Consider the following 49,155-nt stretch of genomic DNA (forward strand, 5'->3'; position numbering starts at 1 on the left):
GCGCTGCGCACCGCACTGCCGCTGCTGGCACTGCTGGCCACCCTCGTCGCCACCGGCCACGCCCTGCGCGGGGCCCGCACCGCGCAGGCCGCGGCGGGGGGCAGGCGTCCGCGGCTGCTGTGGTCCGTGCCGTACGGCCTGTTCGGGCTGGCCGCGGGGCTGCTGGTGCTGCAGGCGGGGCGGCAGGCGCCGTACGCCGTCATCGTGCTCACGGTGAGCATGGGGCCGGCCGAATGGCTGCTGTACCGCTACCGGGGCCTGTCCGTGGCCGCCCTGCGCGCGACCGCCACCCCCGCCGGGTTCCTCGCCCGCTCCGCCGCCGTCCTCGCCGGCTGCCTGCTCGTCTATCTCCTGCCGCTGCTGCCCGCCGCCTGGCTCACCGGCGCCGCACCGCAGACGCTGCTGCTGCTCGCGGCCACGCTGTGGACCGCGCTGCTCCTCCAGGCGTTCGGATCCGCCTGGCCGCCGGCCGTGATCTGTCTGGCCGCCGCGGCGGTCGCTGCGGCCGTCCCCTGGCTCCGCCTGGCCCCGGGCTCCGGCGCCCTGCCGCTCTGCTGCGGCGCCGCCGTGCTTTGCCTCGTGGCGTACACGCTGTGGCTGCTCGGCCGGCCCGCCCGGCACGTCTGAACGCCCGCTCCGCTCGATCAACCCATCGGAAGGAAAACCGAGTTGACCTCCGCACCGCTCGCCGCCGTCACCGGAGCCGAAGGCTTCATCGGCTCCCATCTCACCGAGGCGCTGGTCGCCTCGGGACACCGGGTCAGAGCCATGGCCCAGTACAACTCGTTCTCCTCCTACGGCTGGCTGGAGACCCTCGCCCCGGACGTCCTGGAGCACGTGGAGATCGTCCTCGGCGACGTCCGCGACCCCGGTTCGGTCCGCGGCCTGCTCGAAGGCGCCGACGTCGCCTACCACCTGGCCGCGCTGATCGCGATCCCGTACTCCTACCAGGCGCCGCACAGCTACGTGGAGACCAACGTCACCGGCACCCTCAACGTCCTGGAGGCCGTCCGCGCCCTGGGCACCCCCCGGCTGGTGCACACCTCCACCAGCGAGACCTACGGCACCGCGCGGACCGTGCCGATCACCGAGGACCATCCCATCAACACCCAGTCCCCGTACGCCGCTTCGAAGGCCGGCGGGGACCGGCTCGCCGACAGCTACCACGCCAGCTTCGGCACCCCGGTCGTCACCCTCCGCCCCTTCAACACCTTCGGGCCGCGCCAGTCGATGCGCGCGGTCATCCCGACGGTCATCGGCCAGGTCGCGGCGGGGGAGCGGACCATCACCCTCGGCGATCTGCGCCCCACCCGGGACTTCACCTTCGTCAAGGACACCGCGCAGGCGTTCCTCGCCGTCGGCACCGCGCCCGCCGGCCAGGTTGTCGGCCGCACCTTCAACGCCGGTACGGGCGGCGAGATCTCGGTCGGCGACCTCGTCGCGCTGATCGGCAAGGTGATGGACACCGCCCTCGACGTCCGGGCCGACCCCGCGCGGATCCGGCCGGCGGCCTCCGAGGTCATGCGGCTGGTCGCCGACGCCACCCGGCTCGCCGAGGCCACCGGCTGGCAGCCGGCGCACACCCTGGAGCAGGGACTCGCCCACACCGTGGAGTTCTTCCGCGACCCGGCCAACCTGGCCCGCTACAAGACCGGCATCTACAACATCTGACCCGTTCGGCACGGCCCCGACCCACTGAAGGAGGAGCTCCATGCACGCAGTGATCCTGGCGGGAGGCAAGGGCGTCCGGCTGCGGCCCTACACCACCGCGCTGCCCAAGCCGCTCGTCCCGATCGGCGACCAGCACGCCATCCTGGAGATCGTGCTGCGCCAGCTGTCGGCCGCGGGCTTCACCCGCTGCACCATCGCGATCGGGCACCTCGGCGAGATAATCCGCGCCTACGTCGGCGACGGCACCCAATGGGGCATGAACGTCGACTACGCCACCGAGGAGAGTCCCCTCGGCACCATGGGCCCGCTGCTGAACCTCAGAGACCGGCTGCCCGAGAGATTCCTGGTGATGAACGGCGACATCCTCACCGATCTCGACTACGCCGACGTGCTGCGCCGGCACGAGACGTCGGGCGCCCCGCTCACCATCGCGACCTACGCCCGCAAGGTGCACATCGACTTCGGCGTGCTCACCACCGACGCGAGCAGGGTCGTCGCGTTCACCGAGAAGCCCAGCATGGACTACCGGGTCTCGATGGGCGTCTACGGCCTCAGCCGGGAGACCCTGGACGGCTACACGGCGGGCCTGCCGCTGGGCTTCGACGAACTCGTCCTGGACCTGCTGCGGATCCAGAACCCGCCGCACGCCTACGAGTTCGACGGCTACTGGCTGGACATCGGCCGCCCCGACGACTACGACCGGGCCAACGCCGAGTTCACCAGCCGCAAGTCCCTGCTGCTCAAGGGAGCCTGAGTACCGCATGCGCATTCTCGTCCTCGGCGGCACCGGATATCTCGGCCGCCATGTGGCCGAGCGGCTGCGCGCCCTGCCGGGCGCCCACGTCCTGGCCGCCGGCCGCTCCGCCACCGCCGGCTTCGGCGTCGACCTCGCCGCCGACCGGCCGGAGCGGCTCGCGCGCACCCTGGCGGCGGCGGCGCCCGACGCCGTGGTCAACTGCGCGGGCGCCACCGGCGGTGACAGCGTGACCCTGGCCGAGGTCAACGCCCGCGGGCCCGCCGTGCTCTGCGCGGCACTGCGCGAGGCGGCCCCCACGGCCCGCCTCGTGCATCTCGGCTCGGCCGCCGAGTACGGGCCTGGCACCCCGGACCTGCCGGTGACCGAGTCGGCGCCCGCCTGCCCGGTCACCCCCTACGGGGCGACCAAGCTGGCGGGCACCCTCGCGGTGACCTCCGCCGCCCTGGACGCCGTGGTGCTGCGCGTCGGGAACCCGGTCGGCCCCGGGGCACCGGTCGCAGGACTGCCCGGCCGGCTGGCCGCGCTGCTCCGCGCGGCCGGCCCGGACCCCGAGGCGGTGCTGCGCCTCGGGGACCTCTCCGCCCACCGCGACTTCGTCGACGTACGCGATGTGGCCCGGGCGGCCGAGTTCGCCGTCACCACGCCCGCTCCGCTGCCCCCGGTGCTCAACATCGGCGGCGGATCGGCCGTGCCGGTGCGGGAGCTGGCGTACGGCCTGGCCCGGCACGCCGGGTTCCGGGGCAGGCTGGAGGAGGACACCGGCGGTTCGGCCCGCTCGGCGCAGGTGTCGTGGCAGTGCTCGGACATCTCCGCCGCGGCCGGGGCGCTCGGCTGGCGGCCGGCCCACCGTCTCGACGACGCCCTCGCCGCGCTGTGGGCGGCGACCGTGGAGCCGGTGCGGTGAGCGTGCTCGTACCGCTGTACGTCCACCCGGCCGAGGACCCCGGCGCCTGGCACCGGCTGATCGAGGCGGCGTCCCGCACCTACGCGGTCGTCCTCAACCCGGCGAGCGGGCCGGGCGCCGCTCCCGACCCGGCGTTCACGGCGGCGGCCCGGGCCCTGCGCGCGGCCGGGGCCCGGCTGCTCGGGTACGTCGACACCGACTACGGCGTCCGGGACCGGGACCGGATCACCGAGGACATGCGCCGGCACCAGAGCTGGTACGAGGCCGACGGCTGCTTCCTCGACCGGGTCACCGCGGGAACCGAGGGGCTGCCCGCCTGCCGCCGGCTCGTGCGGGAGCTGCGGCGGCTCGGCGCCGGGACCGTCGTCCTCAACCCGGGCGTCCACCCGGCGCCGGGCTACGCCCGCCTCGCCGATCTGACCGTCACCTTCGAGGGCCACTGGACCACGTACGTCTCGGCGTTCACCCGGCCGTCCTGGACCGGGCGGCATCCGCCCGACCGGTTCTGCCATCTCGTCTACGGCGTTCCCGAGGTCCTCGTCCCGCTCGCCGTACGCACCGCGCACGAGCGGGGCGCCGCGGTGTGCGGGCCGGTGACGGGCGAACCGCCCAATCCCTGGGCGACGTTGTCCCCGGCACTGACCGGCGCGGGCGGTGTGGAAGGCTGAGCGGATCCGCATCCGCGCAGAGGAGGAGACAACGGGCATGGCCGTCATCCACCACACCACCCTCAGGCCGAGCAAGACCGAACTGCTCGCGGACTGGCTCCCCACCCGCCCCTGGTACCGCGGCGGCCCCGCCCCGGAGCTGGAGAAGTCCGGCGGCTTCCGGCTGGACGACCCCGAGGGCGAGGTCGGCATCGAGTTCATGGTGGTCACCGACACCACGAGCCCCGAGCGGACGGCCTATCTGACGCCGCTGACCTACCGCGGCGCACCGCTGGAGGGAGCCGGGCACGCCCTCGTCGGCACGCTGGAGCACGGGGTGCTGGGCAAGCGCTGGGTCTACGACGGCTGTCACGACCCGGTGCTGGTCGCCGAGTCGCTGGCGCTGATCGCGGGCCGCGCCCAGGCGGTGGCCCAGAGCGTCAGCGACACGCCCGACCACGAGGTGACCCGCTCCTGCACCGGTGCCCCGCTCGCCCTTGCGGGGTTCGCGCCCGAGCCGGCCGACGACCGGGACGGCACCCGCCTGCCCGCACCGCACGGCACGGTCCTCCACGTCCACCGGGTTCTCGACCCCGTGGCCGAGAACCCGCCACTGCCGTCCCCGGGTGCCGTCGGCCATGTCGCCACCGGCTGGGCCGGCCCCGACGGCGACCGGCTCCGGGCCGTCCTCATGACGCTGCGCGCCGCCTGAACCCCCCGCCGCCCACCGCCTGAACCCGCCGCCGGCAGCCGGCGGCAGGTTCAGGCGGCGGTCCGGGAGACAGCGGCGGCGCGGCCGGGGATGCAGACCGTCGGTACTGCCGGGGAACGGACCGGCGGTGCGCCCGCAGGCACCGGCCCCCGGGGACCGCGGGAGAGGGAAGCAGGCGGCCTCGCGGCCGACCCGGGCCGCACCGTCGTACGCCCGGCGGAGCGGCCGTCGGGGGGCCGGCCGGTGGCCGAGGGGACGGGGTCGTCCACCCGCCCCCGCCCCCGTCTGGCATGGACCGGTCAAATCTGTCACTCTTTCGGCAGTCGTCGTCCCTGCCTCACGGGGGCGCGACGTGCCTCTCGGCACAGTGATCGCGCGAGCCCCATCCGCGGCCGTCCTCCGGCGCACCCCAGCCGGCCGGGCGGTCATCGAGCAGGCCGGACCCCGGCCGCCGCAAAAGGAGTAGCGTGTGAGATCGACCCCCCACAAGGCCCTCGGCGCCGGTGCGGTCACCGTCGCCGCGCTGGCCGCCCTCTCCCTCCCCGGCACACCCGCCGCCGCCCAGCCCGCCGCGGCCCCGGTGGCCGCCGCCTGCACCCCGGGCCAGGTCGTCGCCAACGGCGGCTTCGAGAGCGGCACTTCACCGTGGACGGCCTCCGCGGCCACGGTGATCACCAACCGCGCCGGGCAGACCGCCCACGGCGGCAGCACCTACGCCTGGCTCGACGGCACCGGCCGCACCCACACCGACACTCTCACCCAGAGCGTCACGATCCCGTCCGGGTGCGCCACCGCCACCCTCACCTACTGGCTGCACATCGACACCGCGGAGACGACGTCGTCCACCGCGTACGACAAGCTGACGGCCAAGATCGGCAGCACGACGCTGGCCACCTACTCGAACCTCGACGAGAACACCGGCTACGTACAGAAGTCGGTCGACGTCTCCTCGTTCGCGGGCCAGACCGTCAGCCTCTCCTTCACCGGCACCGAGGACTCCAGCCTCCAGACCAGCTTCGTCCTCGACGACATCGCCCTGGACACCTCCGGCGGCACCACACCGCCGCCCGCCGACTCCACCCGCACCCCGGCGGCCCCCTCGTACACCGTCAGCCTCAGCAGCGACACGAGCGGCACCGTCTGGAACGGGCACGAGAGCGCCACCTTCACCAACGCCTCCGCCACCGCGCTCAACGAGGTCTACCTGCGGCTGTGGGACAACTACCACGGCACCTGCGACGCGATGCCGATCAAGGTCACCAACGTCACCGGCGGCACCGCCGCCGCCCCCTCCGTGGCCTGCACCGCCCTGAAGATCACCCTGCCGGCACCGCTCGCCCAGGGCCAGAGCGCCACCGTCGGCTTCGACCTCGGCATCACCGTGCCCAGCGGCGCCGACCGCTTCGGCCACGACGGCGCCTTCAGCTTCATCGGCAACGCCCTGCCCGTCCTCGCGATCCGCGACGCCGCCGGCTGGCACCTGGACCCGTACACCAACAACGGCGAGTCCTTCTACTCCCTGGCCGCCGACTTCAAGGTGACCCTCGACCACCCGAGCACCCTGCTGGTCCCGGCCACCGGCACCTCCACCGACACCCCCGGTTCCAGCGGCCGTACGATCACCACGGCCACCGCCGCCAAGGTCCGCGACTTCGCCTGGGCGGCCGGACCCTTCAGCAAGATCTCCGGCACCTCGGCCTCCGGTGTCCCGGTGAACGTCTACTCCGTCTCGGGCATCAGCTCCTCCAGCGCCCAGTCCATGCTCAGCACCGCCAAGACCGCCGTGGACGCCCACGGGGCCCGCTTCGGCGCCTACCCCTACGGCGAGCTGGACGCCGTCATCGACAACAACTACTGGTTCGGCGGCATGGAGTACCCCGGGTTCGTCCTGGACCTGGTCAGCACCACCGCCCTCACCCATGAGATCGGCCACCAGTGGTGGTACGGCATCATCGGCGACGACGAGTACAACAACCCCTGGCTGGACGAGGCCTTCGCCGACTACTCCACCGACCTCGCCCTCGGCAGCACCGGCAGCAACTGCTGGAGCGGCGTCTCCTGGGCCTCCAGCGCCGAGAAGATCACCAACTCGATGGCGTACTGGGACGCACACTCCTCGCGCTACTCCACCGTCGTCTACGGCTACGGCAAGTGCGCCCTGCACGACCTGCGGCGGCTCATCGGTGACACCGCCATGACCAAGCTGCTGAAGGACTACGCGACCGCGCACTGGTACGGCGTCTCCACCACGGCCGAGTTCAAGGCCGCGGCCCAGGCGGCCACGAGCACGGACCTGACCTCCTTCTGGACCCAGCACCGCATCGACGGCTGAGAACACACCCGCATGGGCTAGACACCGGCCGCGGATGGCTTCGCCCGGCGCAACCCGGCGTGCGGGGTGACCCGGCGCCGGGTCAGATGGACTCTGTGCGAAGCTCCATGTCCCGTATCCGCGGCCGGTCCCGCCTGTGCCTCACCGGCACACTGACCGGTCTGCTCCTGTTCCTGTCGAGCCCCCCGGCCCTGCCGGCCGGGGGCGCTCCCGAGCGCGGCAGCGCCTATATGGGCATCGGTGTCATCGCCCACGACGGCATGCCCGCCACCCCGCCCCCGCCTCCCCGCGCCTCCCAGACCGAGGGCGTGGACGTCGCGAGCCACCAGGGCAACGTCGACTGGAAGAAGCTGTGGGGAAGCGGCACCAGATGGGCGTACACCAAGGCCACGGAGGGGACGTCCTACACCAACCCCTACTTCACCCAGCAGTACAACGGCTCGTACGACACCGGCATCATCCGCGGCGCCTACCACTTCGCCACCCCGGACTCGTCCGGCGGATCCGCCCAGGCCGACTACTTCGTGAAGCACGGCGGCGGCTGGTCCAAGGACGCCAAGACCCTGCCCGGCGTCCTCGACATCGAGTGGAACCCGTACGGCTCCGCCTGCTTCGGCAAGTCGAAGAGCGGCATGGTCAGCTGGATCCGCGACTTCCTGAACACCTACAAGTCCCGCACCGGCCGGGACGCGGTCATCTACACGGCCACCAGCTGGTGGTCCGACTGCACCGGCAACTACGCGGGCTTCGGCGCCAGCAACCCGCTGTGGGTGGCGCGCTACGCCTCGACCGTGGGCACGCTGCCGGCGGGCTGGAAGACGTACACGATGTGGCAGTACACCTCCACCGGGAAGACGGTCGGTGACCACGACCGCTTCAACGGGAACACCGACCGGCTGCGGGCCCTCGCGACCGGCTGAGCGCCGGTCCGGTCCGTGGTCCTGCCGGCAAGGCGGCCCGCGGCGGGCGTGGTCGGCCGCCGCGGGCTCCGATCCGGGGCGAACCGCCGTCCCGGGAGCGGGAGACGGGCGCGGGAGACGGGCGGCCGGCGACAGGTCAGCGCACGCCCCGGATCGGCAGGATGGCGAGCGCGCCGAGCAGTGACAGGGCGCCGCCGAAGAGGAACAGCGGTGTGTAGCCGCCGAGCACGGTGACCACGGCCGACGCGACGAACGGCGCGACGATCTGCGGGCCCGCGTTGGCGATGTTGAGCACCCCGAGGTCGCGTGCCGCGTCCTCTGCCCGGGGCAGCACCAGCGTCACGACGGCGGTGTCCACGGCCATGAAGCAGCCGAACGCCAGCCCGTTGAGCGCGCTGAAGACGAGCATCCCGGGCCAGGTCGGGACGAGCACGGGGACCACCATGACGGCACCGGCGAGCGCCGCCGAGACGCCGACGAACACCTTGCGCCGGTTCCAGCGGTCCGACAGCAGACCGCCGGCCAGCGTGGACACGGCCATCGCCGCCATCGACACCGGCGTGAGCACGGCCATGGCCTGCGCCGGGCTCAGCCCCTCCGGCAGCGTGATCCGGTCGTCCAGGATGTACAGCTGGTAGCCGACGACGGAGAAGTAGCCCAGCACCATCAGGGCGCGGCCGGCGAACGCCCAGCGGAAGTCCCGGTTTCGCAGCGCGGAGAGGAAGACGGCCAGACGCCGGCGCCAGGGCGGCGCGGGTGCGGGCACGGCGTCCCGGGCGCGCGGCACGTCCCGGCAGCACGTCGTGAGCAGCAGCGCCGCCGCGGCGGCGAGGAGCCCCAGCGCCAGGTAGCCCACCGGGAGACGGCGGGTGCTCGCCGAGGCGACGAGGACGCCCAGCGTGCCGCCCACGGGCAGCGCGAGACCCACGAGCGCCGAGGCCGTGCCACGCCGGTCCGGCGGTATCCGGTCGGGCACGAGTGCGGTGACCGCGGCCTGGTAGACGTTCATGGTCGCCTGGACCAGGCACCAGCCGATTCCGGCCAGCAGCGTCGTGTGCGCACGGCCCAGCAGGGCGAGACCGGCGAGCGAGACCAGCGCCCCGCCGAGCACCCAGGGATTGCGCTGCCCGGAACGGTCGGACAGCGCGCCGGCGACCGGATTGCAGGCGGTCGCGAACACCGAGCTGACCCCGCCGATCAGACCCAGCACGGCCACCTTGTGGTCCGGGGCGATCGCTTCGACCTGCGTGGGCAGCAGTACGGAGCCGGCCCCCATGTACACCGCGTACATGGAGGCGTTGGCGACCAGTAGCAGGGGCATCAGCCCGCGCTGCCGGGTGCCGGGGACGGCTCGCGCCGGGGCCGCTGGGGAGGACAGGGGCATGGCGACTCCTGGAGAGGGAGGGAGGAGAGGGGAAGGGGGGACGCGCGGGAGCGATGAGGGCGGAGCGGGCCTGTCGCGCCGTGGCCCGGCCGATGGTGCGGTCACCTCTGCCGGAGCGGGAATCCGAGGGTGGCCGGATCCCGCTGATTACACGAGTAACCTGTGCGGTGGTCCTTGTGTAGCAGCCGGGTGGCCGGATGAACAGGGGTCTGTACGCCGGGTACCGCTTCGATGCTTACTCGTGTTGCCAGAACCAGTGATCTCCCGTGGGGCACGCCTCTTGACGCGTGTAACGTGAGAGGCGCAGCGCGCGACGGACGAGCGGAAGGGAAGCATGGCGAGGACACCGGCCGCGGCCGTCACCAGCGCCGACGTGGCACGCCTCGCGGGCGTCTCCCGGGCCACCGTTTCCTTCGTGCTGAACAACACCCAGACCCACCGGGTCAGCGAGGCGACCCGCGCGAAGGTCCTCGCTGCCGCGGACACGCTCGGGTACGTCCCGCACGCGGCGGCCCGCTCCCTGCGCGCGGGCCGCACCAACCTGGTGCTGATCCCGGCCGCCGTGTCCGCCATGGGGCGGCTGGTGAGCGGCTGGATCGACGACCTGCACACGGAACTCGAACGGTACGGCTACACGACCGTCCTGCACGCCGGGCGCTACGCCGACCCCGTCACCGCGGCCCGCGCCTGGGCCGAACTGCGCCCCGGCGCCGTCCTGGCGCTGGACGGCGCGAGTCTCACCGAGGCGGCGGCGGACGTCCTGCGGCGTGCCGGGGTGCGGGCCCTGATGGCGTTCGCGCCGGAGCCGGTCGGCGGGGTCGTCACCGTCCCCTTCGACGACCGGCGCGCGGGCGTGCTCGCCGCCGAACACCTCGTCGCGCAGGGCCGGCGGCGCCTCGCGGTCGTCATGCCCCGCGAACGCGGCCTGTCCGCGTTCGCCGCGCCCCGCCTCGCCGGTGCCCGCAGCGTGGCCGCCCGGACGGCGGCGGCCGTCACCCCGGTGGAGATGGAGTACACGTACGCGTCCGCCGCCCGGCTCGCCGACAGCTGGGCGCAGAACCCTCCGGACGGCGTCTTCGCCTACAACGACGAGTACGCGGCGCTGCTGCTGCGCGCTCTGCAGGACGCCGGCATCGACGTTCCCGGCACGCTCGCCGTCGTCGGCTGCGACGACCTGGTCACCGCGATTCTGCAGCGCCCCGCCCTCACCACGGTCCGGCTGGACACACCCTCCGCCGCACAGGTGGCCGCGACACTGCACGACCTGCTCGAACACGGCACCGCGGAGCCGCTGCCCGCGGTGGACCCGGTGCTCGTCCGGCGGGACTCCGCCTGACCGTCCCGGCCGGCCGCGCGCGACGCGGCCCGGGGTGGGCGGGCGCCTGCCGGAGCGCCGCCGGCCAGGCGGTCAGGCGGTCAGATGGCGGCGCAGGAAGTCGACGCTCTCCGCGACGATCGCGGGCACCTCGGGGGAGCCCTGGAAGATGTGGTCGGCCCCGTCCACCGGCCGCAGGGTGACCTCCCCGCCCGCGGCGGTCAGCGTCCGGGCCAGCACCTCGCTCTGGCTGTACGGGACGACCTGGTCGGCACGTCCGTGGACCAGCAGGAACGGGGGCGGGGTGGTGCCCGGCGCGTACGTCACCGGGCTGGCCGCGCGGGCCCGGTCCCGCCGCTCGGCGGCGGGACCGCCGAGGAGCGACTCGATCGGGTCCGGGTACGGCGGCGTGCCGGGCGGGGTGGCGAGGGCGGACACGGGCCGCGCGAGCAGCGGCTCGATGTCGGACACGCCGTACCAGTCGACGACGGCCCGCACCGTGCTGTCCCCCTCCGGTACCCCCTCGCGGCCCTCGAGCGCGGATCCGTGGGCGTCGGCGCGGACCAGGCCGGCCAGCGCGGCGAGATGCCCGCCCGCGGACTCGCCCCAGGCGCCGATCCGCCGCGCGTCGACGCCGAGGGTGCCGGCGTGCAGCCGTACGTACCGGACGGCTGCCTTCACGTCGTGGAGCTGGGCGGGGAAGGGCGCTTCGAGGCTGTGCCGGTAGTCGACGCAGACCAGGGCGAGGCCGGCGCCGAGCACGGCACCGTGCAGCAGCTCCACCGGCACGGTCGGCGGCGGATACCGCCGGTCGCCGTCCAGCCAGCCGCCGCCGTGGATCCACACGACGGCCGGTACGGGCTCCCGGCCCGGCGGCACATGGACGTCGAGCAGGCGCGGCCGGTAGCCGGGCGAGGTGGCGTAGCTCAGCCCGTGGAAGCGGCGCACGCCGTCGGCGCCGGTCACGGCGGGGAGCGGGGCCAGGTAGGGCGGAGGCGGCCAGCCGGTGTCGGTCCGGGCGGGGGCTGCAGCGGTCATGTCGGGGGCCTTCCGTCGTCGGCCGGGGCGGTTCCGACGGTATGCGGACCGTCGGCGCAGCGAGGATGTTACACGTGTAACCATCGACTGGCGAGGGTCTGCGGCGACGACGCGCGGCCCGGGTCGCGCGCGTCTGGGGGGTCCGCGTCCGAGGGGGTGTTCGGGGGCGGCGCGAGGAGCGGAGGCGATACGGTCGGCGCCATGGCTGACGTGCGGTTGACCACCTCCTCCTTCCTGGTCCTCGGCATCATCGACAAACTCGGGGAGGCCAGCGCGTACGACGTCAAGGTGGAGGCCGGCCGTACGGTCGCCCCGTTCTGGTCGGTGCCCCACGCGCAGGTCTACGCGCAGTGCGAGCGGCTGCTCGGGGCCGGGCTGCTGGTCCAGGTGCGCCAGGAGAGCGGACGCAACCGCCGGGTGCTGACGCTGACCGACGCGGGCCGGCGAGCCCTCCAGGACTGGCTCGCCGACCCCGGGTTCGTCCCGGTCGAGGCCCGGGAACGCGGCATCCTGAAACTGTGGTTCGGCGCCGGCCCCGAGGCGCTCGCCCCCGTGCAGCTCGCCGAACACCGGCGCACCCTGGGGGAGTACGAGGAACTGGCCGACGAGGTCGGTGAGTTGCTGACGCCCGGGCAGCGGGAGGCGCTCGAGTTCGGCATCCGGTACGAGCGGATGATGACCGACTTCTGGGAGTGGGTGCGCCGCCGGGACGAACGCGACCCCGACCGTTGACCTCTCCGGCCGCCGCCTCTACCGTCGGTAACCCCTCGATAGTCCAGAAGAGACTATCGAGAGGGCTCGCAGACGGAGGGCGGCCCGAGCCGCCGAGGAACAGGGGGGCGCCGTGCGTCCGTGGACGACGAGCACCTGGCGGCGTGCCGCCGCGGTGACGGTGACGGTCGTGTGCCTGTGGTACGCGCCGTTCGCGATGACCGAACTGTGGTCGTACGCCCGTCCCGGCGCCCCGGCGCCGGGGGAGTGGCTGCTGGCGCACGCCGTCTCGCCCCGGTACGTCGCCGACGCGCTGGCGACCCGTGTCGCCCCGTACCGGCACAGCCTCGTCCCGATGATCGTGCACTCGGTCCTCGGCGGACTGCTCATGCTGCTCGGGCCCGCGCAGCTCCTGACGGCCGCCCGCCGCCGCGTCCGGCTGCACCGCGCGCTCGGCGTCGTGTTCGCCGTCACGGTCTACGCCTCCATGGCGGGAGCCGCCGTCTACCTGGCCCGCACCGCGCCCCGGGACGCCTTCAGCGGGGCCGCGTTCTGGATCGTCCTGGCCACGATCCTCGTCGGCACCGTCCTCAGCGTCACCTTCGGCATCCTCGCGGCCGTCGGCGGCCACCCCGACCTGCACCAGCGCTGGCTGCTCCTGTGCTACGGCTACCTGCTCACCGCGCCCCTGCTGCGCCTGGAGTGGGGCGCCCTGCCCGCGGTGCTGCCCGGCCTGCCGATGACGGAGATCAACCGCGTGGCGATCATGCACCTCGGGTCGCTCGTCGTCTTCGGCGCCCTGCTCGCCTCCCGCGCCCGCGACCGGCGGGACACCGTCGAGGGCCTCGGCCGCTCCTGGGCCCCGCTGCCCGTGACCGTGGCGGCCCAGCTGGCCGCGGCCGCCGCCCTGGTGTGGATCGTGCGCGCCCTCGCCGCCCACGGCGCTGCCGGGCGCCGGCTGCTGATCGCCTACCTGCTGCCCTACGCCGTGGCCTACGCGGTCATGGCCCTCGGCGCACGGCGGGCCGGCCGCGCGGGCCGCACCTGGGCGCGCGAGGAGTGGCGCATCCACCTCATCGGCCTCTGCCTGGCACCCCCGCTCTCCGTGGGCACGGTCGCCGTCCTCGAACACAGCCTGGCGCTCGGCCGGTTCACCGCGCTGACCGCGGGCGTCGCCGTCGGCTGCGGCGTGACGGCCTTCGGCGCCACCCTCGTGGTCAGCCTGCGGCTGATGTACGCCCGCGAGGTCCTCAAACGCACCGCGCCGGCCGCGCTGCCCGCCGCCCCCGTGACCACCCCGGTGCCCTGACCGGCGCTCCGGCACCCGCGTACCGCGAACGCGCCCCGCCCCGCCCCGCCCGCTCGCCGAACCCCCGGAAACGGAACCCGCCATGACCCACCCGACCGACCCCGCCGCACCGCGGCCGACACCCGTGGCCGCCTCCGACCCGCCGGCCCCCGCGCCGGGCCGGCCGCTGTCGGCCGGGGTGGCCCTGCTGGCCGTATCGGTCGCCGTGGTCAACCTCCTCGTCGGCGCGGTCCTCACGGTCGTCGCCCTGACCGGGCATGTCCTCGGCGCCTGGCCGTCGCCGGAGCCGCTCAGCCCCGGACTCCTCGGCGCCGCCATGCTGGGCACCGCACCGGCGCTGTTCGCGCTCGCCCGGGCCGCCACCTGGCAGGAGGCCCGCACGCTCGTCCTGCCGCTGGCCGTGGTGCTGGGAGGTCTGTTCGCGGTCAGCCTGCTCAACGCGCGCCGGCTCTACCTCGCCGAGGGCGGCCCGATCGTCTCGGTGCTGTTCAGCCTCGGCTGGCTGTGCACGCTCGGCCTGCTGTGCGTGGCGGCGGCCGTCTGCCTGGCCGGGCAGGCGTTCACCCGGTCCGGGCCGCCGATGCCGCGCAACGCCCCGCTGCCGGGCTGGGCGAAGCCGCCGCTCGCGGTGCTCGGTTCCTCCTGGCTCGGCATCGGCGCCGGGCTGCTGGTCCGGCCCGGGTTCTGGGCCGACTTCGTACCCTGGCACACCAACCGCGTGGACGCGCAGGCGCTGGGGGTCTGGGCGCTCGCCCTCGGCGTGGGCGTCCTCGGTTCCCTCGCCGAGGACGACCTCGACCGCACCCGTGCGGCGCTGCTCTCCCTGCCCGGCACGGCCCTCGCCATGACCGTCGTCCTGGCCGTCCGCGCCCCCCATGCCGACTGGTCCTCAGGGCCCGGGCTCGGCCTGATCGCCATGGTGGCCGGTCTGCTGGCGGCCGGGGCGAGCGGTCACCTGCTGGTGCGGGGGACCGGGGACGGCCGGCCGACGGCGAGCGCTGGCTAGGCTCGAAGGGTGCCGTACGTCGAAATCCTCCAGCTGCTGGTCTCCCCCGCGCACCGGCTCGCCGGCCGGCCGGGCGACGGTCTGCCCGAACTGCCGCCCGGCGACCTGGTCACGCGGGCCGAGGTCCGCGCGGGCCTCGGCATCGTCGGGGACCGCTACTTCAACAAGCCCGCCCACCGCGACGCGTCGATCACGCTCATGGCGGCCGAACGGCTGCCGTCCACCGGCCCGTACCCGGCCGATCTGCTCCGCACCCGGCGCAACGTCCTGCTGCGCGGGATCGACATCGACGCCTGCATCGGCAGCACCGTCTTCCTCGACTGCGGGGCCGGCCCGGTGGAACTGGAGGTCCGCCGCGCCGCCCGGCCCTGCGCCTGGATGGACACCACCCTCGGTCCCGGCGCCCAGCGCGCCCTGCGCGGCGGCGGGGGAGTCCGCTGCCGGCCGCTCACCGACGGCGTCCTCACCGTGGGGCCCGCCCTGTTCGGCGTGCGCGCACCCGCGGAGCGGGCGCACGCCGAATGAGTACGACTACTCAGGCGCCGCACCCCGAGGATCATGGAGGCTGAGGACATGACGACGCCGACACCCTCCCCGACGACCTTCCCGCCCCACCCCGGTCGGCTGCCCGAGCCCGGGCCGGCCAGGTCCCGCCGGCGGCTGGCCGCCGGGGTCGTCGCGGTGCTGCTGGTCGTCGTGGGTGCGGCGGCGGCCGTCCGGTGGACCCGCGGCGGGGACACGGATCCGCTCGCGGGCCGGCCGCGGGTCACGGACGACCGCGCCGGCCTCTCCTACGCGGTGCCCGAAGGCTGGAAGCACGACGCGGCCAAGGACAAGGGGCTGATCGGCGCGTTCTCCTCGCAGATCAGCAAGGTCGCCCCGGCCGGGGCGGAGGAGGCCGGCGCGACGGTGCTCGCGGGGCCCGCCGGGCGGACCGTGCCCCGCGCCGACCTGGGCCGGATGACGGAGTCGGCGGCGCGCTCCAACGCCGAGTTCTTCTTTCCCGGCCGGGCCGCCACCCTGGAGGAGTCGCACGACACCGTCCTGGACGGCCGGCCCGCGCACACGGCCGTGCTGAACGTCGAGGGCGACGAGGGCTCCGCGCGGCTTGCGATGACCGTGGTGACGGTCCCGGGCGAGCGCACCTCCTTCCTGCTCGGGCTCAGCACCGGCACGGTGGATCCGGCGGTCGCGGCGGACATCGAAGCGGTCCTCGCCGACGCCACGGTCGGCTGACCGGACCGCGCCCGGTCCCCGGGGCGGCCAGTGACCGGGCGCGGGTGGCGGGGCGAGCGGGCGCGGGCGGCGCGGCGAGCGGACCGGGCGATCGACGGGCCGCGGACCCCCGCGATGACATGGTTCTGTCAATCGGCTTGAAGTGGTGCCGGGCGGGCGGGCAGGCTTGCGCGGTGATTATGGAGCTGTCCCCGGGCCATCTGGAATGGGACGACGTGGACCCGGCCCGTCATCCCTTCGACCACGCGGCGGTGGCGCGGGTGGTGCGTTCCCTCGGCCCGGCCCGGCGGGTGCCGACCCGCCCGGACGTTCCCAGGGGCGGCGATGTGATGGCCGCCTGGACCCGGAGCACGGCTCAGCCCTGGGCCGACGCCATGTCGCACGCCCTCGCCGAGCACTACGGCCGCTGGGTCGCGGGCTGGCGCTGGTCCCACGACGAAGGGGACTTCGACGGCGGGCCGGTCGGCAACTGGTGCTGCCCCCGGGACTCGGTCACCACCCCGGAGGAGACGCTCGACCAGGTGGTCGCGGCGGTGTGCGAGTGGCGCGAGTGGCTGGAGAGCCTGGCCGGGCGGTTCGACGCGTACCCGTTGCGGCCGGCCGACGTCGACGAGCAGCGGATCCTGTGGGAGCGCGTCGCCCACAACCTGATCATCCAGGTCACCGACCGCACCGGCTGCGGCAGCGGCTGGTACGGACACTGCCACCAGGTGCTCGGCTGGTTCCTCCGCCGCTGGGGTTTCCCGCAGGACCGCGCCGACGAACTGGTCACCGAGGCGATCGGGGGGCGTTTCGAGAGCTGGACCGGGCCCGACCCGGTGCTGGTCGAGGACGTCGCCGAGCGGCTCGCACGGTCGCTGCGGCCGGACGACGTCGAGCGACCGGCCGGGGACGGCCCGCCGGACCACCTGCGCGCGTGGCTCGCGGTGCGGGAGACCGTACCGTGGCACGAGGCCCGGCAGGACGACACGGACCCACCCCTCACCCCGTCCCGCGACGGTGCGGCCGAGGACATCCGCACCTTCGACGCCGCTGTCGACCCCGCCCGCGCCGAGGGCCTGCTCGCCGCCCTGGCACGGCTGCGGGCGGACGCGGCGCGCGGCGCCGCGCTCGACTTCGGCCTGATCCAGGGCTGGCAGCAGCACGTCCTGGACACGCCGGAGCCGCCGCCGCTGCGCACCCGGCCCGCCTTCGCCAAGGGCGGCCGGGAACGCTACGGCATCGGCCCGGACACCCGCGCCCGCCTCGACGCCTGCCTGGCCGAGAGCGCGCGGGACGCCGCCCGGCCGCTCCCGCTGACCGCCCGGGCCGCACGCGCCTGTCTCGACGTCTGCTTCTTCCACCCCTTCGACGACGGCAACGCCCGGTCCGCCTTTCTCACCCTGGTCTTCGTCCTGGCCCGCGAGAACGTCGCGCTGGACGAGGTCGGCCTGCTGCGGCGCGTCTCCTTCCGCGCCGACGACCCCCGTGCGGGACTCACCCTCGCCCGCTTCATCGACAGCCACCTGGCGTCGGCCCGCGACGGCGCCGCCGCGCCCGGCCGATAGGCCGCTCCGGCCGGCCGCGCGGTCGGCGTGTCACAGGAGCGCCCGCGCGGACGCCCGGGACCGGTCGAGGAGCGGTGCGGTGGCGCGCGGCACGACGGCGGCGCCGCCTCCTTGGGACGAGGAGACGGCGCCGCGCTTCTTCACACGCCTCGCGGCGTCAGACCAGCCACCCGACGAAGTGGATGAGGCCGGCGAGGATGTCGGTGAGAAGGTTCATGGTCGTGCCGCTCCTTGCGGTGTGTCTGTGAGTGGGACCAGTGCGTCGGTCACGGTCTGCAGCCCGTTGCCTGCACACCACAAGTGTCGTCCCGTCACACCGGCCCCGGTGGTCATACGAGCGACGATCACCTGTTCCAGGGAACAGCTGATCCCGTGTTCGGATCACGTTCGCCATCTCCCGTGTACGGAAAGGGAGTTGGGGGGAGCGGAGCGTCACGGTGGCACCGTGCGCAGGGCGCGCAGCACCGCCCATACGACCGAGACCAGCGGCACCGCCACGACGGCCCCGATCACCCCCGCGACGATGCTGCCCGCGATGACGGACACGGCCACCACGAGCGGATGCAGCCGCACCGCCCAGCTCATCACCAGCGGATGCAGCACATGCCCCTCCAGCTGGCCGATCACCACGATCAGGACCAGCACGCCCGCCGCCGTCAGCGGACCCCGCCCGGCGAGCGCGACGACGGTGGCGACCCCCAGCGCGATCGGCGAGCCGACCAGCGGAACGAACGCCGCGAAGAACTCCAGCAGCGTCAGCGGCAGCGCCAGCGGCACCCGCAGCACGAGCAGGGCGACACCCACGAGGACGGCATTGGTGGCGGCCACGATGATGATGCCGCGCGTGTACCCGGCGAAGGTCCGCCAGGCCGCCCGCCCCGCCCGGTCCCACACCGGGCGGGCGCCGCTCGGCAGCAGCTGGTCACGCGTCCAGCCCCACAGGCGCTCGCCCGAGTGCAGGAAGAAGACCGAGGCGAACAGCGCCAGCGCGCCGCCCGTGACCAGCTCGACCACCCGGCCCAGTTCGCTGACCGCGCTGCTGAGCAGGGCCGCCCGGTGCGTGGAGACGTACCGCGTCACCTGGCGCTGGAACTCGGAGAGCGCGCCGGGACCGAGCCGGAACGGCGGCCCTTGCAGCCACTGCTCGATGCGGCCCACCCCGCCGCGGAACTCCCGCGCCAGCCCGGCCGACTCGCTCGCCACCGAACTGCCCACCAGCGCGAGCAGCCCCAGCACCAGCAGCAGACTGCCCACCAGTGCGACCGCCACGCTCAGCGGCCTCGGCAGGAGCCGGTTCAGCAGATCGGTCAGCGGGCGCAGCACCGACGTCACGACCAGCGCCAGGAACAGCGCGACGGCGATCAGGTGGAAGCTGCCGAGGACGATGAACACGCCGTAGACGACGGCGCCGACGAGGATGAGCCGCCAGGAGTAGGCCGCGGCCACCCGCAGCCACGGCACCGTCCGCTCGGCCCGCGGCGCCCGCCGCTGGGGGCGGGAAAGGGCCGGCAGCCGGACGGAGTACGCCGGCCGGCTGCCCAGCACCGAGCTTTCGGACCGGCGCCCGCCGCCCCGCCCGGCCGCCCGTCGGCCCGCTTCGCCCTCCAACGGCTCCCGCCTCCTCTCCACCGGCCCGGCTGACGGCCGGTCACCTCCACAGCACCGTAAGCACTCGGCGCGCGAGCAGCGCGTCCGGCGCATCCGCGTGCGCCACCCCGGACCCGCTCCCCGCCTCCCGCGCGCACCCCGGTGCCGCCCGGCCGAGCGGCACCCCGCACGCCCGCTCGACCTGCTGGTACTGCTCCGGGAACACCGGCCGCCCTCCGCCATCCGGTGCGGGAAGAGCCCATGGGTCCGGCCGCACCACGATGGTGTCGGCGGCGAATGGCGAACGGCGAACCACCGGGGCAAGCGAACGGGGCAGGCCCGGTACGGCAGCGCCCGCCCCGGCCAGCGGGCTGGGGCGTCCCCCGGCCGGATCCCACGCCGCCACACTCAGGGCGCGGGCGGCCGGCCCCGCACCGTCACACCGGACGTGTCACTGCAGCCGACATGCCGGTCCACCGCCGCCTGCGCCCGCAGCACCCGGGCGCAGGCGGCGGTGCGCCGGGGTGAGCGCCCGCCGGGGGGCGACGGTCCAGGCACCGGAAACGGGGGTCGCATGCGTGCGGCGGGGGAGAAGTCGCCGCCGGCCGGGACCGAACGGGTGACGACCGTGCCGCGCCGGCCGTCGGTCCCGGGAGAGAGGGCGGTGGGGCCCGCCGTACCGTGGCCGGGGTGCGGCCGCCGACGCTCGCCTTCAGTCCGCCGTCGTACGGGGGCCGGGGCCGGGGCGCGGGGTGGGGTGCGGCCCGGCCTGCGTCGGTTCCGTGTTCCCGGGGCCGCCGCCCGCCGCCGGCAGGCCGTCGCCGAGTGCCTCGGGGGGCCGCCCGCACCGGCGGTAGCGGACGATCGCCTGCCCGAGTTCGAGGCGTTCGGGTTCGGGAAGCGTGCCGCCCTGGGCGTAGGCCAGGATGTGCTCGGCGACCGTCCGCAGCTTGACGTTCGTGCGCTGGGAGACGTCCCGCAGCGCCCGCCAGGCTTCCTCGGGGGCCAGCCGGCCGAGGACGACGACAGCGCCGATGGCCTGGTCGATCACGGCGTGGGAGGTCACGGCGCGTTGCAGTTGCCGGTTCTCCTCCCGCAGCCGGTCGTACTCCGACGCCAGGTCGGTGACCGACAGCAGGGCCAGCGGCTCGTGCCGGGAGAGGGCGAAGAAGGCCATGGAGCACCTTTTTCGGAGAGGGGGGCGTCGACGTGGCGCCCGCCCCGGTGGGCGCTTGCACACGAATTGAACCAGGATCGCCGACCCCGGTCACGCCGTGCGGCCCGCGCGGCCCGTGCGGAGCGGCGCCCCGCGCCCCGGTACGCCCGTCTCCCCAGGTCAGCCGGGAACCGTCGGGCCCGGCGCGGCGCGGCCCACCGGCAGCAGCTCCCGGATGTCCGAGGGCAGTGCCCCGGCCATCCGTTCGATCAGTTCCGGGGCCAGCGCGGCGTCCAGCACCTCGAGCACCGCCGCGGCGTCCCGCAGCGCCGTGTCCTCGTCGGTGCCGGCCCGCGCCGCCACGCGCCCGGCGAAGGTGGTCAGCCCGAACCGCTCGCCCGCCGTGCCGGAGTCCCGTCCGGCGGACAGCTCGGCCGCCTCCCGCATCTCCGCCGCCATGTCGGGCGGCAGCTGGGCGGCGACATGCCGGGCAAGCCCGGACGGCAGCCGCTCCGCAAGCGTGCTCACGACCGCGTGCGCGGCCCGCTCGGCCGTCCCCCGGTCGGGCAGCTGGGCCAGCGCCTGCACCTTTCCGATCATCTCGTCGTGCCGCATGAGACCGGTCCCTTCCGCACGAAGTCAGGAAGCCACAAAGCCACGAAGCCACGAAGCCACGAAGTCACGAAGCCGCAAAGCCACGAAGTACCGACGACACGCCCGGCGCGCGGGCGCGGCCTCGACCGCCGGGTACCCCTGTCCGCCCTTCCGCCATCGGTGTCCGGATTCCGGTGTGCGCGCTACCGGAAGGCGGCCGGGAGGCGTATGGTATTCATCGACCGATGAATTACGAGGGATGAACCGCATCTCTACCGGAAGGGCGGGACAGCGATGGAAAAGACCACGTGCTGTGTCGTGGGAGGCGGCCCCGCGGGCATGGTGCTCGCCCTGCTGCTGGCCCGGGCCGGGATCGCCGTGACCGTCCTGGAGAAGCACCCCGACTTCCTGCGCGACTTCCGCGGCGACACCGTCCACCCCTCGACCCTGGCGCTGCTGGACGACCTGGGCCTGTCCGAGCGTTTCGCCCGGCTGCCGCAGCGCCGGGTCCGCACCGTCCAGCTGCCGCTGGGACCGGACCGCTCGCCCGTCACGGTGGGGGACCTCTCGGTGCTGCCGGGCCCCCACAACTACGTGGCGATGGTGCCCCAGTGGGACCTGCTGGACCTGCTCGCCGACGAGGCCGGGCGCGAACCCTCCTTCGAGCTGCGGATGAACACGGAGGCGACCTCCTTCCTGGTCGAGGACGGCCGGGTGAACGGGGTGCGCTACCGCACCTCCGACGGCCGCACCGGCGAGCTGCGCGCCCTCCTCACCGTCGCCTGCGACGGCCGGGGATCGCTGGCCCGCGCCCGGCCCGAGCTGGAGCTGCGCCGCTTCGCCTGCCCGATGGACGCCTGGTGGTTCCGGCTGCCGCGGATCGAGAGCGACCCCAGCGGGCTCGTCGGCGGCACCGGCGACCGCTTCCTGACCGCGATGATCGACCGGGGCGACTACTGGCAGTGCGCCGCGCTGATCCCCAAGGGCGCCGACGCCGAACGCCGCGCCGCCGGCCTGGACCGTTTCCAGGCCGCCTATGCCGCCGCCGTCCCCTGGATCGACGGCCGCACCAGCGCCCTGCGCTCCTGGGGCGACGTCAAGCTCCTGGACGTCCACATGGACCGCATGAGCCGCTGGCACCGCCCCGGGCTGCTGTGCATCGGGGACGCCGCGCACGCCATGTCCCCGGTGTTCGGCATCGGGATCAACCTGGCCGTGCAGGACGCCGTGGCCGCCGCCCGCCATCTGACCGGGCCGCTGCGCCGCGGGACCGTACGGCTGCGCGACGTACGCGCCGTGCAGCGCCGCCGCCTTCCCACCACGGTCGCCACCCAGGCACTGCAGCGGGCGGCCCACGCCGGGTTCATCGCCCCGGTGCTGGGGGGCCGGCCGCCCCTGGGCACGGCGGAGCGGGCCCGGCGGGCCGCGGCGCTCGTCGTCGGCGCACCCTGGCTGCGCCGCGTGCCCGCGTATTTCATCGGGTACGGCGCCCTCCGGGAACGCCCCCCGCGCGAGGCGCTCCGACGACAGGAACCGGACACCTCGCGTGCTCGCGCGCACCCCTCGGGCGATGGGCCGTCCGGCCGGTCGTAGCTGTACGCATCGCTCTCTCACCACCGGTCAGAAATTGACGTGGCCATGGGAAGCCGGCCGGAAGTCTCCCGTTATCGTGAGGGACGTGGTGGAACGGTTTCAGCCTTTTCGACCCTCGACCGTGCCAGCCGTCGGCGGCGTGATATCCGCTCCGGAAGCCCCTGCGCCCTGGGGTGTGGACGCGTGGCGTGTGGCGGCTTCCGGGATCGGCACGACGCTGGACGAGGGCACGACGTGCCTGGAGCTGACCCGGGCGGCCGTCGCCCGGGCCGGCGGCGCCGCGGCGGTCCTGCGCGACGGCGGCCCGGCGGGTCCGGGGTACACGGCCGTGAGCGGGAACGAGGACCTGCTTCCCGGACCCCGGCGGACGGCGGCGACGGCACGCGCGGCCGGAGGCCCCGGCGAGAGCGGAGCCATCGCCTGGGAGGCCGGCGGCACCCGGTCCGCGCTCCTGGTGCCCCTGGGCGCCGGCGGGCACTCCTACGGCACGCTGGTGTGCGCCCGTGCGGAGGCGCCGTTCACCCGCGCCGAGACCGACCTCATGACGTTCCTCGCCGAACGCGCCGCCTCCCACATCCGGCACGCCCGCGAGCACACCGCGGTGAGCAGCATCATCGGCAAGCTCCAGCGGGCCCTGCTCGCCGAACCGGGTCGCCCGCACCCGAACCTGGACGTCGCCGTCCGCTATCAGCCCGTAGGGGAGAGCGCGCTGGTCGGCGGCGACTGGTGCGAGACCGTCCGGCTGCACTTCGGCCGCACGCTGCTGGTCGTAGGCGACGTCATGGGCCATGGCCTGGAGGCCGCCATCGACATGACCGCCTACCGCGCCTCCCTGCGGTACATCGCCTCCTCCGACCTGCCGCCGCACCGGGTGCTGCGCCAGCTGGACGAGATGGCGTCGAGCGAGCCGGACCGCAGGCCCGCCACCTGCCTCGTCGCGCAGATCGACCCCAACAGGGGCCAGGTGACGATGGCGAGCGCCGGTCATCTGCCGCCGGCCGTGATCGACGCGGAGGGCCGTACCTCCCTGCTGTCGGTGCCGGTCGGACCGCCCCTCGGCACCGGTCTCGGCGGCTACGAGCCGGCCACCTACCAGCTGGACCCCGGCAAGACGCTGATGCTGTTCACCGACGGGCTCGTCGAACGCCGCGGCGAGGACATCGACCGGTCCCTCGACCGGCTGGCCCGGGTCGGCTTCGGGACGGACCTGGGGGTCGAGGAGGTCCTGGACACGGTGATCGCGCGGCTCGCCGGCCGCCAGCCCGAGGACGACGTCGCCGTACTGGCCGCCCGGCTCCACGACCGCTGCGGTCCCCCGCAGGACAGACGGGGCTGAAACCCCGTACGAGGACCGGGGGTTGCCCCGGCGGATGGAAAAGCCGTGCGGAGATCCGGCGGGCGATGGCCGACTGCTGCGCGGTCTTCGCCGATCCTGATGTGTTCAGCGCCGAGATCGACGCGGTCTTCGCCGAGCGTCGGGCCGCGCGGGCATGAAGGATGGGGAGACAGACCCTTCGCTGGAGCATCCCGTGCCCGCTGCCTATGTGACCGACCTCGTCGGCTCGTTCCGCCGGTACGCCGAGCGGCCCGCGATCGGCGACGGCTCCCGTGTGCTCACCTTCGGGCAGGCGCTGACCGAGGTGTGGCGACTGGCCGGAGCGCTGCGCGAGCTGGGTGTCGAGCGCGGTACGGGCCTGGCCTGCGTCACCGGCAACAGGCCCGAGACCCTGCTGGTCCGGCTGGCGGCACATGTGCTGGGGGCCCGGCTCACCCAGGTGGTGATCGAGCCGGCCACCGACAACCTGGCGTACGTCCTGGCCGACTGCCGGCCGGCTCTGGTGGTGGCCGACACCCCCGTCCCCGACACCGGGGTACGCCGCGTCGCCCTCGACGCCCTGCTGGCGTCGGCCGCCGGCCTGCCGGGCGATCCGGTGCCGGTGGCGGCGCGCGAGGAGGACATCGCCCGGGTCACCTACACGAGCGGTACGACCGGCCTGCCGAAGGGCGTGGCGTCCACCTTCGCGGCGATGCGGGTGCGCGCCGGCTGGGCCCGCCGGCACGCGGGCGCCGAGCCGGTCTTCGTCTCGGTGACCTCCCTGGCCCAGCGCGCCGGCGGGCGGTGCCTGGAGCACCTGCTCGGCGGGGGCCGGGTGGAGATCCTCGCCCCGTTCGCTCCGGCCGGGTTCGCCGCCGTCTGCGCCCGCCTGTCTCCGGTGGCCACCTATCTGCTGCCGTCGATGCTGTACCGGCTGCTGGACGACCCCGCCACCGCCGGGGGCGTCCCCGGCCTCGTCTCGGTGTCCTACGGCAGCGCGCCGGTCCTCCCCGACCGCCTCCGCGAGGCCCTGCGCGTGTACGGCACCGGCTTCCGGCAGGGCTACGGGATGAACGAGACCGCGGTGCTCACGCGTCTGTCGCCCGCCGACCACGCCGCCGCCCTGCACGGCGAGCCGCACCTGCTGGCTTCCGCCGGACGGCCGGTGCCCGGAGTGGAGCTGTCCGTCCGTGACGAGGACGGCCGGGAACTGCCCACCGGGCGGGCCGGTGAGGTGTGGACGCGCTCCCCGGCGATGATGGCCGGCTACTGGCACCGCCCCGACCTCGACGCGCGGGTGCTGCGGGACGGCTGGCTGCGCACCGGCGACATCGCCCGCCGCGACGAGGACGGGTACCTGTATCTGGTCGACCGGGCCAAGGACATGATCATCGTCGCGGGCGACAACATCTACTGCGGGCCCGTCGAGGCCGCGCTGGCCCGGCATCCCGCTGTCGCCCAGGCCGTGGTGGTCGGGTGCGAGAGCGCCGTCACCGGCGAGGAGGTCCACGCCTTCCTGCTGCCCGCGGCAGGTCATGAGACGGGCGGCCGGGTCGCCGGCGAGGCATGCGGGCTCGTGGCCGACGCGCTGGCCGAGGCCCACCGGCCCACCGCCGTGCACTGGGTGGACCACATCCCGCTGACGGCCTCGGGCAAGCCCGACAAGCGACGTCTGCGGGCCCTGGCGGCGGACCTGGCCGCACGTCCCGAAAGCCGCGGGGACGCCCGGGGCTGAGGGCGAGCCGGCGCCGGCCTCGGCTCCGTGCCCGCCGACGATGCCGAAGAGCGGGGCGCGGCCCCGGACAGCGGTCCCCGCGCCGCGGGCGGTCCGGATGGAGCAAGGGGCCCGGACAGGGCGGACGAAACGCCGCGGCGGTCCTTCGCGGCACCCCGGCGAGGGACGACGATGCCGCGTCATGGACATTCTGCTGGTCGCCGGCGCGCTCAACCGCGCCGCCCTGTGCCTGTACGGCTCCGAGCACCCCGCGTACAACCTGCCGTGTCCCGCCGTCCCGGGCCGGGCCGGCCGGCCGAGAACCGAGGCCCGCCCGCTCGGCGCCGAGGCCCGGCGGCCGGCGGCCGACCCCGCCCCCGGCCTGGACCCGCGGATCGCCGCCAAGGCCACCGCCCACGCGACCGACGGCCGGGAGGATCCCCTCGTCTCCCTGGCGGACGAGGGCTCGTACCGCCCCCGGTGCCCGGTGTCCGTGCGCAGGTCCCGGGGCGGGTCCGTCCGGCTCCTCGTCGCGTCGGGCGGGGTGCCCCGGTGACCCCGCGGCTGCTGGTGGCCGGTGTCGGCAACATCTTCCTCGCGGACGACTCCTTCGGCCCCGAGGTGATCCGCGCCCTCGGACACCGCCCGCTGCCAGGAGAGGTGCGGGTGCACGACTACGGCATCCGCGGCCTCGACCTCGCCTACGACCTGCTGGCCGGCTACGCCACCGCGATCCTGGTCGACGCCGCCCCGCGCGGCCACCGCCCCGGCACCCTCACCCTCCTCGAAGCCGAGCCCCCCGACGGCACCGTCACCCCCGAGGCCCACGGCATGGACCCGGCGAAGGTGCTCGCGCTCGCCGCGCACCTCGGCGACGAGCCGCTGCCCCGGATCCTCGTCCTGGCCTGCGAGCCGGCGGTCCTGCCGGAGCGCGACGACGAGGTGCTGCCGGGGCTCAGCGCACCCGTCCGGGAGGCCGTCGGCCGGGCCGTGGACGCCCTGCACACACTCGTCCCCGTTCTGCTGGCCGATCCGGCCGCGCCGGCACCGCCGTTGGGCCGCCCGGTGGAAAACGGGCACCCGCGCGCGGCTGCGCTGCCCGCCCTCCCGACCGCGGCGGCCGAAGATCGGTGAGACATCCGGGCCGCACATCCGCGGACCGGATCCCACCGCCGACTCCGAGGAGCTGCGCCCATGTGCCGGTCCGACGTCCAGCAGGCCGTCCTGGCGAAGAACGACGGGCTGGCCGCGAGCCTGCGCGACGACCTCGCCCGGCAGGGCGTGACCCTGGTCAACCTGCTCTCGAGCCCGGGCAGCGGCAAGACCGAACTCCTCGCCCGGGTGCTGGCCCGCGCCGGCGAGCGGGATGTGCCGGTCGCCGCGCTCACCGCCGACCTGGCCACCGAGAACGACGCCACCCGGCTGGCCAGGTCCGGGGCGCCCGTCCAGCAGCTGCTCACCGACGGGCTGTGCCATCTGGAGGCCGGCCAGGTCCGCACCCGGCTGGCGGACTGGCTGCCCCCGGACACCTCCGTCCTCTTCGTGGAGAACGTCGGCAACCTGGTCTGCCCGGCCGCGTACGACCTCGGGGAGAGCATGCGGATCGTGCTGATGGCGGTCACCGAGGGCGAGGACAAGCCGCTGAAGTACCCGACCGCGTTCGGCTCCGCCCATCTGGTCGTGATCACCAAGACCGACCTCGCCGGGCCGGCCGGCTTCGACGAGAGCCTCTTCCACGAGAACGTGCACCAGGTCAACCCGGGCGTGGAGATCGTACGGTCGTGCGCCCGCACCGGCACCGGCGTCGGCACCCTGCTCGACCGCGTCCTCGCCGTCCGCGACGGAGCCCCGGCGCACCGCCCGCCGCTCGCCCCGCACCCGCACAGCCACCACCACGCCGCCGCTGCCTCGTGACCGCACCCGTCGCCGGCCCGGTCCGGCGCCGCATCACCGTGCGCGGCACGGTGCAGGGCGTCGGCTTCCGGCCGTACGTGCACCGGCTGGCCACCGGTCTCGCGCTCGCGGGATTCGTGAGCAACACGGCGGACGGCGTCCTCATCGAGATCGAGGGCCCGGCGGACGAGGTGGACCGGTTCCACGGGCGGCTGACCGAACAGCCGCCCCCGCTGGCCACCGTGACCGGCGTCGGCTGCGAGGAACTCCCCGCCACCGGCGTCCCCGGCCCCTTCGCCATCCGCCCCACCGACCGGTCCCCGGGACGCACCCAGCTCCCGCCCGACACCGCGACCTGCGCCGACTGCCTGCGCGAACTGGCCGACCCCGGCGACCGCAGGCACCGCCACCCCTTCATCACCTGCACCCACTGCGGCCCCCGCTTCACCATCGCCACTGGCATGCCGTACGACCGGCCGGCGACCACCATGGCCGGCTTCCCGCTGTGCCCCGCCTGCGCCGGGGAGTACGGCGCCCCGGCCGACCGGCGCTTCCACGCCCAGCCCGTCGCCTGCCCCGACTGCGGCCCGCGCCTCACCCTCACCCCGGCCCCGGGCCTCGGAGTGCGGCCGGCCCGGGACGCCGAGGCCCTTGCGACGGCACGGGCGCTGCTCACCGCCGGGCGGATCGTCGCCGTCAAGGGCGTCGGCGGCTACCACCTGGCCTGCGACGCCACCGACTCCCGTGCCGTCGCCACCCTGCGCGACCGCAAGGAGCGGGGCGGCAAGGCCTTCGCCGTGATGTGCGCCGACCTCGGCACGGCGGAGCGCGTCGCGGAGCTCTCGGCCGCCGAACGGGCCGCGCTCACCAGCGCACGGCGCCCCATCGTCCTGCTGCGCCGGCGCACCCCCGGGGACGGGCCCCGCCTCGCCGGCCAGGTCTGCCCGGGCAGCCCGCACATCGGCCTGCTGCTGCCCTACACCCCCGTGCACACCCTGCTGTTCGGGCTGCCCGGCGATCCGCCAGGCCCCCGGATGCTCGTCATGACCAGCGGCAACCGCTCCGGCGAGCCCATCGTCACCGACGACGCCGAGGCGCTGACCCGGCTCGCCGGACTCGCCGACGCCTGGCTCGGACACGACCGGCCCATCGCGTGCCCCTGCGACGACTCCCTGCTGCGCGTCCGCGCCGACGGCACCGAACAGGTCCTGCGCCGCTCCCGCGGTTACGTTCCCCGCCCGCTGCGGCTCCCGGTGCCGGTCCGCCCCACGCTGGCCGTCGGCGGCGACCTGAAGAACGCCCTGTGCCTCGCGGAGGGCGAGCACGCCTGGTTCGGGCCGCACATCGGCGACCTGGGCGACCTGGCCGGGCTCGCGGCGGCCGAGCGGGCCGAGCGGCAGCTGACCCGCCTCACCGCGGTCACCCCCCGCCTGGTGGCCGCCGACCGGCACCCCGGCTACCACTCCACGCGTCTGGCCCGCCGCCGGGCCGCCGAGCTGGGCCTGCCCGCGCCGGTCCTGGTCCAGCACCATCACGCGCACATCGCCGCCGCGATGGCCGAACACGGCCTCGACGGCGGCACACCCGTGATCGGCGTCGCCTTCGACGGCACCGGATACGGCGACGACGGCACGGTGTGGGGCGGCGAGATCCTGCTCGCCGACTACGGCGGCTTCCGGCGCCTCGCCCGGCTGACCCCCGCCCCGCTGCCCGGCGGCGACGCCGGCGTGGCCAACCCCTGCCGCCTCGCCTTGGCCCGGCTGTGGGCGGCGGGCCTGCCGTGGACCCCGGGGCTGCCGAGCGTCGAAGCCTGCACGCAGACCGAACTGGCGGTACTGGAACGGCAGTTGACGCGGCAGCTGGCCTGCGTGCCGACCTCCAGCATGGGGCGGCTCTTCGACGCGGTGTCCTCCCTCGCGGGCGTGTGCCAGCGCGCCGGCTACGAGGCACAGGCGGCCCTGGAACTGGAGGCGGCGGCACTGGCCGCCCAGGACACCGACGCGGTGGCCTATCCCTTCGGCTTCCCGGCCGGCGCGTCGGAGATCGACCCGGCACCCGCGCTCCGCGCCCTGCTGGACGACCGGGCCCGGCACACCCCCGTCCCGGTCATGGCCGCCCGCTTCCACCGGGGCGTCGCCCGCGCGGTGGCGTACGTCTGCCGGCTCGCCCGCGAGGCGACCGGCCTGAACACGGTCGCCCTCACCGGCGGCGTCTTCGCCAACGCCCTGCTGGAGGAGGAGAGCGCCGCCCTGCTCGGCACGGCCGGCTTCACCGTCCTGCGGCACGGCGAAGTCCCCCCGAACGACGGCGGCCTCGCGCTCGGCCAGCTGATGGTCGCGGGAACAGCAGCCCACCACGAGACGGAGTGAGCCATGTGTCTGGCAGTACCCGGCAAGGTCGTGTCCATCGACCATCGCGCCGACCCCCTCACCGGCCTGATCGACTTCGGCGGCGTACACAAACAGGCGTGCCTCGAGTACCTGCCCGACATCCAGGTGGGGGAGTACGTCATCGTCCACGTCGGCTTCGCGCTCCAGCGCCTGGACGAGGAGTCCGCGCGGGCCTCCCTGGAGTTGTTCGGCCAGCTGGGGCTGTTGGAGGAAGAGTTCGGCGACGCCTGGGAGCAGGCGGCGCGGCAGCAGAGCGGGAGTGAGGCACGGTGAAATACATCGACGAGTTCAACGACCCGGACCTGGCCCGGCGGCTGCTGGACGAGATCCGCGCCACGGTCACCCGGCCCTGGGCCCTGATGGAGGTCTGCGGCGGCCAGACCCACTCCATCATCCGTCACGGCATCGACCAACTCCTCCCGGAAGAGGTCGAGTTGATCCACGGGCCGGGCTGCCCGGTGTGTGTGACACCCCTCGACGTCATCGACCAGGCCCTGGAGATCGCCGCCCGCCCCGGGGTGATCTTCTGTTCCTTCGGTGACATGCTGCGCGTGCCCGGCACCGGCCGGGACCTGTTCCGGGTCAAGGGCGAGGGCGGCGACGTACGCGTCGTCTACTCGCCGCTGGACGCCGTGGAGCTGGCCCGCGTACACCCCGACCGGCAGGTCGTGTTCTTCGCCATCGGGTTCGAGACGACGGCCCCCGCCAACGCCATGGCCGTCCACCAGGCCCGCAGGCTCGGCCTCGCCAACTTCAGCCTGCTGGTGTCCCACGTCAAGGTCCCCCCGGCGATCGAGGCCATCATGACCGCCCCGGACTGCCGGGTGCAGGGCTTCCTGGCCGCCGGGCACGTGTGCAGCGTGATGGGCACCGCCGAGTACCCGGACCTCGCCGAACGGCACCGCGTCCCGATGGTGATCACCGGCTTCGAACCGCTGGACATCCTCGAAGGCATCCGCCGCGCCGTCCACCAGCTCGAACGCGGCGAGCACCGGCTGGAGAACGCCTACCCCCGCGTCGTACGCGACCTGGGCAACCCGGCGGCCGTCCGGATGATCGAGGAGGTCTTCGAGGTCACCGACCGCAACTGGCGCGGCATCGGCCGGATCCCGGGCAGCGGCTGGCGGCTGACCGAGGCCTACCGGGCGTACGACGCGGAACACCGCTTCGACGTCTCCGGCATCCGCACCGAGGAACCGGCCGAGTGCCGGGCGGGCGAGGTGCTCCAGGGCCTGATCAAGCCCACCGAGTGCGCCGCCTTCGGCACGACCTGCACCCCGCGCACCCCCCTGGGCGCCACCATGGTCTCCAGCGAGGGCGCCTGCGCCGCCTACTACCTGTACCGCCGGATGGCCGAGAGCCCGGCACCGCGGGGATCCCGGATCCCCCAGGAGGAGATGAACCCCGTTGGCTGACCTCGCGACCGAAGCGGCCGTCGACCCCGCGAACTGGACCTGTCCCGCCCCCCTGCGCGACCAGCCGGTCGTGGTCATGGGCCACGGCGGAGGCGGCGCCCTCTCCGCCGAACTGATCGAACAGGTCTTCGCGCCCGCCTACGGCAACCCCACCCTGGCCGCGCTCACCGACTCCGCCGTCCTGGACCTCGGCGGCGCCCGGCTGGCCTTCTCCACCGACTCCTACGTCGTACGGCCGCTCTTCTTCCCCGGCGGCAGCCTCGGTGATCTGGCGGTCAACGGCACCGTCAACGACCTGGCGATGAGCGGCGCCCGCCCCACCCACCTGTCCGCCGCCTTCGTCCTGGAGGAGGGCGTGGAACTGGCCGTCGTCTCCCGCGTCGCCCGCGCCATCGGCGCGGCGGCCGAGGCGGCGGGTGTCGTCATCGCCACGGGCGACACCAAGGTCGTCGAGTCCGGACACGGCGACGGCGTCTACGTCACGACCTCGGGCGTCGGTCTCGTGCCGGACGGGGTCGACATCCGTCCGCAGCGCGCCCGGCCGGGCGACGCCGTCATCGTCAGCGGCCCCATCGGGCTGCACGGCGTGGCCGTCATGAGCGTGCGCGAGGGGCTGGAGTTCGGCGTCGAGATCACCTCCGACACCGCTCCCCTCGCGGACCTGGTGGCGGCCATGCTGGCGGTCACCCCGGACATCCATGTGCTGCGCGACCCCACCCGGGGCGGCCTCGGCACCTCCCTGAACGAGATCGCCCGCGCCTCCGGCACCGGTGTCCGGGTGCGGGAGCGGGCCGTCCCGGTCCCGGACGAGGTCGCAAACGCCTGCGGCTTCCTCGGTCTCGACCCGCTGTACGTCGCCAACGAGGGCCGGCTCGTCGCCTTCGTACCCCCCGAGCACAGCGAGGCCGTGCTCGCGGCCATGCGCGCACATCCGCAGGGCACGGGCGCCACCCGGATCGGGGAGTGCGTGGCGGAGCACCCGGGCATGGTGGTCGTCGCCACCGGACTCGGCGGCACCCGGGTGCTCGACGTGCCCCTGGGGGAGCAGCTGCCCCGCATCTGCTGAACCGCCCCCCGGCCCCGCCGTCAGGTCGGGGCCGGGACCGGCGCCACCCCCGTGATCTCCAGTTCCCGTCCGCTGCGCAGCTCCTGCGAGGGACGGTCGCAGCGCGGGCACCAGAAGAACGGCGGCATGCCCACGGCGAACTCCTCGGCACACCCGCCGCACCAGGCCCGCGCGGAGACCTGCTCCACGACCAGCCGGGCCGCGGCGAGCGCCGTGCCGTCGCGCGCCACCTCGAAGGCGAACTCCAACGCGTCCGGCACGACACCGGCCAGCTCCCCGACCCGGACGGTCACCGAGGCCACAGGGGCCAGGCCGTCCGCGCGGGCGATCTCCTCCGCCTGTTCCACGATCGCGCTCGCGATCGACAGTTCATGCACGGCGGCCTCAGGGATAGCGGCGGTTGGCGCGCAGCCCGCCGGTCATCCGGTAGATCCTCAACTCCCGTACCATTCCGGGTAGTTCCTTGACGAACAGGGCCAGCAGCAGACCGCCGAACAGCGTGGTCTGTGCGATCAGCACCTGACGTCCCGACAGCGCCGGCCTGCTGGCCGGACGGTGCTTCCTCACGATCACTCCCTGCTTCCTGTGCATCCTCGTCCGCTCCTCATCCCGGAGAGATGCTCGGCATCTCCTGCAGCAGGGCGTCGTGCCGCTGCCAGTGGATCCCCGTGGAACGGCGCGCGTCGGAGGTGCCGTCCTCGTGGTGTCCCGACTGGTGTCCGCCCCGGTTGCCCTGATGCAGACCAGGGACATGGCGGGGGGTGTCGGGCTTCGCCTGGGCGTGGCCCACTCGAATGCTGCCCATGATCGTTCTCCTTCCAGGTCCTCACGACCGCTCGGTGAGCTCCGCGAAGAACCGTTCCACGGCCGGCCACACCCGGCCGCCGCCGGCCAGGCCCCGCCACTCGCGGCGGACGACGGCGACCATCCGGTAGCAGTCGTCGACCGGCACGATCCAGTGCTCCTCGTGGCCGCGCACGCTGTTCACCAGCAACGCCTCCACGTCGGGTGCCACGGAGGCCAGCTGCGGACACTCGGCGGCGAGCCGCCGCCAGCCCGCCGGGTCCACCTCCCACCGCATGGCACCCGCGGGGCTCGGGCCCTCGGCGGTCACCGTGCCGTCGGCGCGCGGCACGAAGAACACCAGTCCCACCGGAACGCCCAGCAGCCCGGTGTCCACCGCGGGCAGCCGGACCCGGCGCCGCGGCACCGTCAGGTACCGGCCCTGACCCGCCCCGTCCCCGGGGAACAGCACCGAGCACGGCCGGCACACACACCGCACCTCGGCGTCCCCGGTGTCGTACAGGTGGGGGTGGTCGTCCGGTACCCGAGCCGCGCACAGCTCGCACCGCTCGGCCTCGGCCGTCGCCTTCCGTTCGGCGGCGGTGCGGATGACCCGGGCCAGCGCTCCGTCCATGGTCACCGCGCCTCCTGCGGCCGGGCGGCGGTCCGGCGCGTGAGCGTGGTGAGCGGGACGAACGCCGGTGCGGGACGGCGCTCGGCGGGCTCCGGCACCGTCTCCACCCCGGTCAGCTCCGGCGCGGCGGCCAGTACCGCCGCCCGCACGGCGGCGAGCGCGTCGGCGGCGTCCAGGGCGGCACCGCCGCCGCACCCGCCCCCGCATCCGCCGCCGCCCGTGCTCAGCCGCACCCGCGCCACCTGTCCTTCGACACCCACCCACCCCAGGTCGCCGCCGCGCTCCCGCACGGCAGGACGCAGCCGCTCCACGGCACGGGCGGCCCGCTGCTCCGGGGGCTCGGGGTGCAGGGCGTGCAGCACCAGCAGGTGGGTGAGCAGCTCGTCCTCGGCGAGCCGCTCCCGCAGCGGCGCTTCGGCGTGGTCCAGCACCCGGGCCAGGGCCTCGCCATAGACCTCGGTCAGGAGCGTCACGGCCTCCAGGGCCGGGCCGGGCGCGGAGTCCAGTCCGGCCAGCACCTCGTCCAGCCGGGTGAGCCGGGCCTCCACGGCCGGGTCCGGCAGCCGGACGGTGTCAGCCATGGTTCGCCCCGTAGGTGGGCGAGTGCACCGTGGTCAGGGTCTTGCCCTTGCCCATGTACATGTGCACGCCACACGGCAGACAGGGGTCGAAGCTGCGGACGGTACGCATGATGTCGACGCCCTTGAAGTCGTCCGGGCCGTTCTCCTCGAAGATCGGCTGGCCCTGGACGGCGTCCTCGTACGGGCCGGGGGTGCCGTAGATGTCGCGGGGGCTGGCGTTCCACGGAGTGGGCGGGTACGGGTGGTAGTTGGCGATCTTCTTGTCCCGGATCACCAGGTGGTGGGAGAGGACGCCGCGCACCGCCTCGTGGAAGCCGCAGCCGATCGCCTCGTCGGGCACCTCGAAGTTCTCGAAGACCTTGGTGTCGCCGGCGCGGAGCATGCCCATCGCCTCCTCCAGGAACTGCAGGGCCATGGCGGCGGCGTAGGCGACGAAGTACGGCCGGGCACGGTCCCTCTCAATGGTGTTGCTCCACTTCGGGATGTGCCACTCCAGGGTGGTCTCCGGCAGCGACTCGCCCTTGGGCAGGGAGATGCGCACACTGCTGCCGGTGGCCTTCACGTACGGCGTGTCGACCAGACCGCTCAGCGCGGTCGACCACAGCCGGGCGAGCGGGCCGCCACCCGTGTCCAGCGCCAGGTGCTCCCCGGACTGCTGGTGGTACCAGCGCGGGCTCATCACCCAGCTGTAGTTCCCCTCGAAGTCCCGCTTCTGCGGCACCGGAACCGTGGTCTGGTTCCAGGGGTGGCGCATGTCGACGGGGTTGCCGAGCGGGTCGTGGGTGACGAAGGGCTGCTCGTTGACCCAGTCCTCGTAGAAGGAGCTGCCGAGCATGATCCGCAGACCGAGGTTGATGTCGATCAGGTTGTTGGTGACCAGCTTGCCGTCGACGACGATGCCGGGGGTGACGTACATCGCCTTGCCCCAGCGGTTCATGTTCTCGTAGCGGTAGTCGACGACGTCCGGGTCCTGCCAGGCGCCCCAGCAGCCGAGCAGGATGCGGCGCTTGCCGACCTCCTCGTAGCCGGGCAGCGCCTCGTAGAAGAAGTCGAAGACGTCGTCGTTCATCGCCACCGCCTTCTTCACGAAGTCGATGACGCGCATCAGCCGGGCCAGGTAGTCGGTGAAGGTGTTCGGCTGCGGCATCGTGCCGACACCGCCTGGGTACAGCGTGGAGGGGTGCACATGGCGCCCCTCCATCAGGCAGAACATCTCCCGGGTGACCCGGCTGACCTTGAGCGCCTCCTTGTAGACCTCGCCCTCGAAGGGGTTGAAGGCCTTCATGATGTCGGCGATGGTGCGGTAGCCGTGCACCTCCCCGCGGGGCGCGTCGGTGCGCTCGGCACGGGCCAGGAGACCGGGGTTGGTCGCCTTGACCATCGCCTCGCAGAAGTCCACGAAGACCAGGTTGTCCTGGAAGATCGTGTGGTCGAACATGTACTCGGCGGCCTCGCCGAGGTTGGTGATGTGCTCGGCCAGCTTCGGCGGTTTGACGCCGTAGGCCATCTGCTGGGCGTAGTTGGAGCACGTGGTGTGGTTGTCACCGCAGATCCCGCAGATGCGGGAGGTGATGAAGCCCGCGTCGCGCGGGTCCTTGCCCTTCATGAACACCGAGTAGCCGCGGAAGAGCGACGACGTGCTGTGGCACTCCACGACTTCCCGGTTGGCGAAGTCGATCTTCGTGTAGATGCCCAGGTTGCCGATGATCCGGGTGATCGGATCCCAGGACATGTCGACGATCTGGGCGGGCTGGCGTCCGGCGGACCGGGAGTCGGTGGTGGTCATCTGCGGTGGTGCCCCTCGCTGTTCGGGTCGAGCGGATGGCGGATGCGGCGGATGCGGAGGATCGGTGTCGGCGGCAGGGCGTCAGGCACGCCAGCGCGGGTCGTAACCGCTGGTCAGCTTGCGCTTGTTGTGGCGCCACCTGGGCTCGTGGTTCACCATGTCGTTGGTGAACCCGCGCAGCCGCCGGATCACGGCTCCGTACGGCTTGATGACGAGGGACGACAGCGTGCCGCCCGGCGGCTCGTCCATGAACGGCATGAACGCGTCGGGGAATCCGGGCATCGTGCACCCGATGCAGATGCCGCCCACGTTGGGGCAGCCGCCGATCCCGGCCATCCAGCCGCGCTTGGGCACGTTGCAGTTGACCACCGGGCCCCAGCAGCCGGTCTTCACCAGGCACTTGGGCGAGTTGTAGTCGAGGCCGAAGTCGCCCTGCTCGTAGTACGAGCCGCGGTCGCAGCCCTCGTGCACGGTCTTCCCGAACAGCCACTGCGGACGCAGCATGTGGTCCAGCGGGGGCGGGGGAGCGGTGCCTGCCGCGTGCTGGAGCACCCAGATCAGGGCCTCCATGAAGTTCTCCGGCTGGATGGGGCAGCCGGGCACGTTGATGACGGGCAGCCCGCCCTGGGAGAGGTAGTCCCAGCCCAGGTAGTCCGCGAGCCCCATGGAGCCGGTCGGGTTGCCGGCCATCGCGTGGATGCCGCCGTACGCCGCGCAGGTGCCGGCCGCCACCACCGCCCAGGCCCTCGGCGCGAGCTGGTCGATCCACCAGTTCAGCGGCTGGGGCTCGCCGGTCTCCGGGTCGTTGCCGAACGAGGTCCAGTAGCCGTCGCCCTCGATGATGTTCTGGTTCGGGATCGAGCCCTCGATGACGAGGACGAACGGTCCCAGCTCGCCCCGGGCCGCCGCCCGGTAGGGGGCCAGGAAGTCCTCGCCGCCCAGACTCGGCGACAGCACCTTGTTGACGAGGTTCACCTTGGGCAGGCCCGGGATGAGGCCGAGCACGACGTCCTCGATGGAGGGCTGGTCGGCGGCGGTGAGGGAGACGGTGTCACCGTCACAGCTCATGCCCTCCGAGATCCAGAGGATGTGGACCTCGTCGAAGCCCTCGTGCTCCTCGGTGCCGCCGGGCTCACCGCGTACGTCGGTGGTACCGCTGTGTGTGGTCATGTCTGCGGCCTCCGTTGCAGCCGGTCTCGGGATCGGTCGTGGGCCGCGGCCTGCGGGGCCGCGAGCGTCGGGACGGATGGTTCGCCGGGGGAGTCGGAGCGGGCGGGTCCGGGCGCACCGGGCCCGGTCGCGTCGAGCGGTGCGACCTCGTCCGGCCGGAAGTAGTGGAACCGGCCGTACCAGCCGTGCAGTTCGGCGGCGGGGTCGTCGTCCACGGTGACGGCCAGGTGGACGCTGCCGTCGACGTCGTGGAAGACGGCGGCGACCTGTGCGGTCCGCCCGTCCAGGAACATGTCCTGGGCGTCGGCGCCCCGGCCGCGCGGGCACAGCCGCACCCGGCTGCCGCCGCCCACGGGCACCCCGTCCACCAGCACGGTGTCCGTCGTCGGGGAGAGGCCGTCGTCGCCGCCCTCCTGCCACCAGGCGGAGCGCTCGGCGGCGGGGGCCGGCACGGGGTTCAGGGAGCGGATGGTGCCGTGCAGCCGGGCGAGGACCTCCTCGGGCATGGTGTCCACCCGGTCGAGGATCTGCGCGGCCCGCGGATCGGTGGCGCGCGCCTCGGCCTTCTCCTCGTCGGTCAGCAGCATCGTGCGCAGCGTGAGGATCTCGTCGATCTCCGCCGCGTCGTGCAGATCGCCGGGGCTCTCCGGCGCCACCTGAGGATGGTCCGGGAGGATGATCGGCGCGGAGAGCAGGGACGCGGCCGTCGCCCCGTCCGCGGTGCCTGACTCCGGCGGTGACCCGCCGAGCACGGGGAACGTGAACGCGTTGCGGCAGCCGCGCGCCCGCTCCGCGAGGGCGGCGGGCGGGTCGATCAGCGACACGAACTCGATGCCGTCGCCGGTCAGCAGGGTGTGGGTGGCGAGCATCGCCTGCCCGAGCACCGCGCCCCGCGGGGCCGCCGGGTCCGGCGCGTCGTCCGTGTTCTCGGTGCGCACCCGCAGCCGGTACAGCTCCGGTGCGAGCGGCTCGGCCACCACCGTGGCCTCGGCCCGTACCTCCCGGCGCCGGCGCACCGTGCGGCCCGCTGCCGAGGGCAGCGGCTCGTACTCGGCGCCGGCCGGCGACCCCACGGTGACGGTCCGGCCGCCGCGCAGCAGTTCCGCCAGCGGCAGCACCAGCTCCCTCTCGCGGGGCACCGCTTCCTCGAAGGACAGCTGGGTGACCCCGTCGGCCGTCCGCAGCGACTCGACCGGACGGTGCCCGCCGTCCCCGTCCGCCTCCTCCACCTGCTTGTGCTGGAGCTGCAGGTACCGCACCCGCACCCGCAGGACCGCGTCCTCGCGCCGGACCCGGAACAGGCACTCGGTCTGCTGGTACCAGGAGTCGGCCGAGCCGGAGATCCCCGGCGCGACCGGCGCGTCCCGCTCCACCCAGTTCCGGGGCAGCAGGACCCCGAACTGCCAGCGGACCCGGTTCTTCGCCGAGGACCGGCGATAGGGATAGAGCAGATAGCCCTCGTACAGGACGGCGTCCGCCACGGCGCTCAGCTGCGCACAGCCCTCGCCGACTCTGTTCGCCATGCCGTCTCCTCGCCACCACCGGTGCGTCCGTGGTTGTCACCCCCACGGTCACACCGGTCACGGCGGCCCGCCCCTCCGGCGCACCGTCATTGGGCCGGACAGGGGAAAGCGCCCCCGAAATCCCCGGGCCGCCGAGTGCGGCTGGTCGGTGCGGGCCGGTTCTGGAACGGCGGCGCACGAGGTCCCGTACGACGGTCGTCGTCGGCGGGTGCCCGGGCGCCATGGGCGGCCGCCCGGGCCGGGGCCCCTCCCGTTGCCGGGCATCGCCGACAGCGACCGGCCACCGGAACAGCGGCGGACCGTGCCGGGGCAGCGTGCGGCGCCAGGCCCGGCCGCCTCCCGGCCCGCTCCGCCTCCCGGCCCGGTCCGGCGGGGCGGCGGCCGGCGCGTCCTGGGCCGGGGCGCACAGCCTGTCCTCCAGGGCGGCCGGCAGCTGGGCCAGATCGTCCGGCGGCACCATACGCCGCTCGACCGCGCGGATGTGTTCGCGTGGGTCAGGGCTCCCGCGCCCCGTCGGGCAGCCGCTCCAGTGCGACCAGGGCCGCGTCGTCGCCCAGGTCGCCGTGCACATGGCGGAGGAGGTCACGGCGGACCGCGGCCACCAGCGCCTCCAGGGGCCGTTGCGCGTGCGCCGCGACCCGGTCGGACAGGTCGAGGAAGCGGCCCTCCCGGTCCCGGGCCTCGATGAAGCCGTCCGTGTACAGCAGCAGCCGGTCACCGGGGCCGAACGGCACGGTCTGGGCGGCGGGTGCCGTCGCCAGCAGGTTGCCCAGGCCGAGCGGGGCCCCCGGCTCCTCGGGGAGCAGGTTCCGCACCCGCCCCGCGTGCAGGAGGAACGGCTCGGGGTGCCCGCAGTGCACGAGGCGGGCCAGGGGCTCGCCGGGCGGGAACTCCACCAGCAGGGCGGTCGCGAACCGCTCGGCGAACAGTGCCCCGCCGTCCGGCCGGTCGCCGTCGGGCACGCCGTCCACGGCGGCGATCTGCCGCCGGGCCCGCTCGTCGAGCCGCTCGGCGACCCGGATGAGCGAAGGCTCCTGGTGGGCGAGTTCGCGGAAGGCACCGAGCAGGGCGGCGGAGGCCCCGACGGCCGGCAGCCCCTTGCCCCGGACATCGCCGACCAGGACCCGGGTGCCGTACGGCGTCCGCAGCGCCTCGTAGAAGTCGCCGCCGATCCTGGCCTCCGACTCGGCCGGCAGGTACACGCCGCGCAGGGCGAGCGAGCCGATCCGGTGCGGCAGGGGGTGCATCAGCGCCCGCTGCGCCGTCTCCGCGACCGTACGGACCTGCCGCAGCTGGCACTCCCTGCGCCGGCGCAGGGAACAGGCGGCGAGCGAGGTCAGCCCGACCACGAACAGGCTGAACAGCACGACGTTCGAGTCGGGGTGCCCGTACTGTCCCGCGTCCGCCTGGAGCAGCGCGGTCACGGCCAGCGCGGCGCAGCCGAGGGCCGCGGTGGCCCAGGGCGGGAGCAGCACCGAGGCCAGGACCGGCACGGCGACCATGACCGGTGAGACATGCAGCCAGTCGGGAGTGAGCAGATCGGTGAGGGCGACGGCCGCCATCAGCAGCACGGGGGCCGCCGCCGGCAGCGGGCGGGAGCCGGCCGGGCGGTCGCGCAGGGCGGGCGGGGTCCGGGTGGACGGGGTGGCGGTGCGGGAAGCGGTGCGGTGCAAGGTCATCGTCGCAGAGAGGTCCGTAGCGGGGTGGGTATCCGGCGGGTGTGCCCGGCCGGGGCGGGTGCCGGTGCCGAGAGGCTGGACAGGGCGGAGTCCAGATGGCGGAGCAGGCGGCCCGTGTCGGCGTCGGGGGCCGGCGGGTCGCAGGCGGCGGCGCCGAGTCTGGTCAGGGCCTGGCGCGCGGCGGGCAGCGCGGGGTGCGGGCGGCCGCCCCGGCAGGAGTAGACGCACAGCGCGGTCGTCCGCAGCAACCGCTGGTACGGCTGGGCGAAGGCGGTGCCGGAGGGGCCGGCGGCGCCGGGACGCGTGTCGAGGAGCCGGCCCGTGGCGGTCAGCTGGCGGGCCACGTCGGCCAGGGTGCGCACCACCCGGCGGTCCAGGTGCCAGCGGCGGCGCCGGGCGGCCGGCCGTACGTTCCAGCGCAGGCTCTCGTGTGCCTCGTCCACGGCTGCGCGGGCGCGCTCCACCGCCGTGTCCAGGTCCCGCTCCCAGCCGGGCCCGAGCACCTCGCGGGGCGGCTCACGCCGGACGACCGTATCCGCGAGGCGGTCGAGATCCCGGGCGACCAGCACCCGCAGCTCCTCCAGCGCCCGCTCGGCGGAGCGCACGCGCACCGCCGGGAGGAGCAGCGCGCTGCACGCCAGGCCGAAGGCGATGCCCAGCACGATCTCCGCCAGGTGGGAGGCCAGCTCGGCGGGGTGGCGGCCACGCACCAGGGCGAACGTGATCAGCGCGGTCGTCGGCACATGGATGCCGTGGTGTCCGAGGAACCCGCGCCGGGCCAGCAGCACCGAGGCGAGCACGACCACGGCGAGACCCGCCATCTCGGGCCTGAGGTACAGGGCGCTGGGCACGGCGACGAGGACGCCGAGCAGACAGCCCGCGCCGTAGCGCACAGCGGCCGAGACCGTGCGCACCACGGTCGTCTCGACGACGAGCAGCGCCGCGAGCGCCCCCGCGTACGGGTCGGACGTGTGCAGCAGCGCCGTACAGGCCTGCCAGGTCAGCCCGGCGGCCACGGCGGCCCGGGCGGCGTCGGCCCAGTCGGTGCGTTCGACACGGGCGATGGGCCCGATCCGCCCGAGCCGTGCCGTCAGGACGGACCTCCGTGCGCCGCGCATACCGTCTTCGCCCCCATCGTCCTCGGGTTCCGCCGGCCGCTCGGCCGGCCCGGGCAAGGCCGCCCAGGATAGTCGGGCAAATGGGGCATAAGGCAAATAAAAGTTTTGTAGGTGCGGGCGGGTCCTCGGGCCACTGTCGGGTCCGTGCCCGCACCCGTACACTGCCAATCCGCAGGCATGCGGGCGCAGTTGAACGGGGGGAGCCGTCATGTCCGAAGGTCCGTACGGTCCGAGCCAGGGGTTCGGCGGACCCCCGCCACCTCCCATGCCGCCGGGGCCGCCACCCATGCCGGCCGCGCCGCCCGGGCCGCCGCCCGCCCCGCCGGACGCCTGGCGGGCCGCCGCGGTCGCCCTGCTCAACCTCAGCGGCCTCGGCCTGGGATACGCCCTGCTGCGCCGCTGGGTCCTCATGGCCGTCTGCTGGGCGGCGACCGGCGCGCTGCTGCTCGTCGCGCTCCCCGCCGACGCCGACGGCGTCCCCGGAGCCGCGCTCGCCGGATACGCCGTGTTCCTGCTGGCCGCGGCCGGCCACGGTGCCTTCGCCGGACTGCGTGCCCGGCTGGCCCTGCCGGGCAGGTCGCCCCTCGCGGTGCTGCTGGGCCTGGTGCTGCTCGCCGTACCGGCCGGCGGCGCCCTCTGGTACGACGACGCCCGGGACGAGGCCGTGGAGCAGGCGCTCCTCGGCCGTCTGGAGCGGGCCGACGACCTGGTGGCCGCGAGCGGCAGGCAGCGGTTCGCCAGCGCCTCGTCGGACTTCCGCGCGGCCCTGGAGGTCTACCGCGACATCGCCGTGCACCACCCCGGCTCCCGCGCGGCCGGCAAGGTACCCGACAGCCTGCGCACCTACTACGCGACGGTCGGCGCGGCGTACGGCCATCACGAGTACTGCGATGCCGTGGAGCCGCTGAAGTACCTCCGTACGGTGCCCCGCACCATGCCGCGCGAGCAGCTCGGCTCACTCACCGGCTGGCCCGACGACCGGCTCGCGACCTCGCTGTACGAGTGCGGTGCCGAGGGCCTGTCGGCCGGTGAGGTGGACTGGGTGGACCGCTTCGGCGACCTGCTGGACGCCTTCCCGCGGTCCGGGGCGGCGGCCAAGGTGGTGCCCGCCGTCGACGGGGCCGTGAAGAAGGCCGAGAAGGACGTCGGCGGTGACACACCCTGCGCGGCCGTCGAGCGGCTGCGCACCCTTGACACCCGCATCGGCGATCTGTCCGACGCCGTGGGCGACACGGGCGGCGGACTGGCGAAGATCGCGAGCCGGGCCGGCCGCAGCGGCGACTCCGGTACCTACGCGTGCGGGGTCGACCAGTACAAGGACGGCGACTTCGGCGCGGCGCAGAAGACCATGGAGCAGTTCGCCGCCGGCCACAAGGGGAACGGGAACCGGGCCCGCGCCCAGAAGATCGCCATAGCCGCCGAGGTCGCCCAGACCCTCCCCGCGGCCGGGAAGAAGCTGCCCACCACGGACTCCGGCGGCAGCATCTCCGTCACGGTCAAGAACGACAGCCCCGACGACATCACCGTCCTCTACACGGGCCCGGTCACCGGCAGCTTCACCCTCAAGGGCTGCGGCGGCTGCAAGGCGTACTCGCTCGCCGACACGCTGTTCACCCGCTTCAAGCCGTGCAGCGACAGCGGCAGGCACTACCCGCAGCGCACCATCAGCCTCCCCGTCGGCACCACCTACTTCGTGCACAAGCCGCACGGCGGCAGCACCGCGACCCCGGCCTCGGACACCGCCAAGCTCAGGTCCGGCTACATCTACACGGAGTGCGCGTACTCGACCCGGACGCTCGGGTCCGGGTAGCCGCGGGCGATGCCCCGCCGTCAGCGGCGGAAGGCGGGGTACTCCGGCAGCGGGGCGGACCACCAGCCGCCGGCGGGGTCCCGCAGCAGGCGCTCCATCGTCCGGGCGAGCGCCGGGAACTCCGTCAGCGTGCTCGCCGTCTCCCAGCGGTGCCGCAGCAGTTGGCGCACCGTCGGCACCGGGCGCCGGGTGCGGTGCATCGGCAGGTCCTCGCCGGTGCGGCCCAGCAGGCGCACGGTGGCGTGGACCGTCCAGGCGGCGATCGCCCGGTGCAGTCCGGCCCGCCACACCGTGTCCTCGGCCAGCTCCGGGTAGGCGGCCACGACCTCGGTCCGGTAGGTCTCCTCGATGTGCCGGGCCAGGCCGGCGGGGAGCCGGAAGACGCACCAGCAGGTGGCGAAGGGCATCCGGCAGTAGGCGGCGGTGAGGAAGACCGACTGGTAGGCGGCGGCCTCGAAGTCGATCAGGCGCAGGCCGTCCGGCGTGAGCAGGTTGTTGTCGGGGCAGGTGTCGCCCGGGGTGAACGCCGGGTACGGGTCACCGCTCGCCGCGCCGATCCGGGCCAGTTCGCCGGTCAGCTCCGGCGGCACGTCGATCCCCGACCCCGCGAGCACCGCCGGCAGTTCGGCCGCGGTCCGGGCGATCCCCGGCTCGTCCGCCCAGGACGGCGCACCCTGGCCGAACCGGTCCGTCAGCCGGGTGAACTCGGCCCGGCGTGCCACCGACCCGGCGGCCAGCCGGCCGAGGGCGCGGGCCCAGGCCAGCAGCCCCTCCCGTGCGGCCTTCGGATCGTCACCGAGCAGTACGTCCGCGAGGGTCGGCGCCTCGCCCAGGTCTTCCATGACCAGCACCCGCAGCTCCGGGTCCACGCCCAGCAGACCCGGTCCCGCCGCCGCGAGGGACAGGGCTGCCGCCTCGGAGGCGAAGCAGCGCACCGCCTCCGGTTCGCCCGTGAACGCCTTGACGACGACGCTGCCGCCGTCCGCGGTCCGGCAGCGCAGGACGGAGCTGCGGCTGGAGCCGCCGAGGTCGACCGGGCCGGACAGCTCGGTGCCCAGCAGGCCGCCGGCCGTGCGCAGGATCTGATCCATCCGGGCATCCTGCCACCGCCGCCGGCCGTGGCGTCACCGGGTTCGGTGATCCCGCGGAGGGGTCCCGGACGTCAATGTCCGGGGAAGGCGGCGACGCGCCCTCCGCTCACGCCGTCGCCGCACGTGCCGTCCGCTCCACCAGCGACACGCCGTCGCTCATGGACGTGCTGCCGTCGGAGAGGACCGCGACGAGATACCGGTGCCCCTTGACCGTGACCTGGCCGACGCTGTTCACGTCCCACAGGCCCGTGGTGTTGCGCTGCAGCCAGCCGTTCTTCAGCACCGGCCGGGCGGCGGAACCGCCGGCGGCGGAGACGCCCCAGGTCTGCTCGGCCACGACGTGGCCCATCAGGCCGCGGACATAGGTGCGGGACTCGGCGTCGAGGCCGCCGGAGCCCCGGTGCGCGGCGCCGCCGCCGGAGTCGAACACGGCCCGCAGCAGTCGGATCTGATCGCTCGCGGTCGTCCGGGTCAGGCCCCACTTGCCGCCGGACCCGCCCTTCGTGGTGATCAGCCCGAGGCGCTTGTTGGCCGCCGCCAGTCCGTCGGCCCGGCCGATCCGCCGCCACAGGGTGTTGGCCGCCGCGTTGTCGCTGCGCCGGATCATCGGCTCGGCGAGCTTCCGCTCCGAGACGGTGAGGTGCCGTCCGGCGTCCTGGGCCCGGAGCAGCAGCGCCGCGAGGATGTCGACCTTGACGATGCTGGCGGTGTCGTACGCCCTGTCCCGGCCGTGGAGCACGGGGGTGCGGCCGGTGCCGTCCAGGTCGAGCACGGCCGCCGTGGCATGCGGTGCCGAGGTGTGTCCGGAGGGCGCGGCGGCCGCGGTGGCCGGGTGCAGGAGACCGGTGCAGGCGAGGGCCGCTGCCGCGGTCGCGAGGGCACCGGCCCTGGTCCGGGCGGCGCGGGAGAAGCGGGACGACATGGGTCACGAACGTAGAGAAGAAGTGCCTCCGGCGACGTGGCGCCCGTCACCTCCGACCCCTGTTCGACCGGATTGTGAGAAGAGCCACCGAAGGAGCGCATTGTTCCGGCTGGTCCGTTCCGTGGCGGCGTGTACACGCGGAGGGGCCGCCCTCCTCGCTTATCTTCGGCCAGACACCGACATCCGGAGTGATTATGAAAAAATCGGATGAATTGGTTGGTGTGGTGGACGGTGTGGCGGCCGTACCCCTCGGCCCGCCCGCGCGCCGCATCCGGCCGCGGCCGCTCGGCACCGCCCTCGCGCTCACGGCCGGTGCCACGGCCGTGCTCCTGCTGTCCGGCACGCAGTGGCCGCACCATCCGGCCGTCCAGGCCTGGCGCACCGTCTGCCTGGCCATCACCGTCCAGGCGCTCCCCTTCCTGCTCCTCGGCACCGCCCTGTCCGGCGCCATCAACGCCTTCGTGCCGGCCGACCTGTTCACCCGGGTGCTGCCGAAGCGGCCGGCCCTCGCCGTACCGGTCGCCGGCGCCGCCGGGGCGATCCTGCCCGGCTGCGAGTGCGCCTCCGTCCCGGTCGCGAGCAGCCTGATCCGCCGGGGCGTGACCCCGGCCGCCGCCTTCGCCTTCCTGCTCTCCGCGCCCGCGATCAACCCCGTCGTCCTGATGGCCACCGCCGTCGCCTTCCCGGGCGACCCCGCGATGGTCGCCGCCCGGCTGCTCGCCTCCCTCGCCACCGCCGCCGTGATGGGCTGGCTCTGGCTCTGGCTCGGCAAGGAGAAGTGGCTGCGCCCCCTGCTGCGCCAGCGGCACACCGGCCACCGGTCCGGCCACAGCCGCTGGACCGAGTTCCGGCTCGGCTTCCAGCACGACTTCCTGCAGGCCGGCGGCTTCCTGGTGGTCGGCGCCATGGCCGCGGCCACCTTCAACGTCACCGTGCCCGGTTCCGTCCTCGACGCCTTCTCCGGCTTCCCCTGGCTGTCGGTGCTCTTCCTGGCTGCCCTCGCCGTACTGCTGGCCGTCTGCTCGGAGGCCGACGCGTTCGTCGCGGCCTCCCTCACCGGCTTCTCGCCGACCGCCCGGCTCGCGTTCCTGGTGGTCGGCCCGATGGTCGACCTGAAGCTGATCGCGCTCCAGGCCGGCACCTTCGGCCGGGCCTTCGCCTGGCGGTTCTGCACGGCGACCACCGTCGTGGCGGTCACCGCGAGCGTCCTGATCGGAGGCGCGCTGCTGTGAAGCGCCACGCCCAGACCCTGCTGCTGACCCTGACCGGCGTCGGTCTGCTGCACGCGACCGTCCTCACCGACACCTATCTGCGCTACGTCAAGGCCGGACTGCGCCCGCCGCTGATCGTGTCCGGGGCGGTCCTGCTGCTGCTCGGCCTGGCGGGCGCGGCCAGCCGGGGCCGAGGCCGGCCCGCTCCCCACGGGGTCCACGAGCACACACACGCCGACGCCGACGGCCGCCCCGCACACGACCATGACGACGGCAACGGCCACGCCGCCGCCGACGGGCACACCACCGGCCAGGTGCGGGGACACCCCCACGCACATGTACATGTCGAAGCCGATGACTCCGGGCACACCCATGGACACGACCACACCGCGACCCCGCGCATCGCCTGGCTGCTGTTCCTCCCCGCGCTCAGCCTGCTCTTCTACGCCCCGCCCGCGCTCGGCGCGTACACCGCGGCCCGCGCCAACAACAAGCCGGTCGCCACGCAGAAAGCCTTCGCCGCGCTGCCCGCCGCCTCGCCCCTGCCGATGACCCTGACCGACTTCACCAAACGCGTCCAGCAGGACCGCAGCCGGGCCCTCACAGGCCGCACGGTCCGGCTGACGGGCTTCGCCACCCCGGCGGCCGGGGGCGGCGGCTGGTACCTGACCCGCATCATCTTCACCTGCTGCGCGGCGGACTCGCAGACGGTCAAGGTGCGCGTGTACGGCACGCGCCCGCCGCCCGCCGATACCTGGCTCGCGGTGACCGGCACCTGGCACCCACGGGGCACCCTGGGCACCAGATCGGCGGAGGCGGCGCTCGACGTCCGCGACGCCCGGCCCATCGCCCAGCCGGTGAACGCCTACACCGACGACCTGCCGCTGGTCCCCTCCTAGCCCGCGCGGACGACGGGGCCGCGGAGGTGCACGATGGAGTCGTGACGCTCGCTCGCCGGTGCGCGAGAGGAGGCGGTGAACGATGGCGCGGACACCTCCCGTGACGGTCACCCGGGTGCGGCTGTGGCGGTGGCGGCGCAACCCGCTGCGGCGGCACAGCGATGCCGTCGAGGCCTGGATCGTCCTCGCCTGCTGGGCGCTGGCCGTGATCATCGGGGGATTCGCGGGGCTGGCGGCGGCACACACCTCCCAGTCGGCGTTCGCGGAACGGCTGGTCCATGTGCACGCCGTGTCCGCCGTGCTCACCGATGACGCGGCGCGGACCCCGGCGGCCGGCGGCAGTTACGACGACGGGCGGGTATGGGCCTCCGTGCACTGGACGGACGCGGACGGCTCGGCGCACACCGACCGGGCGAAGGTGCTGCCGGGCGCCCCCGCCGGCACCCGGGTGACGGTGTGGACGAACCAGGCGGACCGGATCGTGCCCGCACCGGTCACCGGCACGGGGGCCGACCTGCAGTCGGCCCTCACCGGCGCCCTCGTCGCCCCGGTGGCCGGCGCGCTGGTCTGGGGCGCGGGCTGGCTGGTCCGCGGCCGGCTCATCCGGCGGCGCATGGCCGAGTGGGACGAGGAGTGGCGGCAGATCGGGCCCCGGTGGGGGAACCTCAGCGGAGGCAGGGGCTGACCCGCGGGCCCTGCGCGAGCGGCGCGCGCCGCGCGGTCCTACCGCGCGGGTTGTACCCGGCCCGGTACTACCGCGGCCGGTGGAGCGGGACATCAACTCCCGGGTTGGCGACGTGCGGTACCCCGCGCACCTAGCTTGTGTGCCGTGCCGAGAGGCACTCGTCTACCAGGGGGAAACACATGCAGACGAACATCTTCACCAGGACGGTGCTGGCCGCCGCGACCACGGTGGCACTGGCGGCGGGCGGTCTCGCCGCCGCCGGCACCGGCTACGCCGCACCCGCGGCGGCGCACCCGGCGGCGGCCACCCGGGCCGTCAGCCCGCAGGCGGTGGACAACCTCGGCCTGAGCGCCGCCCAGGCGAAGAAGGTCCAGCGCTGGCTGAAGGCGTACTGGGGCTACACCGGTGCGATCGACGGCCGGCTCGGCACCGGCAGCTGGCAGGCCTTCCAGCGCTGCCTGAAGAAGTACTGGGGGTACACCGGCCCCATCGACGGCAAGGTCGGCGGTGGCACGGTCAAGGCGCTCCAGCGTCTCCTGAAGGACGGCTGGGGCTACACCGGTGCGATCGACGGCATCGCGGGCTCCGGGACCAAGGCCGCCTTCAAGCGGTTCGCCGACGGTCACTGACGTCCGGCCGGGCGGCCTGACCGGAGCGCCCTCCGTCCGCTCCCGGGCGGAGGGTCCCGGGCAGGCCGCCCGGCACGCGGTTCCCGGCCCGCACGGGGTGCCGGTCAGGGCACGCTGAGCGGGGTGCGGTCACCGAGGGCACGGGCGACAGCGGCCTTCACGAGGCCGGCGAAGAGCGGGTTCGGGTGGGTCGGCCGGGAGCGCAGCTCCGGGTGGGCCTGGGTGCCGACCAGGTAGGGGTGCTGGTCACGCGGGTATTCGAGGTACTCGACGAGCTTGCCGTCGGGGGAGGTGCCCGAGAAGACGATGCCGGCCTTCTTCTCCAGTTCCGCGCGGTAGGCGTTGTTGACCTCGTAGCGGTGGCGGTGGCGCTCCTCGACGTACTCCTTGCCGTCGTAGACCTCGCGCACGATGGAGTCCTC

The 49,155-nt window shown here is 74.4% G+C and carries 47 protein-coding genes and 1 pseudogene (1 of these 48 cut by a window edge); 30 read left to right on the plus strand and 18 right to left on the minus strand.

Going from position 1 to position 49,155, the window contains the following annotated elements; all coding sequences use genetic code 11:
* The 8 genes from ACF073_RS36120 to ACF073_RS36155 all read left to right on the plus strand — a co-directional run.
* On the plus strand, window positions 1-627 hold the 3' end of the coding sequence (locus ACF073_RS36120) for a hypothetical protein (RefSeq protein WP_392075720.1). 768 nt of this gene lie to the left of the window's left edge; the window shows 627 of its 1,395 coding nt (coding positions 769-1,395); its start codon lies off the left edge, out of view; the stop codon is at window positions 625-627.
* A 42-nt stretch (window positions 628-669) separates the two neighbouring features.
* On the plus strand, window positions 670-1,671 hold the full coding sequence (locus tag ACF073_RS36125; RefSeq protein WP_392075721.1) for a GDP-mannose 4,6-dehydratase: 1,002 nt from the start codon (window positions 670-672) through the stop codon (window positions 1,669-1,671).
* A gap of 40 nt (window positions 1,672-1,711) precedes the next feature.
* On the plus strand, window positions 1,712-2,425 hold the full coding sequence (locus ACF073_RS36130) for an NDP-sugar synthase (RefSeq protein ID WP_392075722.1): 714 nt from the start codon (window positions 1,712-1,714) through the stop codon (window positions 2,423-2,425).
* A 7-nt stretch (window positions 2,426-2,432) separates the two neighbouring features.
* Window positions 2,433-3,332, plus strand: coding sequence for an NAD-dependent epimerase/dehydratase family protein (locus ACF073_RS36135; RefSeq protein ID WP_392075723.1), 900 nt, complete (start codon window positions 2,433-2,435; stop codon window positions 3,330-3,332).
* Complete coding sequence (locus tag ACF073_RS36140; protein ID WP_392075724.1) at window positions 3,329-4,000, plus strand: spherulation-specific family 4 protein; 672 nt, start codon at window positions 3,329-3,331, stop codon at window positions 3,998-4,000. The genes ACF073_RS36135 and ACF073_RS36140 overlap by 4 nt, the downstream gene beginning before the upstream one ends.
* Before the next feature lie 37 nt (window positions 4,001-4,037).
* Window positions 4,038-4,691 carry a 1,4-alpha-glucan branching protein gene (locus ACF073_RS36145; protein ID WP_392075725.1) on the plus strand — a complete coding sequence of 218 codons (654 nt, stop codon included), beginning with the start codon at window positions 4,038-4,040 and terminating at the stop codon, window positions 4,689-4,691.
* A 469-nt stretch (window positions 4,692-5,160) separates the two neighbouring features.
* The gene (locus ACF073_RS36150) at window positions 5,161-7,023 is read left to right on the plus strand and encodes a M1 family metallopeptidase (protein WP_392075726.1); all 1,863 of its coding nucleotides are present in this window, start codon (window positions 5,161-5,163) and stop codon (window positions 7,021-7,023) included.
* Window positions 7,024-7,130: 107 nt separating this feature from the next.
* Complete coding sequence (locus tag ACF073_RS36155) at window positions 7,131-7,943, plus strand: lysozyme (protein WP_392075727.1); 813 nt, start codon at window positions 7,131-7,133, stop codon at window positions 7,941-7,943.
* 136 nt (window positions 7,944-8,079) lie between these two features.
* On the opposite strand, the gene ACF073_RS36160 is transcribed toward ACF073_RS36155, so the two are convergent.
* The gene (locus ACF073_RS36160) at window positions 8,080-9,327 is read right to left on the minus strand and encodes an MFS transporter (RefSeq protein WP_392075728.1); all 1,248 of its coding nucleotides are present in this window, start codon (window positions 9,325-9,327) and stop codon (window positions 8,080-8,082) included.
* Between the two features lie 334 nt (window positions 9,328-9,661).
* Between ACF073_RS36160 and ACF073_RS36165 the strand changes: the two genes are divergently transcribed.
* Window positions 9,662-10,663 (plus strand): LacI family DNA-binding transcriptional regulator, encoded by a 1,002-nt coding sequence (locus tag ACF073_RS36165; protein ID WP_392075729.1) that lies wholly within the window; start codon window positions 9,662-9,664, stop codon window positions 10,661-10,663.
* 72 nt (window positions 10,664-10,735) lie between these two features.
* Here the strand turns inward: ACF073_RS36165 and ACF073_RS36170 are convergent, their stop codons facing one another.
* A complete protein-coding gene (locus ACF073_RS36170) occupies window positions 10,736-11,680 on the minus strand; it encodes an alpha/beta hydrolase fold domain-containing protein (protein WP_392075730.1) in 945 nt (314 codons plus the stop codon).
* 201 nt (window positions 11,681-11,881) lie between these two features.
* Here ACF073_RS36170 and ACF073_RS36175 point away from each other — a divergent pair, with 201 nt between their 5' ends.
* The 6 genes from ACF073_RS36175 to ACF073_RS36200 all read left to right on the plus strand — a co-directional run bounded on the left by ACF073_RS36175 (window position 11,882) and on the right by ACF073_RS36200 (window position 17,489).
* On the plus strand, window positions 11,882-12,412 hold the full coding sequence (locus tag ACF073_RS36175; RefSeq protein ID WP_392075731.1) for a helix-turn-helix transcriptional regulator: 531 nt from the start codon (window positions 11,882-11,884) through the stop codon (window positions 12,410-12,412).
* A 112-nt stretch (window positions 12,413-12,524) separates the two neighbouring features.
* A complete protein-coding gene (locus tag ACF073_RS36180; protein ID WP_392075732.1) occupies window positions 12,525-13,700 on the plus strand; it encodes a DUF2306 domain-containing protein in 1,176 nt (391 codons plus the stop codon).
* 82 nt (window positions 13,701-13,782) lie between these two features.
* Complete coding sequence (locus ACF073_RS36185; RefSeq protein ID WP_392075733.1) at window positions 13,783-14,706, plus strand: hypothetical protein; 924 nt, start codon at window positions 13,783-13,785, stop codon at window positions 14,704-14,706.
* Between the two features lie 9 nt (window positions 14,707-14,715).
* On the plus strand, window positions 14,716-15,231 hold the full coding sequence (locus ACF073_RS36190) for a molybdenum cofactor biosysynthesis protein (RefSeq protein WP_392075734.1): 516 nt from the start codon (window positions 14,716-14,718) through the stop codon (window positions 15,229-15,231).
* A 48-nt stretch (window positions 15,232-15,279) separates the two neighbouring features.
* Window positions 15,280-15,942 carry a hypothetical protein gene (locus ACF073_RS36195; RefSeq protein ID WP_392075735.1) on the plus strand — a complete coding sequence of 221 codons (663 nt, stop codon included), beginning with the start codon at window positions 15,280-15,282 and terminating at the stop codon, window positions 15,940-15,942.
* 179 nt (window positions 15,943-16,121) lie between these two features.
* Entirely contained in the window at window positions 16,122-17,489 is a 1,368-nt protein-coding gene (locus ACF073_RS36200; RefSeq protein ID WP_392075768.1) for a cell filamentation protein Fic, read from the plus strand.
* 432 nt (window positions 17,490-17,921) lie between these two features.
* Here ACF073_RS36200 and ACF073_RS36205 read toward each other — a convergent pair whose 3' ends face one another.
* The 3 genes from ACF073_RS36205 to ACF073_RS36215 all read right to left on the minus strand — a co-directional run bounded on the left by ACF073_RS36205 (window position 17,922) and on the right by ACF073_RS36215 (window position 20,847).
* Window positions 17,922-19,097, minus strand: coding sequence for an AI-2E family transporter (locus ACF073_RS36205; RefSeq protein ID WP_392075736.1), 1,176 nt, complete (start codon window positions 19,095-19,097; stop codon window positions 17,922-17,924).
* A gap of 691 nt (window positions 19,098-19,788) precedes the next feature.
* Complete coding sequence (locus ACF073_RS36210) at window positions 19,789-20,253, minus strand: ANTAR domain-containing protein (protein WP_392075737.1); 465 nt, start codon at window positions 20,251-20,253, stop codon at window positions 19,789-19,791.
* Window positions 20,254-20,412: 159 nt separating this feature from the next.
* On the minus strand, window positions 20,413-20,847 hold the full coding sequence (locus ACF073_RS36215) for a DUF2267 domain-containing protein (protein WP_392075738.1): 435 nt from the start codon (window positions 20,845-20,847) through the stop codon (window positions 20,413-20,415).
* Between the two features lie 273 nt (window positions 20,848-21,120).
* Here ACF073_RS36215 and ACF073_RS36220 point away from each other — a divergent pair, with 273 nt between their 5' ends.
* The 10 genes from ACF073_RS36220 (at window position 21,121) to hypE (ending at window position 32,212) form a co-directional block, all read left to right on the plus strand.
* Window positions 21,121-22,419: an FAD-dependent oxidoreductase gene (locus ACF073_RS36220; RefSeq protein ID WP_392075739.1), complete on the plus strand. Its 1,299-nt coding sequence runs from the start codon at window positions 21,121-21,123 to the stop codon at window positions 22,417-22,419.
* A gap of 190 nt (window positions 22,420-22,609) precedes the next feature.
* The gene (locus tag ACF073_RS36225; protein WP_392075740.1) at window positions 22,610-23,755 is read left to right on the plus strand and encodes a PP2C family protein-serine/threonine phosphatase; all 1,146 of its coding nucleotides are present in this window, start codon (window positions 22,610-22,612) and stop codon (window positions 23,753-23,755) included.
* 193 nt (window positions 23,756-23,948) lie between these two features.
* On the plus strand, window positions 23,949-25,469 hold the full coding sequence (locus ACF073_RS36230) for a class I adenylate-forming enzyme family protein (protein WP_392075741.1): 1,521 nt from the start codon (window positions 23,949-23,951) through the stop codon (window positions 25,467-25,469).
* 181 nt (window positions 25,470-25,650) lie between these two features.
* A complete protein-coding gene (locus tag ACF073_RS36235) occupies window positions 25,651-26,004 on the plus strand; it encodes a hypothetical protein (RefSeq protein ID WP_392075742.1) in 354 nt (117 codons plus the stop codon).
* Complete coding sequence (locus ACF073_RS36240; protein WP_392075743.1) at window positions 26,001-26,582, plus strand: hydrogenase maturation protease; 582 nt, start codon at window positions 26,001-26,003, stop codon at window positions 26,580-26,582. The genes ACF073_RS36235 and ACF073_RS36240 overlap by 4 nt, the downstream gene beginning before the upstream one ends.
* Before the next feature lie 60 nt (window positions 26,583-26,642).
* A complete protein-coding gene (gene hypB, locus ACF073_RS36245; protein ID WP_392075744.1) occupies window positions 26,643-27,362 on the plus strand; it encodes a hydrogenase nickel incorporation protein HypB in 720 nt (239 codons plus the stop codon).
* Window positions 27,359-29,710, plus strand: a complete 2,352-nt coding sequence (gene hypF, locus ACF073_RS36250; protein WP_392075745.1) for a carbamoyltransferase HypF — start codon at window positions 27,359-27,361, stop codon at window positions 29,708-29,710. Before hypB ends, hypF begins: the two co-directional genes overlap by 4 nt.
* Window positions 29,711-29,713: 3 nt before the next feature.
* On the plus strand, window positions 29,714-30,004 hold the full coding sequence (locus ACF073_RS36255; protein ID WP_392075746.1) for a HypC/HybG/HupF family hydrogenase formation chaperone: 291 nt from the start codon (window positions 29,714-29,716) through the stop codon (window positions 30,002-30,004).
* Entirely contained in the window at window positions 30,001-31,146 is a 1,146-nt protein-coding gene (gene hypD / locus ACF073_RS36260) for a hydrogenase formation protein HypD (RefSeq protein WP_392075747.1), read from the plus strand. The genes ACF073_RS36255 and hypD overlap by 4 nt, the downstream gene beginning before the upstream one ends.
* Window positions 31,139-32,212, plus strand: a complete 1,074-nt coding sequence (gene hypE / locus ACF073_RS36265; protein ID WP_392075748.1) for a hydrogenase expression/formation protein HypE — start codon at window positions 31,139-31,141, stop codon at window positions 32,210-32,212. The genes hypD and hypE overlap by 8 nt, the downstream gene beginning before the upstream one ends.
* A gap of 20 nt (window positions 32,213-32,232) precedes the next feature.
* Here the strand turns inward: hypE and hypA are convergent, their stop codons facing one another.
* From hypA to ACF073_RS36315, 10 genes are all read right to left on the minus strand, one after another.
* A complete protein-coding gene (hypA, locus tag ACF073_RS36270) occupies window positions 32,233-32,589 on the minus strand; it encodes a hydrogenase maturation nickel metallochaperone HypA (RefSeq protein WP_392075749.1) in 357 nt (118 codons plus the stop codon).
* Window positions 32,590-32,596: 7 nt separating this feature from the next.
* Window positions 32,597-32,779 (minus strand): hypothetical protein, encoded by a 183-nt coding sequence (locus ACF073_RS36275; protein WP_392075750.1) that lies wholly within the window; start codon window positions 32,777-32,779, stop codon window positions 32,597-32,599.
* A gap of 37 nt (window positions 32,780-32,816) precedes the next feature.
* Window positions 32,817-33,017 carry a hypothetical protein gene (locus ACF073_RS36280; protein ID WP_392075751.1) on the minus strand — a complete coding sequence of 67 codons (201 nt, stop codon included), beginning with the start codon at window positions 33,015-33,017 and terminating at the stop codon, window positions 32,817-32,819.
* A gap of 21 nt (window positions 33,018-33,038) precedes the next feature.
* The gene (locus ACF073_RS36285; RefSeq protein WP_392075752.1) at window positions 33,039-33,635 is read right to left on the minus strand and encodes a DUF5947 family protein; all 597 of its coding nucleotides are present in this window, start codon (window positions 33,633-33,635) and stop codon (window positions 33,039-33,041) included.
* The gene (locus ACF073_RS36290) at window positions 33,632-34,210 is read right to left on the minus strand and encodes a NifU family protein (RefSeq protein ID WP_392075753.1); all 579 of its coding nucleotides are present in this window, start codon (window positions 34,208-34,210) and stop codon (window positions 33,632-33,634) included. The genes ACF073_RS36285 and ACF073_RS36290 overlap by 4 nt, the downstream gene beginning before the upstream one ends.
* The gene (locus ACF073_RS36295; protein ID WP_392075754.1) at window positions 34,203-35,996 is read right to left on the minus strand and encodes a nickel-dependent hydrogenase large subunit; all 1,794 of its coding nucleotides are present in this window, start codon (window positions 35,994-35,996) and stop codon (window positions 34,203-34,205) included. Before ACF073_RS36295 ends, ACF073_RS36290 begins: the two co-directional genes overlap by 8 nt.
* 81 nt (window positions 35,997-36,077) lie before the next feature.
* Window positions 36,078-37,166: a hydrogenase expression protein HypE gene (locus ACF073_RS36300; RefSeq protein WP_392075755.1), complete on the minus strand. Its 1,089-nt coding sequence runs from the start codon at window positions 37,164-37,166 to the stop codon at window positions 36,078-36,080.
* Window positions 37,163-38,689, minus strand: coding sequence for a hypothetical protein (locus ACF073_RS36305; protein ID WP_392075756.1), 1,527 nt, complete (start codon window positions 38,687-38,689; stop codon window positions 37,163-37,165). The genes ACF073_RS36300 and ACF073_RS36305 overlap by 4 nt, the downstream gene beginning before the upstream one ends.
* Before the next feature lie 494 nt (window positions 38,690-39,183).
* Entirely contained in the window at window positions 39,184-40,368 is a 1,185-nt protein-coding gene (locus ACF073_RS36310; protein WP_392075757.1) for a PP2C family protein-serine/threonine phosphatase, read from the minus strand.
* Entirely contained in the window at window positions 40,365-41,486 is a 1,122-nt protein-coding gene (locus ACF073_RS36315; protein WP_392075758.1) for an FUSC family protein, read from the minus strand. The genes ACF073_RS36310 and ACF073_RS36315 overlap by 4 nt, the downstream gene beginning before the upstream one ends.
* 265 nt (window positions 41,487-41,751) lie before the next feature.
* Here ACF073_RS36315 and ACF073_RS36320 point away from each other — a divergent pair, with 265 nt between their 5' ends.
* Entirely contained in the window at window positions 41,752-43,296 is a 1,545-nt protein-coding gene (locus tag ACF073_RS36320; protein ID WP_392075769.1) for a hypothetical protein, read from the plus strand.
* Between the two features lie 20 nt (window positions 43,297-43,316).
* Here ACF073_RS36320 and ACF073_RS36325 read toward each other — a convergent pair whose 3' ends face one another.
* Complete coding sequence (locus tag ACF073_RS36325; RefSeq protein WP_392075759.1) at window positions 43,317-44,387, minus strand: hypothetical protein; 1,071 nt, start codon at window positions 44,385-44,387, stop codon at window positions 43,317-43,319.
* A gap of 106 nt (window positions 44,388-44,493) precedes the next feature.
* Entirely contained in the window at window positions 44,494-45,309 is an 816-nt protein-coding gene (locus ACF073_RS36330; RefSeq protein WP_392075760.1) for a serine hydrolase, read from the minus strand.
* A gap of 194 nt (window positions 45,310-45,503) precedes the next feature.
* Here ACF073_RS36330 and ACF073_RS36335 point away from each other — a divergent pair, with 194 nt between their 5' ends.
* From ACF073_RS36335 to ACF073_RS36350, 4 genes are all read left to right on the plus strand, one after another.
* Window positions 45,504-46,541 carry a permease gene (locus tag ACF073_RS36335; protein WP_392075761.1) on the plus strand — a complete coding sequence of 346 codons (1,038 nt, stop codon included), beginning with the start codon at window positions 45,504-45,506 and terminating at the stop codon, window positions 46,539-46,541.
* Window positions 46,538-47,419 (plus strand): TIGR03943 family putative permease subunit, encoded by an 882-nt coding sequence (locus ACF073_RS36340; RefSeq protein WP_392075762.1) that lies wholly within the window; start codon window positions 46,538-46,540, stop codon window positions 47,417-47,419. Before ACF073_RS36335 ends, ACF073_RS36340 begins: the two co-directional genes overlap by 4 nt.
* Window positions 47,420-47,501: 82 nt before the next feature.
* Window positions 47,502-48,104 carry a hypothetical protein gene (locus tag ACF073_RS36345; protein ID WP_392075763.1) on the plus strand — a complete coding sequence of 201 codons (603 nt, stop codon included), beginning with the start codon at window positions 47,502-47,504 and terminating at the stop codon, window positions 48,102-48,104.
* 179 nt (window positions 48,105-48,283) lie between these two features.
* The gene (locus ACF073_RS36350; RefSeq protein WP_392075764.1) at window positions 48,284-48,733 is read left to right on the plus strand and encodes a peptidoglycan-binding protein; all 450 of its coding nucleotides are present in this window, start codon (window positions 48,284-48,286) and stop codon (window positions 48,731-48,733) included.
* A 104-nt stretch (window positions 48,734-48,837) separates the two neighbouring features.
* Here ACF073_RS36350 and ACF073_RS36355 read toward each other — a convergent pair.
* Window positions 48,838-49,155, minus strand: a pseudogene (locus ACF073_RS36355) (CTP synthase); the annotation flags it as partial.

Source organism: Streptomyces sp. NPDC015171 (genome assembly GCF_043079545.1).
Classification (GTDB): Bacteria; Actinomycetota; Actinomycetes; order Streptomycetales; family Streptomycetaceae; genus Streptomyces.

Bases quoted from the DNA above. Each gene is read 5' to 3' on its own strand.
- ACF073_RS36255 (WP_392075746.1), top strand. From the start codon at position 29,714: ATGTGTCTGGCAGTACCCGGCAAGGTCGTGTCCATCGACCATCGCGCC.
- ACF073_RS36175 (WP_392075731.1), top strand. From the start codon at position 11,882: ATGGCTGACGTGCGGTTGACCACCTCCTCCTTCCTGGTCCTCGGCATC.
- ACF073_RS36195 (WP_392075735.1), top strand. From the start codon at position 15,280: ATGACGACGCCGACACCCTCCCCGACGACCTTCCCGCCCCACCCCGGT.
- ACF073_RS36160 (WP_392075728.1), bottom strand. From the start codon at position 9,327: ATGCCCCTGTCCTCCCCAGCGGCCCCGGCGCGAGCCGTCCCCGGCACC.
- ACF073_RS36300 (WP_392075755.1), bottom strand. From the start codon at position 37,166: ATGACCACACACAGCGGTACCACCGACGTACGCGGTGAGCCCGGCGGC.
- ACF073_RS36235 (WP_392075742.1), top strand. From the start codon at position 25,651: ATGGACATTCTGCTGGTCGCCGGCGCGCTCAACCGCGCCGCCCTGTGC.
- ACF073_RS36185 (WP_392075733.1), top strand. From the start codon at position 13,783: ATGACCCACCCGACCGACCCCGCCGCACCGCGGCCGACACCCGTGGCC.
- ACF073_RS36335 (WP_392075761.1), top strand. From the start codon at position 45,504: ATGAAAAAATCGGATGAATTGGTTGGTGTGGTGGACGGTGTGGCGGCC.
- ACF073_RS36280 (WP_392075751.1), bottom strand. From the start codon at position 33,017: ATGGGCAGCATTCGAGTGGGCCACGCCCAGGCGAAGCCCGACACCCCC.
- ACF073_RS36345 (WP_392075763.1), top strand. From the start codon at position 47,502: ATGGCGCGGACACCTCCCGTGACGGTCACCCGGGTGCGGCTGTGGCGG.
- ACF073_RS36155 (WP_392075727.1), top strand. From the start codon at position 7,131: ATGTCCCGTATCCGCGGCCGGTCCCGCCTGTGCCTCACCGGCACACTG.
- ACF073_RS36315 (WP_392075758.1), bottom strand. From the start codon at position 41,486: ATGCGCGGCGCACGGAGGTCCGTCCTGACGGCACGGCTCGGGCGGATC.
- ACF073_RS36170 (WP_392075730.1), bottom strand. From the start codon at position 11,680: ATGACCGCTGCAGCCCCCGCCCGGACCGACACCGGCTGGCCGCCTCCG.
- ACF073_RS36350 (WP_392075764.1), top strand. From the start codon at position 48,284: ATGCAGACGAACATCTTCACCAGGACGGTGCTGGCCGCCGCGACCACG.
- hypB (WP_392075744.1), top strand. From the start codon at position 26,643: ATGTGCCGGTCCGACGTCCAGCAGGCCGTCCTGGCGAAGAACGACGGG.
- ACF073_RS36210 (WP_392075737.1), bottom strand. From the start codon at position 20,253: ATGGCCTTCTTCGCCCTCTCCCGGCACGAGCCGCTGGCCCTGCTGTCG.
- ACF073_RS36220 (WP_392075739.1), top strand. From the start codon at position 21,121: ATGGAAAAGACCACGTGCTGTGTCGTGGGAGGCGGCCCCGCGGGCATG.
- ACF073_RS36325 (WP_392075759.1), bottom strand. From the start codon at position 44,387: ATGGATCAGATCCTGCGCACGGCCGGCGGCCTGCTGGGCACCGAGCTG.
- ACF073_RS36145 (WP_392075725.1), top strand. From the start codon at position 4,038: ATGGCCGTCATCCACCACACCACCCTCAGGCCGAGCAAGACCGAACTG.
- ACF073_RS36310 (WP_392075757.1), bottom strand. From the start codon at position 40,368: ATGACCTTGCACCGCACCGCTTCCCGCACCGCCACCCCGTCCACCCGG.
- ACF073_RS36290 (WP_392075753.1), bottom strand. From the start codon at position 34,210: ATGGCTGACACCGTCCGGCTGCCGGACCCGGCCGTGGAGGCCCGGCTC.
- ACF073_RS36305 (WP_392075756.1), bottom strand. From the start codon at position 38,689: ATGGCGAACAGAGTCGGCGAGGGCTGTGCGCAGCTGAGCGCCGTGGCG.
- ACF073_RS36320 (WP_392075769.1), top strand. From the start codon at position 41,752: ATGCCGCCGGGGCCGCCACCCATGCCGGCCGCGCCGCCCGGGCCGCCG.
- ACF073_RS36130 (WP_392075722.1), top strand. From the start codon at position 1,712: ATGCACGCAGTGATCCTGGCGGGAGGCAAGGGCGTCCGGCTGCGGCCC.
- ACF073_RS36200 (WP_392075768.1), top strand. From the start codon at position 16,122: ATGGAGCTGTCCCCGGGCCATCTGGAATGGGACGACGTGGACCCGGCC.
- ACF073_RS36295 (WP_392075754.1), bottom strand. From the start codon at position 35,996: ATGACCACCACCGACTCCCGGTCCGCCGGACGCCAGCCCGCCCAGATC.
- ACF073_RS36135 (WP_392075723.1), top strand. From the start codon at position 2,433: ATGCGCATTCTCGTCCTCGGCGGCACCGGATATCTCGGCCGCCATGTG.
- ACF073_RS36165 (WP_392075729.1), top strand. From the start codon at position 9,662: ATGGCGAGGACACCGGCCGCGGCCGTCACCAGCGCCGACGTGGCACGC.
- ACF073_RS36215 (WP_392075738.1), bottom strand. From the start codon at position 20,847: ATGCGGCACGACGAGATGATCGGAAAGGTGCAGGCGCTGGCCCAGCTG.
- ACF073_RS36330 (WP_392075760.1), bottom strand. From the start codon at position 45,309: ATGTCGTCCCGCTTCTCCCGCGCCGCCCGGACCAGGGCCGGTGCCCTC.